Raw genomic sequence first — 49,599 nt, forward strand, 5'->3', positions numbered from 1 at the left:
GTTACGGCCGCCGTTCACCGGGGCTTCGGTCGCCAGCTTCACTTTCGCTGACCAGCTTCCTTAACCTTCCGGCACTGGGCAGGCGTCAGCCCCCATACGTCCTCTTGCGAGTTGGCGGAGACCTGTGTTTTTGGTAAACAGTCGCTTGGATCTCTTCACTGCGACCCACTTCTTAGGTGGGCACCCCTTCTTCCGAAGTTACGGGGCCATTTTGCCGAGTTCCTTAGAGAGAGTTATCTCGCGCCCCTTGGTATTCTCAACCTCCCTACCTGTGTCGGTTTCGGGTACGGGTGTTCTATCTTCATCACATAGACAGCTTTTCTTGGCACTATCCTTCACCACGCAGAGTTCGTAAACTCCTCCCAAACCAATCAGGGTATGGCTATCTTTCATGCGTCCCTATCTATGCTCCCACAGAACAGTAAGTGACTATTGACACTTTGTCCATCGACTACGCCGTTCGGCCTCGCCTTAGGTCCCGACTAACCCAGAGTGGACGAACCTGGCTCTGGAACCCTTAGGGTTTCGGGGTGTATGATTCTCACATACATTTGCGCTACTCAAGCCGACATTCTCACTTCCGTTTCGTCCACAGCTGCTCGCCGCTACTGCTTCTACCTACGACGGAACGCTCCCCTACCGATTATGATTAGTAATCCCACAGCTTCGGTACATCACTTAGCCCCGTTCATTTTCGGCGCAAGATCGCTTGACTAGTGAGCTATTACGCACTCTTTCAAGGGTGGCTGCTTCTAGGCAAACCTCCTAGTTGTCTAGGCAATCTCACCTCCTTTATCACTTAGTGATGATTTGGGGACCTTAGCTGGTGGTCTGGGCTGTTTCCCTCTTGACAATGAAGCTTATCCCCCACTGTCTCACTGGCTGTGTGTTCTCTGGGTATTCTGAGTTTGTCTCGATTTGGTACCGGTCTCCCAGCCCGCACCGAAACAGTGCTTTACCCCCCAGATTTAATCACAACCGCTGCGCCTCAACACATTTCGGGGAGAACCAGCTAGCTCCTGGTTCGATTGGTATTTCACCCCTAACCACACCTCATCCGCCGATTTTTCAACATCGGTCGGTTCGGACCTCCACTTGGTGTTACCCAAGCTTCATCCTGGACATGGTTAGATCACCAGGGTTCGGGTCTATAAACACTGATCTTCGCCCTCTTCAGACTCGGTTTCCCTTTGGCTCCAGCATTCTCGCTTTAACCTACCAGTGCCTATAAGTCGCCGGCTCATTCTTCAACAGGCACGCGGTCATCCGTTAAATCGGACTCCCACTGCTTGTAAGCTTATGGTTTCATGTTCTATTTCACTCCCCTTCCGGGGTTCTTTTCACCTTTCCCTCGCGGTACTTGTTCACTATCGGTCACACAGTAGTATTTAGCCTTACGAGGTGGTCCTCGCTGATTCACATGGAATTCCTCGTGCTCCATGCTACTCGGGATTCAGCTACTATCCTTTGACTTTCAACTACGGGACTTTCACCCCCTCTGGTACAGTATTTAGCTGTTTCGTCTAGTCTCTAGATTCGATATCGCTGTCCCACGACCCCAAAGGATAAATCCCTTGGTTTAGGCTCTTCCCCTTTCGCTCACCACTACTTAGGGAATCTCTAGTTTGATTTCTCTTCCTCCAGCTACTAAGATGTTTCAGTTCGCTGGGTTGGCTCTTTCCTGTCTATATATTCAACAGGTAGTACATAGGGTTGCCCCATTCGGACATTTCCGGCTCTTAGTTTGCTTCCAACTCCCCGGAACATTTCGTCGGTAACCACGTCCTTCTTCGCCTCTGTGTGCCTAGGTATCCACCATTAGCCCTTATTAGCTTGACCACATTTTCTGCTTGTTTGCTTTCACATCCATCTCAATGTCTGTGTCTGCCTGCTTTTTCTCTTTCTCTTATGCAGTTTTCAAGGTTCTGGCTGGAATTTAACCCAGCAGTCTAACCATAGTTGTTAGGTGCTGACTCTGATTCAATTTTTGAACTAAGCCGAATAATACTTTGAAAGATATCTACCAATCTCGACCGACCTAGGTTAGACCAATTTAGTTTCTATTCACAATTTGCATTGCTTTCGAGTTCTAAATGGATTAGGTCTCCCTAAAAGGAGGTGATCCAGCCACACCTTCCGGTACGGCTACCTTGTTACGACTTCACCCCAGTCATCAGTCCTACCTTAGGCATCCCCCTCCTTGCGGTTGGGGTAACGACTTCGGGCGTGACCAACTTCCATGGTGTGACGGGCGGTGTGTACAAGGCCCGGGAACGAATTCACTGCAGTATGCTGACCTGCAATTACTAGCGATTCCTCCTTCACGAAGGCGAGTTGCAGCCTTCGATCTGAACTGAGCTACGGTTTATGAGATTCGCATCACATCGCTGTGTAGCTGCCCTTTGTCCGTAGCATTGTAGTACGTGTGTAGCCCAAGACGTAAGGGGCATGCTGACTTGACGTCATCCCCACCTTCCTCCGGTTTGTCACCGGCAGTCTCTCTAGAGTGCCCAACTTAATGCTGGCAACTAAAAACGAGGGTTGCGCTCGTTGCGGGACTTAACCCAACATCTCACGACACGAGCTGACGACAGCCATGCACCACCTGTGTTCACGCTCCCGAAGGCACTTCCATCTTTCAACGGAATTCGTGACATGTCAAGCCTTGGTAAGGTTCTTCGCGTTGCATCGAATTAAACCACATACTCCACCGCTTGTGCGGGCCCCCGTCAATTCCTTTGAGTTTCACAGTTGCCTGCGTACTCCCCAGGCGGGATACTTAACGCGTTAGCTACGGCACAGCTCGGGTCGATACGAGCTACGCCTAGTATCCATCGTTTACGGCTAGGACTACTGGGGTATCTAATCCCATTCGCTCCCCTAGCTTTCGTCCCTCAGTGTCAGTCTTGGCCTAGCAGAGCGCCTTCGCCACCGGTGTTCTTCCTGATATCTACGCATTTCACCGCTACACCAGGAATTCCCTCTGCCCCGACCACACTCTAGCTTTGTAGTTTCCACTGCTTTTATTTGGTTGAGCCAAACTCTTTAACAGCAGACTTACAATGCCACCTGCGGACCCTTTACGCCCAATCATTCCGGATAACGCTTGCATCCTCCGTATTACCGCGGCTGCTGGCACGGAGTTAGCCGATGCTTATTCCTCAGGTACCGTCATTCTGTTCTTCCCTGAGAAAAGAGGTTTACAACCCAAGAGCCTTCCTCCCTCACGCGGTATTGCTCCGTCAGGCTTTCGCCCATTGCGGAAAATTCCCCACTGCTGCCTCCCGTAGGAGTCTGGGCCGTGTCTCAGTCCCAGTGTGGCTGATCATCCTCTCAGACCAGCTACTGATCGTCGCCTTGGTAGGCTCTTACCCCACCAACTAGCTAATCAGACGCAAGCTCTTCTTCAGGCAGCAAGCCTTTCACCTCTCGGCACATTGGGTATTAGCCACCGTTTCCAGTGGTTGTCCCCAACCTGAAGGTAGATTCTTACGCGTTACTCACCCGTCCGCCACTATCTCCGAAAAGACCGTTCGACTTGCATGTGTTAAGCATACCGCCAGCGTTCATCCTGAGCCAGGATCAAACTCTCCATTTTGTGTTTTCGAGTTTGTTGGCTCCGAAATTAGTTAAAATCTCGAATCCTCTTTCAATTATCTTGACGACGAGGATTGGTTTAATCTATTCTTTCAAAGTATTATTTTTTCTCGGTTCAGTTGTCCGGGATTTGTTTCTTTCTCTCGGCACTTATCTAATATAGCAATCCTTCCTTTTTCTGTCAAGGGGTTTGAGAAATATTTTTTAGGCAAGGGTGATTTCAGGGACTGAAAAGCTGGAAACGTTGAGGGGGAGAGGATTTTTCCCTAGTGGCGTTTGTTTTCACTGGTTCAGATTGTTTTTTTTGTAGTGGATTAGGGACTTCCAATTAAAAAAATACCCAAAAATTTCTCGTGGTGCGGGACGAATTGCCTGCTAATCATCAAGGACGGGCAGGATGCCCATCCCACAAAATTGGTAATTTATTTTTTGGTGTTCCCTTAGATCAATGCCAATAGCTGTCTTTATAATACTGTTTATCAAAACTATCTTCACTGTTGCTGTTTGGTGGGGTGTTGTCGTAGAAATTTAGTGTGAATTGGGTAACGGGTTGTGCCAGACTTTGACCGTAGTAGTTAAACTGCTGTACTGTTACTGTTGCTATATTGCCGAAATGCAACTCCAACTGATTTTCGCTCTTGGAGACAACTATAGGAGGAAAGGGAGTAGAGGTTGGTGTTGGAGATTGCAGCTTAAAAGGCAATTGTGAAATTATATTAATTAGTTGCAAAGGGAAAAAAGAGTCTAGAGGGGGGAAAAGAGATGGCATTTTCGGTCCTGGCTGTGAAGGTGTTGTCGGCTCTGGAGGATTAGTGCTATTCGCAGATGTGCTTCTAATAATTTGGAGGACTTGGCTTTCGGTTAGGTTATGGTTAGCACTAAGCATAAGAGCGACGACCCCAGCAATGTGAGGGGCTGCCATAGAAGTGCCATTGTAACTGGCATATTGATTATTAGGTATTGTGGAGTAAACATTAACTCCGGGGGCGGTGACATAGGTGATTTCTTGAGGACCAGACCGGTTGGAAAAATCCGCAAGGTTATTATTTTTATCCACTGCGCCTACGGCAATTCCTGAATTATAGGCGTAGCGGGCGGGATAGGATGGCACTGGATCACCATTATTACCTGCTGCCATGACAACGATTACGTTTTTGCTGCTGGCATATTCAATGGCTGATTTGAGCGTATCGTTAGAGGAATTACCTCCTAGACTAAGGTTAATTACATTTGCGCCATTATCAACTGCGTAATAAATACCTTTAGCGATATTCGAGTAAGAACCTGAGCCATTGGCATCTAGGACTTTGACTGGCATAATTTTGGAATTATAGGCAATGCCAGTAACACCAATGCCGTTATTTTCTGCGGCTATGGTTCCAGCAACATGAGTGCCATGATCATTATTGTCTAAAATATTATTGTTGTTATCTACAAAGTTCCAACCTTGAACATCGTCAACATAGCCGTTACCATCATCGTCTATTCCATTACCAGTTATTTCTTTGGCGTTACTCCAAATATTATTTTTTAAGTCTTGATGGTTGTAGTCTACGCCTGTATCTAGTACGGCAACAATAGTTCCTTGTCCTGTATATCCATTATTCCAGGCTGTGGGAGCTTTGATCAGATCCGCTCCCCAATTATTGCCACCCAAGTTAGGAGCATCTGTATAGGGACTAACGCCTGCGGCTTTACTGACTGCTAATCCGGCGTTAACTAGGCCATAGCCATTGTTAGAGTTATAGCTGCTATTACTAGCTATAGGGGAGTTTGTTTCTAGATTATGTTGAGAAGAGTTACTATGATTACCCCAACTTATACTATTGTCGGTGGGATTTTGAAGGGGATTTGTTTGGGAAATAGCAGTGTAATTGATTTCTTTTCGAGACGGGATGTTTTGATAAATATCAACAAATGACATAAGTATTTAAGCCTCAAGAATAGCAATATTTTTTTGACAAGGTGATTTTGTCAAAATCTGCAAATACAATAATTTGAAATTGTTGGTTATTTCTTCTTTTTAATTATTACTATTAATCGGTAACACGAAAAGATATTTTAATCACGAATAAACTAATATTTAATAAATGATTCCAGAAAAAAATAAATTAATATTTGATGACATAACGATTAATTGTACATAGCAAAAATATAATTTCATGACAAAATCATGATTCTTTGATATTACAAAAGAAGGGAACAGGGAACTCTTAACTGGGAGCAAATAAGAAACTTTAGTTCTGAGTTTAAAGCTCAGTCAAAAAAAGGATGTTTTTAAAAGATGCGTAGCACGAAAAAAACAGTGTCATTATTTCAATCTCATGTTTTTAAACATGAGTTTTTCCTGTTCCCTGCTGCCCGTTCCCTGTTCCCTCTGAAAAATAATGATTTATTAAGTAGGTTGGCGTTGAAAATTGTCGTTATAGCAAGGCAAGAGTAAAGAAGTTTTCAGCGATTTTACGTTTCTTTACACAGTTTGGTTTTATTGTGTTCACCTACTGATCGGTTATACAACAATTCCCGATCCCATGAAATACAATAGAGGGCGCAGACCCTGTGCCCCTACTTGTTTGGCGATAAAAAACTGGACTTGATAACATCAGGAAGTGCTGTAAATACAAAAATCCCCAACTTTGTGAATAAGCTGGGGAGATAAAAGACAATCAATAAGTAGGTTAGCATCGAAAATTGTCGTTATGGGAAGGCAAAAAGCAAAAGACAATCATGCAAGAGTGAAGAAGCTTTGGGCGATTTTACTTTTCTTTACACACTTTAGTTTTATTGTGTTCACCTACTTAGTGGGTTTTTCAATGCATACAGGCTTGGGGATAAAAACTGTGCCTTATGATAGCAGGAGTGATGTGTTAATGTACAAAATCATCTGAGAAGGTGTTTTAAAAGTCATGATTGCTGTATCAAATATTTTACCCCTCCCTAACTCTCCCCTTATAAAGGGGAGGGAACTGGATTTTTATTGTTTCCCCCCTTTGCAAGGGGGGGTAAAAATGTGATGGAAATTACGGGATACCACTTTTAAAACATTCTCTAAACGGTGGTTAGGAAATGTTTATTAATTTGAGAATATCTTGCTAAGAAGGTGGATAACCAGCAGCAATTAAAGCTTCTCTAATAACAGATTCTGAAGCTTGAGTTTCTACATTGACAAACTTGGTTTTAGTATCAGCTTCCACAATAGCATTAGCGTCAATGGCTATAACTGCCTTGGTTATATTACTAGCACAAGCAGAACAAGCCATTCCAGGAATAGTGAGTTTAATTGTCATAAGTAAAAAGGAGTGAAAACTCAATTAGAAGTCACAAAAATATGCGTCTTAACTGACTGCATTATGCTTGAAAAAATAGTATAACCTAAATTTTCTAAATTAATTAGTCAAGATAGAACAGTTACGTTGATTGTTTGTGCTAACAAAGCTAGTAGTCTGTCAACCCGAAAATGACGGGTGAAGGCAAGCAGGGGGAGAAGAGAGGCAGGGGGGTAGGGGAGGGAAGAACAGAAGTTTTTTCCGATCATCATTACCCGTCAAAATAAATTTGACGAACTACTAGTGTGTTAATTCTGAATCCCTTATGTTATTCCTTTTCCCTCTCCTCTTAGGAGAGGGTTAGGGAGAGGTGCAAAGGAGAGGCTTTGAACTTGTTCTTTGTATGATAAAAAAGTCCAGCTTCTAGCCGTTTTGAGTATAAAGTCAAGGTTGGAGAAATAGAGATTTTCGGTTCTTCGGTTATTTTTATGGAAACCCTGGTTCAAAATCATTGAAAGCCTTATTGTGTAGGCATTTCATTGAAAATATGGAAATAATTGTTTATAACCCTTGTCCCGTAAGGGTTTTGTTATCATCAATCCTCAATCACCATAAAAGAGACGCAAGAGCCAGATTTTCAAGATAGGACAACTAATTTGTGAAGTTTTTAAACTCGGACAGTTATTTTGTCAAAACCCTTATATAGCAAGGGTTTAGGGCTTAATATATTTGTGGACATTAATTTGTCAAGTGGTCATTTAATCTGGGAAGCGACAACAACACTTATCTACAAAATCATTCGCTAAATCCAATAATTCCAGATCATCAATATTCAGATCAATATTACTTACTAATATATCTTTTACAGCCGATGTTTTGTCATTATCTCGGGAAATTCTCAAACATTCTTCTAAATCTACTGCTAAATCAAACAAGGATGCGTCTCCTACATACTTTCTTATTTTGATGGCGACATCATCATCACTAACTAAAAAGTCTTTAATCCCATCAAATAAAGGATTAGATATTTCATCATCACCCCAAGTTTCTAGCCAATCACCTTCCACATCTTCTACATAAATATGAACAAAATTTAGTCCATAATTTAACCAATCTTGCTGCATACTCCGGGCTGCTGCTAACGCTTCCGTCAGGTTTTCGAGTTGAGCGCTATTATTAGTCTGTTGTTGGTTAACCATAAATGGTGTTTTCAGCGGATTAATGATGTTAGCTAGGACACAGATTTCGATTTCAATATTCGGGAATCAGGAAAAATTCACATACTTCCCTTCCGCAAGATGATCACTGTTATACAGTGCAACATTGACTAACTGATGGATAAAATCATTATCTTGGGGATTGTAACTCAAGAATAATCCTCTTTCTATTTCCCACAATTGCAGTGAATTTTGCCACTTTTGATACTTTGTGTTATGAAATTCTTCACTGACACTGGTAACTTGAATACAGAGTGGTTTATTTTGATGATTGCTAACAATCAGGTCTGTCGCCATGGAAAGGTCAGCTATATAACGCCGCCAAAAATCACCTTCCCGGTGAACAACATCCTGAGCTATATATTTAATGATATCACTATCAGCCTGATTAAACTCCCCCGCCATCATTTTTTTCTTCCAAATATAAAATTTGGTGTCTGTGGCATTAATCCATTTAGGGAACAGATAACCGTACCAATACCTTTCATTGGCGGTCATTTGCTCAAACTGTAATCTTTTGTCTTCCTCCGAAGGTAAAGATTTAATTGCTAACCAAACCCTAGAGTCCGTAATTACTTCTAATAAAAAAGCGACAACGATGGGTTTGGATATCAGCGAACCAAGCTTGATATGTTTAATCCAACGGTTGATATCTCTTAGTTTTGCCGTGAGATTCGGATCTATTTCAGCGGCTTGCTCGATTAATAAATTGAGTCTATCTTTAATTTCCTTGGCTTCCAAACTATACCCTGTTGTAAAATACTAACATGACATCTAAGGATTTATATCCTACTAAATCGGTAAATAAGGTTGTTAAAAACATTATAATTATTTTATCTTACGGCGTACTGAACAATTCAGCATTAGTTAATTGTCGTATTAGAGTAGGACTAGATTAGCATATCAGTAAATAATCTTTACACTTGAGGCAATTTTATGAAAATCTCAAGTTTTTTGGCACAACTTCGTTAAAAATAGTTTTCAGTGACAATATCGTTTACATCCATCACTATGTCTCAACCAACTATAGAATCCATTTTACAGGAAAAGCGGCTATTTCCGCCTACCAGTGATTTTTCAGAAAACGCCCAAATCAAAAGTTTAGCAGATTATCAGCGTCTTTATGATCAAGCTAAGGCTGATCCTCAGCAATTTTGGGCAGAATTAGCAGAAACTGAGTTAGATTGGTTTCAAAAATGGGATACCGTCCTAGATTGGCAACCACCTTTTGCTAAGTGGTTTGTCAACGGTAAGATTAATATTTCTTACAACTGTCTTGACAGACATCTCACTACTTGGCGGAAAAATAAGGCGGCGTTGATTTGGGAAGGTGAACCGGGAGATTCACGGACGCTGACTTATGCTCAATTGCATCGGGAAGTATGCCAGTTTGCGAATGTGTTGAAGCAGTTGGGGGCAAAAAAAGGCGATCGCATTGGTATTTATATGCCAATGATTCCCGAAGCTGCCATTGCCATGTTAGCCTGTGCGAGAATTGGCGCACCTCATAGCGTTATTTTTGGTGGTTTTAGTGCTGAAGCTTTGCGCGATCGCTTAAATGATGCCGAAGCTAAGTTAGTGATCACAGCCGATGGTGGTTGGCGCAAGGATGCGATTGTCCCCCTCAAAGAACAGGTAGACAAAGCTTTAGAAAATAATGCAGTTCCCAGCATTACAGATGTGCTAGTTGTCAAGCGCACAAATCAAACAACTCACATGACAGCAGGGCGTGACCATTGGTGGCACGATTTACAAAAAGGCGTTTCCGCTGATTGTCCCGCAGAACCAATGGACAGTGAAGATATGCTGTTTGTTCTCTACACTTCCGGTAGTACAGGCAAACCGAAGGGGGTAGTTCATACCACAGGTGGTTATAACTTATACAGCCATATCACCACCAAATGGATTTTTGATCTCCAAGATACAGATGTATATTGGTGTACTGCCGATGTCGGTTGGATTACTGGACACAGCTATATTGTTTATGGACCTCTTTCCAACGGTGCAACTACTCTCATGTATGAAGGTGCGCCCCGTGCTTCTAATCCTGGATGTTTCTGGGATGTAATTGAGAAATACGGCGTTAATATTTTTTATACCGCACCAACCGCAATTCGCGCCTTTATCAAAATGGGTGAACACCATCCTAACAAACGTAATCTTTCTTCCCTACGATTACTGGGAAGTGTGGGTGAACCCATTAACCCCGAAGCTTGGATGTGGTATCACAAAATCATTGGTGGTGAACGCTGTCCAATTGTGGATACTTGGTGGCAAACGGAGACAGGTGGGATTATGATTACACCTCTACCTGGGGCAATTGCCACTAAACCCGGTTCAGCTACCCTGCCTTTCCCCGGTATTATTGCGGATGTGGTAGATTTAGAAGGAAATACTGTCCCTGATAACGAAGGTGGTTATTTAGCAATTCGTCATCCTTGGCCGGGAATGATGCGGACTGTGTACGGTGATCCTGATCGCTTCCGCCGGACTTACTGGGAACATATTCCGCCCATTGATGGTAATTATACGTATTTTGCCGGCGATGGTGCCAGAAAGGATGAGGACGGCTATTTCTGGGTAATGGGGCGCGTGGATGATGTCCTGAATGTCTCTGGACACCGCTTAGGGACGATGGAAGTAGAATCTGCGCTGGTGTCTCATCCGGCGGTAGCTGAGGCTGCTGTGGTGGGTAAACCGGATGAATTGAAGGGTGAGGAAGTTGTGGCTTTTGTAACTTTGGAGGGAACTTATCAAGCCAGTGAGGAGTTGAGTAAGGAACTGAAGAAGCACGTTGTTAATGAGATTGGGGCGATCGCTCGTCCTGGTGAAATCAGGTTTACTGATGCTTTACCAAAGACCCGGTCTGGGAAGATTATGCGGCGGTTGTTGCGGAATCTGGTAGCGGGTCAGGAGGTGTCGGGCGATACTTCAACTTTGGAGGATCGCGGTGTTTTGGATAAGTTACGGGAAGAAAATTAAGTAACTGTGTAAAATCTGTATGGGGTGGGCAATTTTGCCCACCCTACAGTTATTGATGATAACTGGATAATTGAGGAATCAAACTGGTGGTTTTATTCACACCATCCCAAACTATCCAGTTGATATCATTAGCTAAATCATCAGCTTGATTGGTAACTTTAAAATAGAATTTGTCACCGTTTTTAAACTGCACTGCAAAGTCAGCATTTTGGGCAAAAACAACTATAAAACCTCTATCCCGTAAGCAATACATCGCCCAATTTTTTAAGGATTGTTTATGGGGTTCATGGGGAATTGGGGGGTTAGTAATTACGTCTGCAATGACTTTTAAAACTTTTTCCATATTTGGAGTTAATTAGGATTACAACGAATTCTAATCATAAACCCATTGGGGTCATAAAGGTACAGTTCTTCAGTAGCATGAGGTTTAAGTGGCACAGGCTTCTAGCCTGTGAACCTGCTAAAATCAACCTGTGAAAGTTTGAAAAATTAATTATATCAAATGATTAGTGTGAATTACTTTCAGAAGATAACAGGCAGGATGCCTGTTCCACAATTCAGAGTTAAATTATTTTAACTAAAATTCTTCCCATAAAAAAGGATAATCTTCAGGATTTTCCACTAAATTAACAAACACACCCACCACCACCATTGTTTTTGTTGATGCTCAGGTTGTTGCTAACTATCAAGACCTGCTCAAACAAGTTCGGCCCGATACAGAAATCTTGATCATCAACTCAGACCAAGACGGAATAGAGCAAATCACCAATACTCTTAAGGAGCGACAAAATATTACTAGTGTGCAAATTATCTCTCACGGTAGTGAGGGACAAATTCAGATGGGAACAACTCGGCTAAACCGCGACAGTATCCAAGCCTATCGTGAGCAATTACAACAATGGCGTAAGGCATTAACAGCAGAAGCAGATATTTTACTGTTTGGCTGTAGTGTCGGTTTTGGTCAGGGTCAGGAGTTTTTAAGGGATTTAAGTATATTCACAGGAACAGATGTTGCCGCCTCCGTAGATATTACAGGTAATGCACTGTTAGGCGGAGATTGGGATTTAGAATTTGCCACTGGAAATATTGAATCTGGGATTGCTATTTCCTCGGAAGGACAACAAGCTTATGCAGGCATTTTGCCTCAGAAGACAGAGGCAAGAATGCCGAATTTAAACTTATTTTTGACCGACAAAGACGAAAGGAGTTTACCTTAAAACTGAATTTAGATCCTGTTACTGACAAAAATGCTTCAGATCCTAATAAATACGTCAAAACAACTGGAACAAACACTATACGTAGTAATCATATTAATACCACTAAAGGTGCAGATTATCTCTTTTATTGGCGTTATGCAGACCATAGCAAGAAAGAATACTTTACTGGAAACGAAATTACTGTTCAGGCTAATACTGGGCAAAGTGATAAAGCCATTATTATTGGTGTAGAACCTATTGATGATGATGTTGCAGAAAATACCGAATCTGTCACTGTTCGGCTGGTACAACCGACAAACGGGAGTGGTACTGAGAACAATCAGTTTTATCAGGTAGATACTCAAAAACAGTCTGCGACAGTCTCTATAGAAGATAATGAACCCACTTTAGAACTGGTAACAGTTAGAAACGCTAAAGAATATGGGGCATTGTTATCCGACCAAGAAGATGCTTACTCCATTGGTTATATTGAATTAAAATCAGATAAATCCATTCTCAACTCTTTGGGACTGTGGGTAAAATACACTATTACAGCTGGAGAAAATGTAATTCAAGGAGTTGATTATCTCAATTCCCAATATCGCAAAGTTTCCTTTAAACCCGATACCCAACAAAATGGGATTATCATCCCCCAAATTGAAGAGTTAAAGATTCCCGGTAATACAGTAGTTGACCAAAATAAAATTAGAATTTACTTTATGGCATTACCAGATGCCATTAAAGAAAACGCGGAAAATTTAAGAATAGACATTCAACCCTATTATTTTGATCTGGATGTCACTAATAATAAAGATATTTCCAATTTCCGGTTAAAACAAAATGGTCAGATTGTTAACAACATTACTGCCGATATCACTATAGAAGATAGTGGTCTTTATCAATCGCAAGTATTCATTGTTGACCAAAATGACCAATTAGTTAACATTGAACAAATAGTTGAAATGAGCATGGATCTCTGGTCTCCTTATAAAAGTTTAGTAGAAGAATTAATGCCAAATGCAAATATAACTGCTGATAGATTTCACGTAATGAAACAAGTAAATGATGAATTAGATGCTATGCGTAAATCTGAAAAAAGAGCCGCCACGTCTTTAGATAATAAATCAGAGCGAGACCGAATATTAGCAGGATTAAATAAAAGCGGCTCTACCGGACTTAGTATGCTAAACTGGAGGGAACAGGGAACTCTTAACTGGGAACAGGAAGAATGTCAGATGTTAGTTTCTTCAAAGGGTTGAACTTACCTGTCACCAATCCCAGCATTACCATTATTAATCCCAAACCAGGTACAGGACTCAAGACACAGTATCTATTAAAGAGCGATCGCTTACCCAAAGAAGAATTAGCAAAGTGGGCAAAAGAAAAAGCTACAGAATTACTGCCCGCAGATGTAGCAAAAATTATCGGTAGCTTGAGTGCGATGCAGATAAACTACCTATAATCATCTGCTAAAGTTTCCAACTCATCAGAAATCAAATTTTGCCAATCTTCATCACAATGGGAATGCAAATGAATAGAAGCTACCAGCAATTCTGAGAGAATTTTATCTTTTTGGCGATAGCTGCGCTCGCCGGAGGCATCGCTCAATTCAGAAAGTTGTAATTGGTTAACCAAAGAAATCACATTTTGGCATTCTTCTTGTAATTCTATTAGTAACTGATTAAGCGTTGAGTTTTCACTGCTAATTTTTTGTTTTGCGAGTGTCATTAGTTTTTACCCAATCTTTTCACAACAAGTTTGATAAATTTGCATCAAAACTTGATCAATTTTCTCTGTTATTTCTTCGTTTTCAAATCTCAATAAACGCAAACCTCTAGCTGATAAAATTTTATCTCTTTCTAGATCATATTCTATTTGTTGTTCATGAATTTTTCCATCTACTTCTATGACTAAACTAGCAGCATGACAATAAAAATCTACTATAAAACCATCTATAATTTGTTGCCGGCGAAAATGTAAACCATGCAAGCGGTTGGCGCGAAGATGTTCCCACAGAATTTTTTCTGCTGGTGTCATTTGGCGACGCATTTCTTTAGCGAGTTCGACTTTTACTGGTTCTATTTTTTGTCCAATGACTATGTTATGAAGTCCGTCTTTTTTCGGTGGTTGGTTGTTCATTTGTGGGGTGTGTTTTTATATCGTGTTTGACCTCTCCCCCAGCCCCTCTCCTACAAGGAGAGGGGAGCAAGATTTCTCCCCCTTCCCTTGCAGGGAAGGGGGTTGGGGGGTTAGGTCGGTTTGGGATGTTGGACGAATGCGATCGCACTCCCAAAGCATAAACAAAGAGCGATCGCTAAGGCACACCCAACCACCTAATCATCTGTTAAGGTTTCCATTTCATCTGCAATCAAATTTTGCCAATTTTTATCACAATGGGAATGTAAATGAATTGAAGACACCAGCAATTCCGAGAGAATTTTCCCTTTTTGACGATCGCTTAATTCAGAAAGTTGTAATTGATTAACCAGAGAAATCACATTTTGGCATTCTTCCTGTAATTCCATTAGTAACTGATTAAGCGTTGAGTTTTCACTGCTAATTTTTTGTTTTGCGAGTTTCATTAATAGTTTCACGATAATTAACTAATTTATCCATTGTACAATTTCCTCTTTTTCTGTATTAATAATAACCAAAGCAAGTTGATTTAATTGAACTACAGCTTTAATTGATTTTCTTTGAAAAAAAGTCTCATGAATTTCATCTTTTACAGCTAAATAAATTTCTTGGTATTCATTTTGAGATAGTTGAATCAAATTACGATATAAAATATATTGTCCTAAAGCATTCTGAAAATCTTTGATGAGTGAAGAACTGATAAAACTTGTGATCTCAACAATAATTTTACGTTGTTTTTGGTTTTGTGAAATTAGCTTTTTTACAGCTAAATCTGGATAAAGTTTAACGTCTTCATATTCAACAGGATAAGTATCTGTTGTAATTGTCCAACCATCTTTAATTAAAGCATTTTCAACCGGATTTTTTTTTAAATATTCTTCATTAGATAGATAAATCTCTATATTTTCTAATATTCCCCTTAAATAACAAATAACTCTTTTTTGAATTTTCAATAACTCATCAGCAGTTGCATTTTTACCAACTTCCTCGAATGACTTAAAACCATGTGCTAAATCATTTCTATTAGTCTTAACTGTTAGTAAATCACTCCCATTTTGAGTTTTTATAGCATTTGTTTTATATGAAAAACCATACGTATTTGCTGTATCTTTTATTTCTCTTGCATCAACATTACCTGAAAATAACCTCTTTTTGTTAAAACTAGCTGATATGATATCAAGTGAAATGTTTTGGATACTAGCTAAAAGATTAGCTGTGGATTTATTATCCTTATCTTTAATATTATCAATAATAATCTTCTTAATTTCATCTCTAACATCATCGAAAGAAATATTTTTATTTTTTAGTTCATCGAAAATTGTTTGGATTGCATTAGTCATAGTGGATTCAACTAGATTATAGAGCAACAAAAATCCTGTTGCTTTAAGAGTTTTTTCTAAATCATTATTTATTGGTTTGGTTTTGGTATTCTTCGGATTACCCATGCTTAATTGAATTGAACCTTGCTCTAGATTTTTTAAAAATAAAAAGTATCTACTAACTTCTTGAGCGCGTTCATCAAAATTTTGAAATAATGTACTTTTCATGAATTACCTAAAAGCTGATCACGAACATACTCAATACGACGAATTACTTTATTTTGAGAACTACTAGCATCAGATTTCGTTAATTTTTTAAAATCATCCGAATCTAAAAAAGTAATAGATTTTGGAACTAAATTGGGATTTTCTCTTAACGCCAAAGCAATACCTACCGTAATAGATTCAAACTTAATTCTAGTTGTAGGTTCATAGCAATTCTTAGTTTTTCGATAAATATGTAAAGAATTGGGACAATATCTTTCCAAAAATACTAGCACTGAATAGAATTCATTTCTCATATCATTTATTTTTGCTACATCAGATTTATTCTCTTGTTTTAAGTATTCATCCAAGAACTCATGAACTTTGTTGCCAAAATTACCATAATTTTGATAATTATTTAAAAATGCAAAAAACCGTAAGACAAATTCTTGTGGGTCTCTTTTATCAATTTCAGTTTTACTAAAAGAGCATAAATTTATAAAGGGTTGATATTTTGATAATTCCTCAACTAAATCAAGAAACTTTCCTGGGTAACTTCCCCTACGTTTCTCCATTTCGTTTAATTCAAGACTACCAGTATTAATTCTTTCAAAAAGATCCCGTCTAATTTCTTCATCTGCATCCTTTGTTAATTGAATCATTTTAATACTAATTCTGTTAAAACGCCGTTGGCGTGGTAGTGGTAAATCTTGAAAAGTAAACCCATTCAAATTTTCTAATTTCTTAAGATTTTGTAATCTTAGTTCATTTTTAATAAACTTGGCTAAAGTACGAATACGTTGTGTACCATCTATAATTTCTAAGCGGGCTAAATCTTCTTCTGAACCTGATATATCAGCAACAAAAATATAAGGAATTGGCAAACCTAACATTACAGATTCAATAAATTTTGATCGTCTATCTTCATCCCAAGACATTTCTCGTTGATAATCTGGAATAAAAATTTCATTTTCATCGTCTTCTTTTCCATCCAAATATTTTTGAACAATTACTTCAATGGGATACTCGAAAGTGTTGTAGTCAACACGCTTTGTTTTTTCACGGATTTCTTGTTCCGCATTTTCTTTGCGTTGATTTGTAATTTCTAGTTGAGTTACCATATTTGACAATTTATTTTTGTTAATGTTTACAATTAGAGTTTTTTGATTGAGTGAATTAATTACATACTACCACTGAAATAGGTGAATTTAGCTAGATTTAAAAATCTTAATGATTAAATATCAATTTCTTAAAATTAAGGTGAGTCCATCAAAACTCACCCCAATTACATTATACCAAAGCCGCCTGTTCCTCCTTACTAATCACCCTCCCTTCATTCTCAAAACCAACAATTTGATCAAAGTTCAAATAGCGATACAAATCATCAGCAAAAGGATGAATTCTTTCTGCCACAATATCCAAATATTCCTGCACATTAGGAAGCCTTCCCAACAACGCACAAACCGCTGCTAATTCCGCCGAACCTAAATACACTTGAGCGCCTTTACCCATGCGATTATTGAAGTTACGAGTCGAGGTAGAAAACACAGTTGTATTATCATCAACTCGCGCCTGATTTCCCATACATAAACTGCATCCTGGTATCTCAGTTCTCGCCTTTGCAGCCACGAAAACATCATACACACCTTCCGCCTTTAATTGGTGTTCATCCATTCTTGTAGGAGGTGCAATCCACAACCGCGCTTTTACATCTCCTGCACCTTCCAAAACCTTCGCAGTTGCTCGATAATGTCCGATATTTGTCATACAAGAACCCACAAAAACTTCTTGTACAGAATCATTAGCAACTGCCGATAATAACTTAACATTATCTGGGTCATTGGGAGCAGCAACAATTGGTTCTTTGATTTGGCTTAAATCAATCTCAATTATTTCTGCATATTCCGCATCAGGGTCAGCAGATAATAATACTGGATGATCTAACCATTCTTGCATTTTTGCCACCCGGCGCATAATAGTTCTGGCATCACTATAACCCCGTGCTACCATATTAGTTAAAAGGGCAATATTGGAACGTAAATATTCCGCAATTGTTTCTTCACTTAACTTAATTGTGCAACCAGCACAAGAACGTTCTGCGGAAGCGTCGGTTAATTCAAAAGCTTGTTCAACTTTCAAATTTGGTAAACCTTCAATTTCCAAAATCTTGCCAGAGAAGATGTTTTTTTTGTTCTGCTTCTCGACAGTTAACAAACCTTTTTGCATAGCCACATAAGGAATTGCATTCACAACATCCCTCAGCGTTATTCCTGGTTGCAATTCTCCTGTAAACCGGACTAATACTGATTCTGGCATATCTAAAGGCATTACACCCAAAGCACCAGCAAACGCAACTAACCCAGAACCAGCAGGGAAAGATATACCCAAGGGGAAGCGAGTATGGGAATCTCCACCTGTTCCCACTGTGTCGGGTAACAACATCCGGTTTAACCAGGAGTGAATGATACCATCACCAGGACGCAAAGCTACACCACCACGGGAGGAAATGAAGTCTGGTAATTCCTGATGGGTTTTAATATCCACAGGTTTGGGATATGCGGCTGTGTGACAGAAACTCTGCATTACCAAGTCTGCACTGAAGCCTAAACAAGCCAGTTCTTTCAATTCGTCTCTGGTCATTGGTCCTGTAGTGTCCTGAGAACCCACTGTAGTCATGATTGGTTCGCAAGATGTCCCCGGACGTACTCCTGGCAAACCAGCGGCTTTACCGACCATTTTCTGAGCCAATGTGAAGCCTTTGCCGGTGTCGGTGGGGGATTGGGGGCGGATAAATAAATCGCTGGGTTTTAAACCTAATGCTTGACGGGTTTTGTCGGTGAGAGTCCGTCCAATTAGTAGGGGAATGCGTCCACCGGCGCGAACTTCGTCTAGAATGGTGTCAGGTTTGAGGCTGAAGGTGGAAATTACTTCTCCTGCGGCATTGAGAACAGTTCCTTTGTAGGGATAAATGGTAATTACGTCACCGGTTTCCATTTTGCTGACATCGCATTGAATGGGTAATGCACCGGCATCTTCGGCTGTGTTAAAAAAGATAGGCGCGATCGCACTTCCTAAAATATAACCCCCAGCCCGCTTGTTTGGCACAAAGGGAATATCATTGCCTAAATGCCATAATACAGAATTGATTGCAGACTTGCGAGAAGAACCTGTACCAACGACATCGCCAACGTAAGCAACGGGAAATCCTTTTTTCTTTAACTCTGCAATAGTTTCTAAACTTCCTGGTTGACGAGTTTCTAACATCGCCAAAGCGTGGAGAGGAATATCTGGGCGTGTGGTGGCGTGAGTTGCGGGTGATAAGTCGTCGGTGTTAGTTTCTCCGGGAACTTTGAAAACGGTAACGGTGATAAATTCTGGTAATGTGGGACGGGAAGTAAACCATTCTGCTTCTGCCCAAGAGTTTATCACTTGTTTGGCGTAGGGGTTGGTTTTTGACAATTCCAAAACATCATAGAAAGCATCATACACCAACATGATTTTGCTGAGGGCGTTAGCTGCATAAGCGGCGATTTGTTCTCTTCCTTCTCCTCCCATGACCAAGGGTGTTTCTGAAGATTCTGATACAGAACTGCTAGAAACTTGGAGTAAATCAATTAAGGACTGAACATTGTAACCACCAATCATAGTTCCTAGTAATTCTACTGCGTCTACTGGAGAAACTAAAGGACTGATAATTTCTCCTTTCGCAATCGCAGTCAGAAATCCAGCTTTTACATAAGCAGCTTGATCTACTCCAGGGGGAATGCGATCGCGTAATAAATTTAATAATAACTCTTCTTCGCCTGTCGGGGGATTTTTCAGTAATTCACACAATGCTGATGTTTGTACTGCATCTAACGGTAAGGGAGGAATACCCAGTTGAGCGCGTTCTGCAACCTGTTGACGATATTCTTGTAGCATGGTTTAAATTTTTCTCCTGTAATGTCTTTCTTTATTTTATTGTAAAGGATATGTTACAGGAGTTACTGATAAACGAATTTGATCTATCATCAGTTTTTTGAGTAATATAAGAAATATTAAAATTTAATTAATTTCAAAATTGGATGTATTGTAATTATGTATAATGTTTCTAGTTAAGTTTTGAAGCTTTCTCTCTAATGAGTAACGGATTAAAGCAATTAACATCTGCCGAAATTGAACAAAGAATAAATCATCAGAAACTCTTTGGAATAGATGATTTATTTGAGTATCTTTTTAAATTTTGTAAAATATGTTTAACAGCAGATGAAAGTCAAATTGACGATTTTAGTCATTATGATTTAACTCCATCAGTATTGCTTTATGGTGTTCCTAATACTGGTAAAACAACACTATGTTATTCATTGTTTTATAAATTAAAACAAGAAGTTACCAATGAAATTAACTTCTATTCTCTTGATGTAGGGAGAATGCTTGATCCATCTTTAGGTCAATCTTCGCGTAATTTGGAGGATATTTTTGATGATCTAAAAAGTAAATGCAAAAATGGTTCTTCTGTATTTTTGTTATTAGATGAGTTAGACACTTTCTGTATGAGTAGAAGTAGAACTCAAGAACATGATGCTATTAGAAGGGCTATGACAACATTCATGCTTGAATTAGACCAACTTCATCCTAGTAAAGATAACAAACTTTTGATCTTTGGAATTACCAATGTTCCAGAGTTAATTGATACCGCAGTTTTCAGAAGATTCTCTTTAAAAAAAGAGATGCAACCTAAATTAGATTTATATTCTTTTGAAAAATATCTAAAGGATTTAGGTAGTACAATTAAATATTTTCCTTCTGTAGAAATTATAAATAAACTATATAATTTTTATCAAGAAAGAAATTTAACTGCGGGAGATGTAAAGACTTTTTACAAGGAAATTTACATTGATTATTTATGTCAGAGAATGGAAGAAAGTTTGATTCAAAAAAAAGTTTTAGAACTTTTTGAAAAAGGTTTTTCAACTTGGGAACATCTTTTAACAGCAAAAAAGGAATTGCTTAGATAATGTCTGATAAAACTGATGAAGATAAAAAGATAGAAAGATTAATAATTCATAAAAATTTAATTGGATGGTTAATCAATAAACTTCAGAAAGAAGGAATTGAATGTCAACGAACTACTGGTGATGATCCTGATGGCGATATACTATTACTTAATTCAGAAGATGTTCCCAGAGTCAAGGAAATAGTTCGTCAAATTCAAAAAGACTACAATTCATAATTTGATTATGCCTTACATAGAAGTAAAAAGTAGAAAAATAATTGATTCTACATTAGCTAAAAAAATCATAACTAAGGGTGATATAATTGCAGTTTTAACCACTGGACATATTACCAAACAAGCAAAGGTAGCATTTGATCAAGCTGATATAGCTTGGGCTGAATATATCGAAGAAAGACAATTTTTAGAATCTGAGGCACAGGAGGTAGAATAATGTTAGATATTACGTTTTACGGAAAAAATGGTGTATCACCGGCTACCATAGAATTTTCTAATAAATTTTATGAAACATTGATTAAATCAGACTTTGCAGAAATTGGTAAAGTTCGTGAATTAGAAATAGTAATTGATGAAGAAAAGAGTAAAATTGAAGCAATTGATCTAGAAAAAGGAACAATAACTAATAGACAAAGATTAATTGATTTCCTAAAAGAATCAATTGTTCAGGAAAGTTTAAATATGCTAGAAAAATTAGGAGATTCTCCTTCAAAACAGGAATATAAAGAGACAACTTCAACACTAAGAATTTTTCAAGAAATTCTCAAATGTTTAAAAAACAGAGAATATTGTTATCTTACATACTAATTGAGATGTTTGAGAGTTGCTTCTAGTTTTGAGAATTTAGGATGTGATAGCTTACTATTTCATAGTGATAATAGGAAATAAACACATCCTAAAAATTCTTAAATTCTGATATTTTACAATTCTTCCGCTGTTAACTGAATACCCGGACTTGGTAATAACGTATATCTCAGATATAATCCCAACCACACAAAACCGATAATCAACAAAGTCCCAATTCCCAGAAAATTCGGCAACCAAAATACTACCTCTACATGATTTATATCCCCTGCTTTAAGCTTCCATATTAGTTGATTACCATGCTTTTCTGGTTGGATAGCATTTTCATCATTTTCAATATTCTTGATTCCCCAAGGTGTTTGTAAGCTAAAGTCCAGATTGACAAGAGAACTATCACCTTTAGTCGTCAGCATAGCCAAAGAACGTAAATCTAAATCATAAACTAAATGATTTCTGGAGAATAGGAAAAAATTCCTATCTTCTGCAACTAAAGTAGAGGTAATATTTGCCAGTTCCGAACCATCACGATCTTCAGATGTGCGAGTATTGAAAAAGCCAGTAAATTTTTCTTGTAATTCCTTCGCACTGGTAAAGGGAATTTTGACAATAATTTCTGATGCGGAAACTCTTTCTGTTGAACCTGCTAATGTTCGCGCTCGATTTTCTAAAGTTTTTAACCATTCAGAGAGATAATCACCACTAAAAATAGTAATTTTTTCTGATAACTGAATATGCTGTACTAATTCACCATTATTTGTGCTATTAAAATTCACTCCTAAATCATACTTCACACAACCTGATAATAGTAATGAAGAAAGGATTACCACCAAGACAATTGGTTTGATTTTAGTAATTTTTCTAATTTTGTTAATAGAAAAAAATACAGATTTCATTGAATGTGATATAATCTTAATAAAAGTTAATACATTCATGACTAAATTTCTCCTTATTTGCTAAAAACTTAACCAAACTAAATAGAAAATTGTCAAACCTACAGAAATTAAACCTACCCAAACAAAATTATTGTCTTTAGTATTAACTGTACTCAAGTCAATGTATTCTCGTTCTACAGGTTTTGGTTTAGATGTAGATTTTTGAGATTGGGAAGTAACAAGTATTTTGGATTTGTTATCAGAAACTATACCAAAATCGGGAATTTCTGTCATCCACTCTTTTGGTCTGTTCAGTTTGGGTGCTTTTAAAATATAAACTAGGCGTTTTGCTTGTTGACGAATTTCATAATGGGGATGACGGCTGAGTTGTTGACAAAGATTTATTGCTTCTTCGGAACGTCCCGCAGCTTCATAAGCATTCACCAACCAAATTTCTACTTCACCAGCAAACCGGGTATTTTTTCCTAATAGAGTGCTGGCTTTTTCTAAACTTTCCACAGATTCTCGATATTGACCATTTTCAAAAGCAGTTGTCCCAATTTGGAAACACGATTTAGCGAGTTCTAAATTTTCTGTAGTCATTGGTCATTAGTCAGTTGTTAATTGTTGTCAAATTAAGCTAGAAATGGCTTATTTGTTGGCTTCCACACCCGCCCGGAACTTAATTTCCGGGCTAATAGCCAAAGTAAACGAAAGTTTACTAAACGATTTTAAAATTTTGGGGCTAAATTTAGTCATCTTTAGATGACTTAAGCTATTAGACAGGGAATTGATTCCCTGGCTGGCGGGGTATGGGTTTTACTTGTCCCCCATTCCGATTATTGTCTCGACTGATGAGAACCCAGAATCATTGTTCCAATCCCCACATCTGTAAATACTTCTAACAATAAGGCATGAGGAATGCGTCCATCAATTATATGTGAAGCTTTGACTCCTTGGGCAAGCGATCGCACACAACAATTCACTTTCGGAATCATCCCCCCACTGACTATACCATCAGCAATTAATTGTCGCGCCTCCCGAATATCCACCTTGGGAATTAAGGTAGAAGGGTCTTTATAATCTCTTAAAATTCCTCTCGTATCAGTCAGCAAAATTAGCTTTTCCGCCCCCAAAGCAGCGGCTATTTCCCCCGCTACCGTATCCGCATTAATATTATAAGCCTGTCCAGTTTCATCCGCCGCCACGCTGGAAACCACCGGAATATAGCCATTACTCGCAAGTGTTTCTAAAATTTTGATATTGACATTACTCACTTCCCCCACAAAGCCAATCCCTTCATCACCTTGAGGACGAGCCGTAATTAAGTTACCATCCTTACCGCAAAGTCCTACAGCCATTCCCCCAGCTTGGTTAATCAAAGCCACAATTTCCTTATTCACCCGCCCAACCAACACCATTTCTACCACATCCATCGTTGGTGCATCAGTTACGCGCAAACCATTTTTAAACTGTGCTTCAATTCCTAATTTACCTAACCAACTATTAATTTCTGGTCCACCACCATGCACTAAAATAGGTCGCAAGCCGACGCAAGATAAAAACACCACATCACGGATCACTTTATCCTTAAGGGAGCTATCCTTCATCGCTGCGCCACCGTATTTAACCACAACGGTACGACCAGCAAATTGTTGAATGTAAGGTAGTGCTTCGCTGAGAATTTCTACGCGATTAGCTTCAGCTTGCCTGATATATTCTGTATCATTAATCATGTTATTACCCAAGTTGCTAGTTATATAGTTTATTGGATAACTAGCAACAAGAGTTAATAACCTGTTGTGATCATAGCAGTGGCAGGGGAGCAGGGGGCAGGGGGGTAGGGGAGAATATTTTTCTCTTTCCTCTTACCTCTTCACTGTCACCTGTAACCTGTAACCTGTAACCTATAACCTGTCACCTGTTCCCTATTCCTAAGAAAGTTGAAACAAGAAAGTAACTAAATCTCCCTTACCCAAGCTGATGCGATCGCCTGGACGGAGGCGATGTCTGTTACCAGGTAACAGAGGTAAGTTATTAATGTAAGTACCATTAGAACTACCTGCATCCTCTATATAACAAGCATCTCCCTCAATCCGAATATCTGCATGAATCCGCGAAACAATCTCCGAATTTGGGAATCCCGAAACATCTATATCTGGAGGAACACGATCATTAGGCTTACCAATATGCACAACCGAGAGATTTTGTGGTAATTCTATTTCCTGATTAGCTTGAACATGGAATAATCGCGCTACTATCTGTTGTAATTGAGTATTTGCCACCTTTCCTGATGGTGCGACTGGAGCAACTTCAGGAATAGATATAGGATCTATCTGGGGTACATAAGCAGGGGGAATATAAGGCTCAGATCCTGGTACTGTATCCATAGCCACAGGTTCAGGAGTCAATACAGACGGAATATAAACTTCCGGTTCAGGTGCTACAGGTGCAGGTGGAGGAGTCAATACAGGCGGAATATAAACTTCTGGTTCAGGTGCTACAGGTGCAGGTACAGAAGGAACATAAACAGCTTGTTCCTGAACTACAGCCATAGGTGCAGGTGTAGGAGTCAGTACAGGCGGAATATAAACTTCTGGTTCAGGTGCTACAGGTGCAGATACGGTCGGATTAGATCGGGGCGCAACTTCCAACACATCAGGCTGTAGCAGTTGCATCATTAAGTCAGGAGCGACCACTGGTGCTGGCACAGGATTAACAGCACCAGTTGAGGCGACTGCAAGAGTAGCGCCAAAATGGAGATTGTAACCGCACTGACCACAGAAAGCGGCATCTGACTGTACAGTTGCTCCACAATTAGGACAACTAGCTGTAGCTGGTAACGGCGTATAGCAAGCTTCACATTGAACAGCGCCGTCTGGGTTAGGATGATTGCAATTAGGGCAGACGATCATGGATTTAAGCCTTAGTGAAGGTCGTTGTAAAAATATTACTGACAAGCACATAAGTAACTTTAGCTAGTGATGCTAAAAATTACTTACAGTGAGAACAGGTTGATCATTGGTGATGATTCTTCATCATCTCAATCAACCAAATCTCAAAAATCATAGTCAATGCTAGAGTTCCAAACCAGCCGCTGCGTCTAGCAACCAGTAGAGTTCTCCTTGGGGACGAATTAACCGTGATGGATAGGCGAAATCATCCGCTACCGGTGCAAAAACTTGGGCTAAAGCCGGTCTTTTATTAGCACCAGCAGCCATAAAAATCACACTGCGAGCCGCGTTAATAAATGGGTAAGTAAAAGTGATGCGGAGATTATCATCTTTATTACCAACAGTAACTAGGCGATCGCTCACCTTGAGAGCTTCCGTGTAGGGAAACAAAGATGCAGTATGGGCATCATCACCCATTCCCAGTAAAACTACATCCAATGCTGGGAACTCTCCCGATGCCGAATTAAAAAATGTTTGCAGATGCTGGTTATACTTAGCTGCATCTACCTCTGGGTTAGCAGATAAAGTAGGGATAGCATGAATATTCGCCTTGGGAAGTGCCACCTGATCTAACCATGCACGTCTCGCCATCAGTTCATTACTATCAGGATGATCTGCTGGTACATAACGCTCATCTCCCCAGAATACATGAATTTTATCCCAGGGCAACTTTTGATTAGCTATCGCCTCATACAAAGGTTTTGGTGTACTACCCCCTGACAAAGCAATTGTAAATTGCCCCCGTTCGCCAATAGCAGTTTCCGCTTTCGACAGTATCAATTCTAGCGCCCGTTGAACGAGTGCCGATACACTGGAATGGACTTCAACAGTTTTGTTCATGGCATTATCAACACATAGCCTGTTTCTTTGCAATACCATAGCGAACTTCTGACAATTTTCCGGTTTAACCCTAGAAACTTTTAATATCATCAGGTTAAGCCCAAGCTAATGCCTAGTAATCTGTCAACCCGAAAATGACGGGTGAAGGCAAGCAGGGGGAGAAGAGAGGCAGGGGGGGTAGGGGAGGGAAGAACAGAAGTTTTTTCCGATCATTACCCGTCAAAATAAATTTGACGAACTACTAGCCTAGCCATGAAATATCGTCCTCTACCTTCTTTACCATCATTTTCAGTTAGTTGTCAGTAGTCAGTTGTACTAATCGCTAATAATCACCCCAGAGAATTGTTATAGCGGACTTCCAATTAAAAAAATACCCAAAAATTTCTTGTGGTGCAGGACGAATTGCCCGCTAATCATCAAGGACGGGCAGGATGCCCATCCCACAAAATTGGGTAATTTATTTTTTGGTGTTCCCTAGCAAGAATCAGGAAGTAGGGGCGCAGGGCCTGCGCCCATGTCTTGCGCCCATGTCCTGCGCCCAGTCCCTGCGCCCAGTCAAGAGTTAGGAGCAAAACCCTTTATTAGCAAGAGTTTAACCGTCAATTGATGTCCTAACTGCCTAATTTTTTCATGTTGCCCAAAATCTCTCAATCAAGTGTTGACTTCCGGCTGAGAATTTGATATCATTGACCTTGATAAGGAAGAACTATCATAAAATAAAAATCAACTAAACCCCGATCCCCTTTCCTTCTTCTCGCCATAACTGATTTAACCTATTAGCGGGCATAGTTAAATACAGCACATCTCCGGGAGCAAGAATTGTTTCTAGCAAATCCCAGCCTTGTACAGTTTCATGGTTGATTTCCACATACAAAGGCACAAAATCCGCAAACTTAGCCACATCCTTCACCCACTCATCACAAAAAGGGTGTATCGGTGTAATAGTGGTTGCAAAAGCTACCCATAAATTATCAGCAATAATCCCATTACCAATAATCCTACCACCGAGAGCAGCCGCAGCAAAAGCAGGAGCAGCGAGTTCAGCAGGACTAAATACAGCCTCAAAATCAAATACCTGTTGTGCTATACCAGCAAAATCAGGATCAGCATAGTTGACAATTACAGGAATCTTTGGCGCTAAAGACTTAGCCTTGAGGGCAATTTCCAAATTAGTCGCATCATTATTAGTAACAGCTAAAACTGCGGTAGCAGTGTTAATATTACTTGCTTGTAAAGTAGCCCGAAAACTGGCATCAGCAAGAATAACCGGAATACTCATTCCTCTAGCAGTAGTCACATATCTATTATTAGCATCCGTTTCAATAACTACTACCTCATGTCCACTCAGGTGCAATTGTTGAACAATTCTAATGCCAATACCACTTAAACCACAAACAATATAATGATGATGTTGAGGAATTCTTGCCGCATCCAAAAATTGTTTTAAGCGACTACCCAGGATAAAATCCGTCAGCATCGCGTACCAAATCCCAATTACCGCAGCCCCAATTAGCATAATCACAATAGTAAATAACTTAATGCTGTCTGGTGCATTTTCGACAACCTTATCATTACCACCAGCCCCCGTAATCATGCCAACAGCAAAATATAAAGCATCAATAAAAGAGATACTATGTTTACTAGCAAAATAGGTAAAAGTGGATATTAAAATAATTACGAATAAAGCAATTGCCATACCCACAACTGATTGGGCGTGTTTCTGAAACTCCCGAATATTGGCAAAAACTTTAACTAATTTTCTGACTAATGACTTACGTTGGGGACGAATGCGAGGTTGAGTACCAATAATTAAGCGATCGCCTACTCTTAATTGTTGTTCCAACAGCACCGCAGATACTAAATTTAGCTTTCCTTCCACAGCCACATAATAAATCAGCATCCTTGTGGGATCTTCCCATAAATCACTAATTTTTCTGCCTTTCCAGGGATGATTTTCGTGGATATATTCCTCTTGAATTGGCCAAATTTGCTCAAGTAACTTAATTTGACCAATAGCCTTATTGCCCAAAGCCGCAAAGGTAAATACAGGTGCTGCCAAACCCACAACACTCATACTTAAATGATTCGACAGAGTTTGATCAAGACGTTCACCTAAATTCGTATTATAAAACCGATTAATAATCCGAATTTGGGGATTAAGAACCCGTGCTTGCATCATAATTGATAAATTCAAAGCATCATCAGAAGTTGCAATTACCAAAGTATGTGCTTCTGTAATTCCTGCCGCTTGTAAAGTAGAAGCTGCGTGTAACTCACCAACAATTATATTAGCAGCAGGTTCACCAGAAACAGGTTTGCGATGAATACCTACCACCAAAGCCCCCTGTTGTCTGAGTAAGCGAAAGATTTTATATCCGGTACGTCCTAGGCCACAAACAATAATTCGAGGTTTCATAAAACCGCAACATAAAATTTATATAAAGGGCTACATATCAGTTATCAAGAAAAGCATCACCGACTCAGAATTGAATTCAAGAATCCTCATTGTTGCTTAATTTGTGGCAAAATAACTGTAACTGAAAACACGATATTTATCTCCAGGAAATTAAAAATTAAAAAATATTACGAGGTTAACCCGGATTTCTCACAAAGAAATAAAAAAAAGGTCAAAAACTGCAAAAATGTATATTTAGGACTTGCTGATAGCGTAGCGCGGCGTTAGCCTGGGGGATGTGGGGGATGTGGGGGATGTGGGGGAGGTAGGGGAGGTAGGGGAGGTGGGGGATGTGGGGGAGGTGGGGGAAGATTAATATTTTATTTATGGTTTTTATGGTTTTTATGATTCATTAACCAGCGTGATGGGTTATTGATCATAGTCACTAAGGAACGCAAATTTAATAACCTGCAATTCTGACTTAACCTGAAATGGTGCGTTACGCTGTCGCTAACACACCCTACTTTTGCACTTTATTTAATTCATATTCCTAAACGTTTTACTCTTTTACTCTTCACTCCCCTACTCCCCCCTACCTCCCCTACTCCCCCCTACCTCCCCTACTCCCCCCTACCTCCCCTACCTCCCCTACTCCCCCCTACCTCCCCTACTCCCCCCTACATCCCCTACCTCCCCCACCTCCCGATTAAGGGGGGTAATTTAACTTGTGTGTACACCGGAGTATAAAGCGGAGAGTTAGGGAGGGGTAAAAAATTTGATACAGCAATCATGACTTCTCAAACACCCTCTTAGCCCCCTCATCGCTTGCGGGGAGGGGGTTGGGGGTGGGGTTCTTGTTCCGGGTTTGATGACAATTTGCTGTAATTCTATTAATCCTGATTACGAACTCATTTCCAATAACACTTTTAAAACCCCCTTAGTTTTGGCTTTTTCAAAAGCTTCTAAACCTTGAGAAAGAGGGTAAGAACTATCAATTAAATATTGGACATCTACCTTTCCCGTCGCCAACAATTCTAACGCCGGAACAAAGGGACCACAACGAGAACCAATCAGGGTAATTTCATCTACTACTAACGAGGAAGCATCTAAACTAAGATTTCCCGCATAAGTGCTTTTTAAGATTAATGTCCCACGAGGACGTAAAGCCCGACGAGCAATATTAAAGCCTTCAGGATTTCCGGTACAATCAACGGAGATATCAAAATATCTATCGGTGACACTATCAGCTAAACCTGTTTTAATTCCTTTTCCTGCTAAATTTATTAATTTGTCTTCGTGTCTTCCGACTACCAATAATTCACAACCAGTTAAGGCTAAAGTTTGGGCTATTAGTTGTCCTAGCTTACCATCTCCAACCACTAATACTCGGTCATCCTTAGATATTTGTATTTGTTGTTGAATTTCCAATGCTGCGGCTATGGGTTCAGTAAAAGTTGCTGCTGCTGTAGATACATTTTCGGGGACAAGATGCAAATTCTCAATAGGTAGAGATAGATATTCTGCAAATGCACCATTACGGTTAACAATTCCTAAAACCGTGCGATTTTCACAATGTGTTGGTTGTCCGCGACGACAAAAACGACAATTACCACAAGCGGCGTTAATTTCACCAACGACTCTTTGATTAATTAACTGTTTGGGAGCTTGTTCGACAATACCAACAAATTCATGACCGATAATGCCAGTATAGGGGTAATAACCTTTAATTAATTCTAAGTCAGTATTACAAATTCCTGCTCGCAAAACCCGCACCAAAGCCTCTCCTGGTGGTGGTTCAGGGATAGGAATATTGGTGCGTAATTCTAGTTGATTATTTTCTAACCAAAGTCCTTTCATAATTTTGTCAGTTGTCAGTTGTTATACTTGAGAAGGTAATAACTTGCGTTTTTACATCCATATATCCCCTTTACGCAAAGGCTCAATTTATTCCCCTGCGGAGTATAATTATTCGGTTTTAATTATTAGTTATTAAAATTTTACATTTTCTAGAAATGGTGTAAATATCGGAACTATATCGGAATTACTCACAACCATCGTAGGAAAAGAGCGATCGCTATAATCTATTCCCGGCGATAATGGAAAAGACTCAGAATTGAGCGATACCCACGTCCCACCCGCAGCTTGCACAATTACCCAAGCACCTGCAATATCCCATACCTTTGGTGTGGCTTCAATTCCTCCCAAAACCGCACCAGTGGCGACTGAAAGAAAATTATAACTAGCAACTCCTAACATCCGAATTTTACAGGGAAAACCTGGTTGAATAATGTCGGTACTGCGAGAACAAAGGTTAAAAAAGTGGTTTTTGCTAGGAGCATCTTTACTGGTATGAATGGGATGATTATTTAAAAATGCTCCCGTTGGCGTTGTTAAGCCCGATGAACCCGCCCAAAATCCATGAAAGACTTGATTTAATGGTGGTACGTAAACATAACCAAAAATGGGAGTTCCACGATAAAGTAAGCCCAAGGAAATAGACCAAATCGGAATTCCTCTGGTAAAATTTGTTGTACCATCCAAAGGATCAATAACCCAACACCATTCTGTATTCGGAAAAGTTTGACCTGCTTGCAGCAGCTCTTCACTATCACTTTCTTCGCTCAAAATGCCGTAACCGGAAAAGGTAGAAACAATCGCATCTCGAATTTCTTGATCTGCCCATTTATCAGATTTTGTGACTAAGCTACCATCAGATTTTTGTGAAGCTTGAACTTTGCCAAAATCCTGCATTAATTGTTTTCCTACTCTAGTAGTAGTAGTTTCCGCAAAGTCTAAAATCGTATTCCAAAAATCATTCATTTGATTAATTATCAGTTGTTAGTTGTCAATTATTAAATAATTTTATCATAGATGGATTCATAGAAAATTCAGTACAAAGTAAAAATCTGTATTTATTCAACGCAGTAATTATCATGAGCTTTTTTTAAAGTATCTTGAATATCTACTGCGACCCAATCCAATACTTGTCGGTCAAGGAAATGTAGGCTGGTTTGAGCGATAGCAAAGCGCTCCGTAGGAATCGCAAAACCCAACAAAATCCTTGATAATCTTGGGTTTCATGCTATTGCTCCGCGTTCACGCAGTGTCCCGCAGGGATACGTTTACGTTCCACAACCCAACCTTTCAATTTGCTAATACTGAAACAGAAATAGCTAATCTAGTTAAGCAACTTCAATCTGACGATTTAAACCTAATCGTACTGGAAGCAACAGGAGGACTAGAAACAGAATTAATAATTCAATTGCAAGCGGCTCTTTTACCAGTAGCATTAATCAATCCTCGTCAGGGAAGAGACTTTGCTAAAGCTACAGGTAAGTTAGCCAAAACCGATGCCACTCTAGTTTCTGACTTACCAGAATTAGGTCAATTAACTGCCAAGCAAATCTCTCGTTTAGTTGGTGTTGCACCAATTAATCATGATAGTGGTCAGCATAAAGGTAAACGAATGATTAATGGTGGTCGCGCCCACGTTCGTGCCATTCTTTATATGGGTGCTGTTGTTGCCATGCGTCATAAGGAATGTTATCAAAACTTTTTATGAGCGCCTGAGTTTGACAAGGCTGGGGCATCATTAGCGATCGCCTGAAGAAGAATCGCCCCCAACTAGAAAATGAGGCGATAGCGAAGCGCTCCGTAGGAATCGCCAGTAGACTATAGAAATTTGGTTTTGGACAAATCCTAAACAAGCAGATACTCATTGGGAGCAAGATTTACTGAAGGTAGTGAAAGAGAATACCTTACTAATGCTGGATAGAGGCTTTTATCATTTTGCATTTTGGCAGTAATTAATTGACCATAAAATTGATTTTATCACTCGGATAAAGAAAGGAGCATCCTATCAAATAGAACAGGTATTAACAAATTTTTTAAACATGAGTTTTTTCTGTTCCCTGTTACCCCAGGGGAAACGCATCTAATTTTTTTTGACAAAATGTAACTTATGTAAATAGAGAAAAAGGGCAGTATTAATAGTTTAATATCAAGTTAATATTTAAATACAGAGAAAATTTCATGGTAAATTTGTTTCTATAAGAATCAATAAAATAGGTTGAAGTGGTATCCTCAAAGAAAATAAAGAGACAAAATCTGGAAATGAAGTTACCACCAAAAATCACAATTGCAGATCACTTTAAAGATTTAGAATATCAAAGAGTTGAGCGAACAAAAAGACATAAATTAATAGATATAGACTTGATTTATTATTAAAGGGACTGGCAGGAGAGTCATTTATTTTAGTAATAGATGAAACAGGGGGCAAAAAGAAAGGAAAGACAACAGATTATGTAGACAGACAATATATAGGTAATTGTCAGATGGAAATATTTTTTGTCTGAATCAGGATGTCCAGGATTTGAGGATGTACAGGATGGTTATTTATCAATTGTTTGTTAGATGGAAATATTTTTTGTCTGAATCAGGATGTCCAGGATTTGAGGATGTACAGGATGGTTATTTATCAATTGTTTGTTAGATGGAAATATTTTTTGTCTGAATCAGGATGTCCAGGATTTGAGGATGTACAGGATGGTTATTTATTAATTGTTTGTCAGATGGAAATATTTTTTGTCTGAATCAGGATGTCCAGGATTTGAGGATGTACAGGATGGTTATTTATTAATTGTTTGTTAGATGGAAATATTTTTTGTCTGAATCAGGATGTCCAGGATTTGAGGATGTACAGGATGGTTATTTATTAATTGTTTGTCAGATGGAAATATTTTTTTGTCATCCCTAGTTTTAGAACCTAATTGGGTCGCTACCACTTCCTCTAACATACCTCTAAGATACAAGGTTGGGTTGAGTGATAGCGAAACCCAACAAAATCCTTGATAATGTTGGGTTTCGTTCCATTGCTCCGCAACGCTGACGCGAACAACTCAACCTACCATATAATGAATTTTCAGGCTTGACCGAGCAGTATTAGCCCTGAAATATGGCTAACGCCACGCTACGCTATCATTTCAGGGTGGGTGTGGAAGCCAACAAATAAGCCACCTGTAGCTTAAGTTGACACCAATGAAGCTCTTGCTTTACCCCTACAAATCTAGGGTTTTCGTGATTTTACAAAAGTCCATGTCCTAACCGTTTTGAGTGTAATCAGGGTAATTATGCGCTTTTTAATGAGAATTGCCGGCTTTGGTTTGCTGATTTTAGGTATTTACTTAGTTGGGAAAAATATATTTTTTACAACCAATGTCTATCCTTACTGGTGGCGAGGAATTGCCGCTGATATTTCAGTGTTAGCACTAACATTAGGTGTATTGATGCTAGTTTTTTTCTCAGAAAGTATGAAAAATCTGGGATGGATTGCTATTTCTGTGGGTATTATGGCGGTATTTATTAGTAGTCGTGCAATTCTTAGTCCTACCAGTTTATGGCAATTTTTTCTCTCCTTAATTTGTATTACATCGGGTTATAAAATGTTCACAACTGGATACTCACCTTTTTGATTTTATTGTTTAGGAGTTAGATGATTATAGGCTTCTCAACTCCTATTTTATTTTCTATCTCTACAGGTGGACGGACACACAAATAAATCAAAGCTCCAAATAAAGGCATTACAAATAACCAAAATAATTGATTATCTTTCCCACCTCGTCGCGCCATATCATCTCCTAGTAATGTGGGAAACAATAGACTCAACATCACAAAATCTAAACTCATCACATGAATAAATCGGCTACTTTGCCACTGTTGGACAAAATCACCCCAATCGCCTTGTAAACCAGATGCGAATAAAACCGCCGCTCCTATAGTTAATAAAATTCCTAAAATGCGAGAATCTAGGATTTTCAGAAATAAATTTTTTTCACCAATAAACTTTTGATTGGGTTGTCTTAAAGCCAAATAGGGTAAAAGTGCAAAAGCACCTAATGCAAAAGCACCACTAGCGAAAGGCCAAGCTGGGATTTTTTGACCTCTACCATCAAAAAAGACGACTGCACTATATATAAAAGGCCAAATCCCCATGATATTAAATAAAGATATAATCAGAGGATTAATGCCTTGCCAATTGCCTGTAGAGAGATTTTTGATTAACTCAAAAGTATCAGGTTGTTCGGGAGGAGCAAAGAAAAAGGCATAGGAAACAAATCCTAGCCATAATAGACCAAAAGTGATTTTTCTCAACATGAATTTATGGAAATTAACTAAAAGCTTCCGAGAGATAATCTGCTGCTGCTGCAACTACAGCGATCGCACTCTCATAGTCTAACCTAGTTGGACCCAAAACTCCCACACTTCCTACTGGCACAGAACCCCGCCGATAAATAGCAGAAATCAAAGTACAAGTCCGAATAGGTTCAAGAGGATTTTCTGTGCCAATTCGCACTGTTACCTTAGACTTATTCATATCGTGCATTTCTGCTTCTTCACAAATTAAATGCCAAAGTTGGTCTTGTTCCTCTTCCAATAATTGCATAATTGTCTGTACCTGCTGTACCTGAGAAAACTCAGGTTGTCGTAAAACCTCTCCAATCCCCCGCACCATAATTTGTGTAGTTGTTGGTGCTAGAGCGCGATGAGTCAATTCTACCAAAGAACTTTTTAATAATTCACCATAAACTCTAAACTCCTGATCCAATTTACTCCAATCAAGATAGCCTATTTCTAATAAACTCTGTCCTCTTAAATGAGTATTCAAAAAGTTAGAGACAATCTGCAATTGATGATCAATTACCTCCGCTTCTGGTTTACTTTCTGGATTATGTAAAAATAAATCCATCACCTTAGAATGGGTTTCATAACTATCTGTCACCACAATTAACATAATTCGCTCTGATTCAATTTGCACCAGTTGCAAATGTCGTAACTTTGCGGTTGTGGGTTGCGGCATAGTAATTAAAGTAATACAGCCGCTTAATGTTGCTAAAATTTGGGCAGCGCCTTGTAATAAGGCCTCCAAACTGCAATCTTCCCAATGCAGATGTTTTTGTAATACGGTTTCTACCTCTTTTGCTAAAGTTTCTGATGGTTTAATTAATTGATCAACGTAAATACGATAACCAGAATCAGAAGGAATTCTACCCGCAGAAGTATGTGGTTGATAAAGTAACCCTGATTTTTCCAAAACACCCATCACACTGCGAATCGTAGCCGAGCTAACACCTAAATCAAATCCTTCAATTAAAGCTTTAGAGCCAACAGGCTCTGCTGTGGTAATATAATGACGTACAGTTGCATAAAGTATATTCTGTTGCCGATTAGTCAGATGAACTTGCATAAGTGATTTTTTTACTGAAGGCAAATCTTAATCAAAATTGGAAAAAAATGTGGTTTTTACCGCAAAAATGGAAAAAAGAATTAATTATTAATTAAAGTAAGATAGCAAATTATATACTTATATTGTATTAATTGAACACAAAATTTACTTTCAGCATTTATTTGCTGCATTTGTTATTACTACATAGCTGAAATCCAAAAAGAAGATGAATTTCTCTCTGTTTCAGTATTATCTCATAGTCTATCAACCTAAGTTGTGGTTTTAGTCACAAAATATTATTTTCTATTGATCAAAATTTTGACCGCGCCAGTAGAGGGTAGGGGTGGAAATATCTTGTTGATTCCTTCTGAATTCTGGGCGCAGGCCCTGCGCCCCTACGGAGAAGGGATACGATGATGAAATATCTTGTTGATTCCTTCTGAATTCTGGGCGCAGGGCCTGCGCCCCTACTGTTCCCTAATATTGCGGCACAGAAGGATCAACTAAAATCGAATAAGCGGAAATGCCACCCGTAATATTTTTAACATTTGTGAATCCTTGAGTAACTAACCACTGGCACATCTGAGCGGAACGCATACCATGATGACAGAGAACCAGAGTTTCTGCGTGGACATCAAAGCGAACAGGGACTTGTTGATTCCATTGCTCATATTCACTTAAAGGAAGATTGACAAAACCATCTAGCCGTGATATGGCAATTTCCTGGGGTTCACGCACATCTATTAACTGAAGGGGTTCTTCATGATTTTCAAGCCGTTTGGCTAGTTCCTCAACAGTAATTTCGGAAAAGGGTTGATCAAATGATGTATTTGTCATGCAGTTTTTCTAAAAAATCCTATACTATTCATGTTTGCAGAAAAGCTAGAAAATATAAAGAATGTGAACAGTCAACACTTAACAAAAAATATTAAACTTGGTTTCCTTATAGCTGGCATAATTACGCTTATACTAGTTTGTTTAGCTAAATTCTCCTGGTTTTCGGAAAAAAGTCCAGTTAGTCTTGTAGTTCGCAACTCTCAACCCGCTGCGGCTATATTTGTCTCCAAGTCCTCACCAGCAATGGTTTCATTATTGATCAATCCCGACGGGTTACAGAAAATAGCACCAAAAGGAGAATTTTCTCAACTCAAAAATCGTCTACTGGCAAAAAGTAATATAGATTATCAAGATGATATTAAACCCTGGTTGGGTGATGAAATTACCCTAGCTGTAACTACCATAGATATAGACCGTGATCCAGAGAACGGACTACAGACTGGGTATTTAATGGCACTTGCCACTGCAAAACCAGGGAAAAGCCGTGATTTTTTGGAGTTGTTATTTTCTAAACGGGCTTTTAGTGGGACTAATTTAGGAATTGAACGTTACAAAGGTGTCAAGGTTATTTATGATAATACCGAATATTCATCAGGCGTAAATATCCAAAATCCAATATCCAATATCCAAAATAATTTAGCTGGTGCAGTTGTTAATAATTTTGTTTTACTGGCTAATCATCCTCAAGTGATCAAGGAAGCAATTAATAATTTACAAGCTCCAGATTTAAACTTAATTAGTTCTCTAGAATATCAAAAAGCTACTCAAAAAATCTCTAAAAATGCTGTAGCTATAACTTTCTTAAATTTACCGGAAGTTGGTAAATGGCAAGGGTTAGAATTAGCAGAATCAACTTATAATAGCCAAATTCTATCTTTCGTTCTCAACTCCCAAGGGTTGCTCACAGAAAGTACATTTTTCACAAATTCCCAGATTTTACCTTCATATTTACCACTATCTCAACCTGTGGGAGCATTACAGTATATTCCAGAATCAACAGCTTTAGCGATCGCCGGCACAAATTTGAGTAAATTAGATAATAGCGATGTAGCAAAACTGTGGAAGCAAGTGACAGCAAGCATTTACGGTTCTAGTAAAGATGGTACGGCTCGATTACTACAGCCCCTAGCAACAATCCAAGACAATTGGAATTTAAACTTTAGCGCAGATATTTTCAATTGGGTAACGGGAGAATACGCTTTAGCTTTATTACCCAATTCGGAAAATACAACCCTTAATTGGTTATTTGTCAGCGAAAAAACCCCAGAGTTAGCAGCAGGAATCACACATTTAAATAATATTGCCAGTAGAAGTGGCTTTAATGTTAGTTCCCTAACTTTAGATCAACAAAAAATATCAGCTTGGACAAAAATTACAGCCACAAGTAAAAATAACACACCTATTAATGTTGACACGAAAGTTAAAGGAGTGCATACAACCTTAGATAATTATGAAATTTTCAGTTCCGACTTAAAAACCCTGAAAACTGTTTTGAGTCAAAAGCAAAAATCTCTCCTAGAAAATCCCCAATTTCAAAACAGTATTGCGACAATTCCCCAACCCAACCAAGGGTATATTTATTTAGACTGGGAAAATAGTCAAGATATTCTCAAACGTCAACTACCTTTGCTTAAACTTGCAGAAGTGTTAGGTAAGCCACTTTTTGATAATTTAAAATCCCTGACAGTTAGCAGTTATAGCAGCGAACCAGGAACACTTAAAGGCGGAGTATTCTGGCAACTGCATTAAATGTCAGAATCAGGATATCCACCGATTAAGGATAAACAGGATGAATAGCAATACAGTTCAGTTAAGAAAATATAGGTTGGGTTGAGCGATATTTTGCGTAATTCTTATGAAAATAAGGATTTTATGACCAATCAGCAAGCCCTAATTAGGGCTTGCTGATAGCGTAGCGTGGCGTTAGCCATATAAACCTAAAACCATCTAATAACAAAGGGTTTCGCGGATTTTTACCACAAAAAAGTGCCAGGTTTTGGCTAATGGTGTCTCAAAATAGGTGCAAGGTTTTTGAGAGGATGTTTGAAAAGTATCAGAGTTAATCGAGATCCCCCCAACCCCCCTTACAAAAGGGGGCTAAATTCCTCAAAGTCCCCCTTTCCAAGGGGGATTTAGGGGGATCTGCTGTCGCCTCCCTTCAATAGACATCTCCGAAAATTAAATGTGCGTCGTTTGAAACCCTTGTAGAGACGTTCCATGGAACGTCTCTACAATCTTTACCGGGGAAGTCTAATAGAAAACTTATTCAGCAAACCCTAAGTAGGTGAACACAATAAAACCAAACTGTATAAAGAAACGTAAAATCGCCCAAACCCTCTTCACTCTTGCCTCTTGCCTCTTGCCTTTTGCCTTGCCATAACGACAATTTTCAACGCCAACCTACTTAATTACCAAGTCACGATAATATGGGAGAGTAGCTTGTTGTGCTATCAAGGGTACTATCTCAATGTTCTCTAGACTCCGTGCCGATTTTCGCATCATCTTTGAACGTGACCCCGCAGCCCGGAATTGGTTGGAGGTTTTGTTTTGTTATCCAGGTTTGCAAGCCCTAGTGTTTCACCGCTTTGCACACTGGTTGCGTCGTCTTGGTCTTCCCTTTTTCCCCCGCTTGATTTCTCACATTGCCCGGTTTTTAACAGGTGTAGAAATTCATCCAGGGGCTACAATTGGTAAAGGCGTATTTATTGATCACGGAATGGGAGTAGTAATTGGGGAAACAGCAATTATCGGCAACTACGCGCTGATTTATCAAGGTGTTACATTGGGGGGAACAGGTAAAGAAAGCGGTAAACGTCACCCCACATTAGGGGAAAATGTCGTGGTTGGTGCAGGTGCAAAGGTTTTAGGAAATATTGAAATTGGTGATAATGTCCGCATTGGTGCCGGTTCAGTGGTATTGAGAGACGTACCATCTAGTTGTACCGTTGTCGGTGTCCCTGGACGGATTATTTATCGTTCTGGAGTCCGGGTTGCACCATTAGAACACAGCAATTTACCAGATTCAGAAGCCCAAGTAATTCGCACCTTAGTTGACCGCATTGAAGCGTTAGAAGAACAAATTCAAGCTTTGCAAACTCCCGCAAAAACTCCGGTTTTAGTTGGTAAATTCCTTCCAGAAGATGAATTACCAAAAGAACACAATTTTTGTAATATCAGAGATAAACAGATTCAAGAATTCTTTGATGGTGCAGGAATCTAGTACCGCAAGGCGGAAGTCAAAAGTCAAAAGTCAAAATGAAGACAGCATAGGCTTTTGGAGGATTTAGAATGGTTGGTTTATTTACGCCGTTTTGTACTAGTAGTCTGTCAACCCGAAAATGACGGGTGAAGGCAAGCAGGGGGAGAAGAGAGGCAGGGGGGCAGAGGAGTTAGGGATACACAAATAACGTAGTTAAACAAGGTCAAACAACGTCAATTGCTGATAATTCGCTCTCTGATTGACCTTACTCGTAAGTTTGCTTTTAGGTTCTAGAGTCTGGGGCTTATCCATGCCCGTTTCCGCTTCAGTTTCCACTATTAGGGAATCGGTGAAACTTCTGAGTTCGTTCTAGCAAGATTACTTTTACATCGGAATGTTTCATATAACGAGTGATTTCAACGTCACTCATTCTTGCTAGAACGTTGTCAGCAGCGTTAGTATCTGAGTGCATCACGACCCCATCATGTCCGGTAAACTTGTCACCATTTCTACTACCCGTTAAGGTACTAAATCTGGAGTCAAGTTGTGACGTATACGCACAATTCACACTAACAACCGTGCAACCTACACGGGTTGAAACTTGTTTGAGGGCATCCGCAACTATCCCCTTGCACCATGAAGAAACATTTCTCTTCATACGCTTTCTCATGGGCTTTTTGCCTTTTAGTGCTTCCGTCAAATCTTCAAAAGCTACCTTGATCGCATCTGTCATCAAGTCATGCGTAGCTGTAAAAACGATTGTTTGAATCCTACCTTTAAAGGATCTTTCCCGATTGTCCCACTTGATTTTACCAAGATTATTTCGTTTAATTCTATCAGCCTTGGCACTGTTTCCTTTAGCTGTAGACTTGTTAAAAACTGACCTGATTTTATTACGTTTTACTTGTTTCGCTGTTCTGTAATCGGTTTCTTGAGTTTGGATTTTACCAAAATCATTACCTAAAAATCTAGCACCATCATTAGAAGATGTGGCATAAACTTCGGTGTAACCTCTATCACATCCAATTATTTTACCATCGGTCTTTTTTTCAGCTTTTTGGATATCAGTTGTGTAATGAATTTCCCATCTGCCATTACGCTTAATTAGCCTTATTTGACACTTTATTTCTGTTGGTAAAGTCGTTGGTAGTTTGAGAGTTTTACATGGAGTTAAACCTCCAAAACGCAACCACACCACCCCTTTATCATCTGTTTTAGTATCATAAGCCTTTACAATAATTTGGTTACAAACTTTCGTGTGTCCTCGATACCAAAACTTTCTAACTAAGGTGCAAAGTTTGGGATGTTCCAACCATTCCCGACTTTCTAAGGTAAGTTGCAAAACTCCTTTTTTAGCCGGGAACGACTGGAACGATTGACCCAAAGATTTCATCACCTTTTCGACACAAGCAGCCTGAACCAAGTGAATATCATCAATTACGTCATAGAGAGTTGCTTCCCATAACTTAGCAGGTAATTTGTATTTGTCTTTTAAGGTGCGTAGCTGTTTGTCAATCTCAAATTTAGAAACGCCCCAAGCCTTTAACGACCCGAACTCATTCCACAAGTCAGAGCGTAGTTTACCTAAACTCAAAGCGATTAAATCAAGTTCGTTAGATTTCCAATTATTTAGTTTTTCAGTCCCTAAAATAGCGATTCTCGTAACGGTTAACTGATTCTTTGCTTTGAGTTTCATGGACTTGGTTGGCTACGTCTTTTACTACTATACACCCATTGACTCGTATTGACTACTATTTGTTTCATGAATATTTTGCTCTTCGGCTATCTTTTTCTTGTAAGCCCGAAGAAAGTAAAGTTTGGAGGAAAAGCAGTGCATGATAGCCATAAAATCCTGCATCAACTCTTCGTGCGGCGATAGCTTGGCATTGTTCACCACGACAATTTTGCAGCCGTGAAGATTGCAAAACCACTCAACAAACTCAAAACCAAATCTGCATAACCTATCCTTATCCATTGAGACTGTTTTGATGAATGCTGACTCTGGATATCTCCGATGTCCCCCAGGGAAATACATTCTATTTTCCCTAAGTCAGCCCATTCTGCCGTTGTCTTAGGGTGATAGCCAAATTGTTTGTAAACTTGTTCTGGGGTTAGGTATTTCATCTTTCGGTTAAATACGATTAACCCCAGTATACTACGTTATTTTGAGATTAGAGAGTTTGGCGATCGCATTAACAATCTATCCCCTAAAGGCGATCGCTTAACCGGTTACTCCTCTATTTTTGTGTTGCTACAATCACCTGTGCTTCTCTTAAGACTCTATCGCCCCATAAATAACCCCGGATTACTTCCTGAATCACCGTATTTTCTACGACATCTGCCCTTGATTTACGTCCTACAGCATACATTGTCTGGGAGTCAAAAGGTTTACCCTGGGCGACAATAGGAACAATACGGCGTTGTTTGAGTATTTCTAAAAGCGATCGCCTAATTAACTCCACTCCCTGTTGATTGCTGGTGAAAATTTCCGTTAATGATTCTGACATTGGTAATTTTTCCGGCTCACTGAATTCAGTATAATTACCATTAATCCAATCTAATAACTTTTCCCAGAAGCCTTTTTTTATTAGTGGTTTTGAGTTTGAGGTAGTAGATAATGCTTCTAGTTCTTCTTGCCAGTAAGTACAAGCCTGATCTAAAGCATCCACAATACCCAGCAAATCTTTGAGGAGTTTCTCCTGCTGCTGTTCAAATTTTCCCGATGCCTGTTTTTGAATTTCTTCCAAACGTATTGGCATCTGTTCTTGCTCTGTCCGAATTACCGCCAATGCTTGTACCAGAGCATCTTGGGTAGAATGCAATAATTTACCCTGTTGCTTAACTTCATGGCGGAGAGCAGTCCACTCGGACACCATTTGATAAGGATCAAAGGCATGAGCAGATGATGGTGGTTCACCTAAATATTCAGGGGGTAGTTGTTCTGATTGTAAATAATCTAGAAAATTGGCAAATAAAGCTTCTTTGTCAGTTGTCATTGGTAATCGGTAATTGGTAATTGGTCATTGGTCATTGGTCATTGGTCATTGGTCATTGGTCATTGGTCATTGGTCATTGGTCATTGGTCATTGGTCATTGGTCATTGGTCATTGGTCATTGGTCATTGGTCATTGGTCATTGGTCATTGGTAATTGGTCATTGGTCATTGGTCATTGGTAAAAATCTCTCTTCCTACCTGTTCCCTGTTCCCTGTTCCCTGTTCCCTGTTCCCTGTTCCCTGTTCCCTGTTCCCTGTCCCCTGTTCCCTGTTCCCTGTTCCCTGTTCCCTGTTCCCTGTTATATGAATTATTTAAAATGTGGCACGAATTAGATCATCTAAGCTAACTTCTAGTTGCGCCAGGGCTTTTTCTCGCAACTGTTTTAATATCTCTGGATTCAATTCTGCTTCTAGGGGACGCAATTTCAAGAACTCCTCCGATTGACTTGTCTCTCCTTTGCGAAGTGCCTCGTAAGCTCCTCGAATTGCCTTAAACTCTTCTGGATAAGTATGCGCGGGGAATTCACGTAATTTGGCATGATAAGCCGCTTTAATTTGGGCGCTGGTTGCTCCTGGTGAAATTCCTAAACGTTCGTAGTAGTCAGCCATAAATAATTTCCCATTAAGATGACATCAATTAAACTATCAGTCTTCATCTGTGTTTAAGTAGGTTGGCGTTGAAAATTGTCGTTATGGCAAGGCAAAAGGCAAGAGGCAAAAGGCAAGAGTGAAGAGGGTTTAGGCGATTTTACATTTCTTTACACAGTTTGGTTTTATTGTGTTCACCTACTTATCTGTGTTTATATGCGGTTCATTACTCTTGATATTTTACTTTTACAACAATTCCTGAAAACCCGCTTTTTTTCTACCCTTGCGTTTTTTAGATGGAGATGAATTTCTAAAGATAAAGTCTAAATCTATTCCATCTTCTTCGTCTTCTTCATCTTCATCATCATCATCTGAGAAATCAGGCATATTGTTTAACATCATTTTTTTGAGTTCTGGAAGCATCCGTTCAAACTCCGCTGGAGACATTTTATTGCCAAATAATTTTTTAATCATCCCTTCTAATAAGTCATTCATATCTGACATATCGAGATTGTCAAATTCATCTGCATCTGGCATAGCGCTCTGAGTTTCTCTATCATTAACAAATGCCTGTTCTTCTCGAAATGCTTGTAAGGCTTTGGCATCTTGTAGGCGACGGGCTAATTCAAATCCCTGTTGTTTTAATTGTTCATAGTTTGGGTGATCAACGTGGTAGGTAGTGGCTCTAGCTAATAGCAATAAAGGGTTTTGTGGTTCTCGACGGAGTGCTTCATCTAAGAACGGCACAAGGGTTGTAATTTCACCAAAACGGCGGGCTTGAAGTTGAATATTTGCCACAGCATTGCCCGGTTGGGGCATGGTGTCGAGGTAAGAACGCACGGGAATTTCTAGTTTTTTGGAACCATTTTCTTTGACGGCTAAGATAACTAAATTGGCAACTCTAGCTTCTGGGTATTCTATGGATAGGTTGATTAACTTTTGCTGATACTGACTTATTAAAGCGGCGATGCCTTTTTCCCGTTTAGCGAAGAGTTGAATAGAAAGAGCGATCGCTTGCAATACGGAAATTTGTTCTTCACCTGCTAATCTTTGGAGGAGATTGTCCCATACTTGGGCTGCGGCTTTTTGGTCTAATGACACCCGACCTCCGGAATTGGGCGGACTTTGGACTGCATTCACGAATATTTGACAGGCACGGATAGGCGGATCTGTGGGATCTTCTGTCTTCACAAAACGGCTAAATAAGGGATAACTTAACGTAGAGAGCGCATCTATCCAAGGCAATGTTTCTACTTCAGGTTCAAGATTCAAGTCGCCAAAATGCTTACCAAATTTGCGCCTAGCTTCATTGAATGCCTGTTTGTGATCTAGTTTCTTCCAACAGTGCAGCAGCGTCTGATAAACTTCTCCATACCGACATCCATTTTCTAATGCTTGGGTAAGTAGTGCGATCGCTTCATCATAATTTTCGCCTCCTGCCTCAATTAATCCCTTGCGTCCCCGCACTTCTGGCGATGTCGGACAGATTCGTTCTGCTTGTTGCACAGATCCCAAAGCGGCCCGATCACGATCTATTGCTATGTAAGCATCTGCCATCCAGCAGTGGAGATGTGCTTGGGTCAGTTTCAATCTTTGTGCAGGCCATTCTTGAGGGTTTCGTTTTGCTTCCTGTTCTAACCACTTCAAAAACCGTGTCAACAGGCGTGAACGTTCTTGATCGTGATTATTAGCATCTAAAACCTCTAAGAGATTGATTGCCAATTGGGGGTTAAAGGGTTGCTCTGTCAACAAAGGCTGCCAGAATAGTTCAGCACAACTTGGTTCTCCTTGATTCAGTGCTTGTTGTCCGGCTAGGGTAAGCAGCAGTGGACGGAGACTTTCTAGTTCTGGAAAGCGTGGGGAACGTCGCTCCATCTTCAATAGCAGATGGGCGGCATCATGGTGATTACCTTGGTCAATCAGTTGCAACATTCGCAATATCGGTAATGCCTGTTGGCTATTTTTATCTCCTGTTGTTCGTGGATTTAGAGATTTGAGGGGTTCTTGTACTGTTTTTCCCTGTTGAAAAATTGCCAATCGCTCTAAAATTGGATACTCTAAATACTTTGGTTGACCATATGAAAGTGATTTCAACCCCAAAAGATTAGCCGCAGCATCCCAATTACCTATGACTTGTTGAGTATAAACGATCCAAGCTATGGGCAAATCTCCATTGGTGACGGCTCGCTTAATTTTCTGAAAAGATGTCAAAGCTGTTTCTGATTCTCCCTTTTTTAGTGCCAGAACACCTCGTACCCAGTGGAGTTGATTAGCACTAAAGCGTTTAGATTGTTCCTGAATTAATTGCTCAACTGTAGCGGTATCTCCTTTGAGGAACAAGAGTTTTAGGTAAGAGATGCTGTAGTCTTTCGGTAGAGTACCTGCCTCAAAAGCATTTCTGAGTAATTTTAATGCCGCATCTAATTGCTTCAATTCCAATAAACATTTAGCTTGCCAGTAATGAACTTCTCCCACCAAACCGAATTCTAGAGCGCGAGCAAAGGATTTTTCTGCCTGTTTAAAATCTTGTTTCTGAAATTCTTGCTGACCCCGTAGCAACCAAATTTCTGATTCTGGGGGTGTAAATTCAATATTAGGGTGTAATCGCTGATTTTTCTTGATTTCTTCTAATGCTTGCCGATATTTTTTTTGGTTCAGCAATTCTTGCAGTTGCTTCTGGAAGGAGTTTTCCGCAACTTTTGTCTCTGTACTAGAGACCTGTGGTTGTGAGTGCTGTTTAGACTGATGTTTAGCCACTGGGCTTTCTTCCTAATTGTTGTTTGATTTTTACCCTTATAGTTAAGGGTGGCTCCAACTACTTTCTTAATTTCTATATTAGTAGGCAGTTCGCATTAATGTTACAGGGATTTGTAACATTTGGCTCTTGAGTACATAATATGCAAAATCTGAACAAAGAAATCTCATAAGCGATATTTTTGAATATTATGGCAAAATTTTGGCTCTTTGCCCTGTTAAGAGTTCCCCGTTAGGAGTTCCCTATTACCGACTGGTAACTTAGGATAATAAGTACGTAAGAGCCTAAGTAGGTGAACACAATAAAACCAAACTGTGTAAAGAAATGTCAAATCGCCCAAACCCTCTTCACTCTTGCCTCTTGCATGAGTGCCTTTTGCCTTGCCATAACGACAATTTTCAACACCAACCTACTTAACATTTTCCATTCAGAGAGTATCTGCAAAGTTTGTTTACAGCATATACTGAGAGAAATTTTTTACCACTTATCAGACTTTTCTCATGCGATAATTGCATGAATTAATTGTCATTAATAATATTAATACCAATAATATGGCTTTGCAGAAAACATATATTCACACTGAATTAAGTTAATATTTTATGGGGCATTATATGGGATATTATATTAACACCAATATATTGCACTCAAACCAAACAGGAGAAACTGCTATTGCCATTGAGTAATCATCAACAAAATCACAAGTCCACAAATGAAAAATTACTACCGAAAATGCAGGTGAATGCAAAGCAGTTAATAACTCAGGTGACAACGGTATCATCTGGAATCTTGACCAGAATAGCCAGCAGCGATAAACCTTTTTATCGTCGTTTTTGGTTTTGGGCAGGATTAGGTGTTAGTAGTGGGATCATTGCTTTCCATTACACAATCTTAGAAATAGATAAAAATTTACCAGATCAGTCCGCACTCAGAGCATTGGTACGAGAGCAAACACTGACGATTAAAGCTGCTGATGGTAGTGTGCTACAACAGCAGGGAGAAGCTACAAGAGAGCAACTGAAAATAGAGCAAATACCAGATACTTTAAAGAAAGCTTTTATTGCTTCAGAAGATAGAAGATTTAATCAACACAATGGATTTGATCTCCAGGGAATTGCCAGAGCAGTTATCAATAACTTGCGATCGCAAAATGTGGTAGAAGGTGGTAGTACCATCACTCAACAGGTAGCGCGAATTCTCTTCCTCAAACCAGAAAAAACCTTCTGGCGTAAACTTAAAGAAGTCCGACTATCCCAAAAAATAGAGCGAGAATTGACTAAAGACCAAATTCTCGAACGTTATCTCAATCTCGTATACTTAGGTTCTGGGGCTTATGGCGTGGGAGATGCCGCTTGGGTATACTTCAGTAAATCCGTAGATCAACTGACTTTATCAGAAATGGCTACCTTGGCGGGTTTAGCTCCTGCACCTAACGTCTACGCCCCCGACAAAAACCCGAAAACAGCTACAGAACGGCGTAATCTGGTATTACAGCGGATGCTGGAAGATGGCATCATTACACCCGCCCAAAAACAAGCCGCGACTGAGGAAGCATTAATAGTTAACAGCAGTTTACCTAAACGGTTACAAGTTGATTTTCCCTACTTTACAACCTACGTTCACAAGGAATTGCCAAAGTACGTTGCCGCTGATGTTTTGGCTAGTGGTGGTTTAATAGTAGAAACAACCTTAAACCCAACTTCGCAAAAAGCCGCAGAAGCCGCAGTAGGCAAGATATTAAAAAATGAGGGACGGTGGCAAAACTTTAAACAAGCGGCTATGGTGGCCATAGAGCCTGGGAGTGGCGAAATTCAGGCAATGGTCGGCGGTAAAGACTTTGGTAAAAACCAGTTTAATCGTGTAACCCAAGCCCAACGACAACCAGGATCAACCTTTAAGGGTTTCGTCTATGCTACAGCGATCGCTACTGGTAAAAGTCCCTATGATAGTTATTTAGATGAACCCTTATCAATAGATGGTTATGAGCCAAAGAACTCCCATAACAAGTTCTCCGGTTGGTTGAACATCAGAGACGCGCTCACCAAATCCATCAATACAATTGCGGTAAAAGTCTTAATAGAAATAGGTTTTGAACCCACCATTAAACTGGCCCATGACATGGGAATTAAGTCAGAACTCAAACCTAACTATTCCTTGGCGCTTGGTTCTAATGAAGTCAACTTATTAGAATTGACCAACGCCTATGGTACATTCGCCAATCAAGGCAATTATGTAGAATCTCATGGCATTCGTCGCATCCTCAACCGCGAAGGAGATGTCATTTGGTCAGCTAAATATAAACCCAAACAAGTTCTAGATGCTGATAGCAGTGCCATCATGACCTGGATGTTAAGAAATGTTGTCACCGATGGTACTGGTGCTGCGGCTCAATTAGATGATAGACAAGTTGCCGGCAAAACAGGTACTACTGATGAATCCCGTGATTTATGGTTTATTGGTTATATTCCTCAGTTAGTGGCTGGGGTGTGGTTAGGGAATGATGATAACACCCCTACCTATGGTAATAGTGGTAGTGCAGCTTATGCTTGGCATGAATTTATGGCAGAAGCTCTCAAGGGAATGCCTGTAGAAAAGTTTCCCCCACGACCTAATTTAGAAAATCGTAAAGGTACTATCAAAGCCCAACCTCTCAAACCGAGAAAACTTATCTATAAGTCGGTTGATGAGGATAATCAAAAATCAGAAGAAGACAATACCGATAATTCTGATTCCTCAACTAGACGCAGAAGCAGAAGCAGAAGAACATATAATCAATCAGACGATTCATCAAATTCAGAAGAAAATCGGCCAAGACGAAGACGACGCTATAGTCAAGAGAATAATGATACATCTTATTCTACCCGTCGCCGCCGCAGACGCAGTCAAGAATCCAATGGCGATTCCCCTTCCCAATCACCTCGTTCACGACGCAGCCGCAGTCAAGAATCAGCACCGTCTAGATCATCTTCAGAAAACAAGAGTCCTGGAGGATCTTCATCATCACAACCTTCCTGGAGAGAAAGACTTAAACCCGATTCTTCAGGAAATAATTAAAATCAGGAGTCAGGAGGTAGGGGCGCAAGGCCTGCGCCCAGTCAGGAGTTCAGGAGTTCAGGAGTTCAGGAGTTCAGGAGTTCAGGAGAAAGAAGAAAGAAGAAAGAAGAAAGAAGAAAGAAGAAAGAAATTTCTCCCCTACTCCCCCTACTCCCCCTACTCCCCCTACTCCCCCTACTC

Annotated in this window: 40 protein-coding genes, 2 rRNA genes and 3 pseudogenes (1 of these 45 cut by a window edge); 15 read left to right on the forward strand and 30 right to left on the reverse strand. The window is 39.6% G+C overall.

What is annotated here, in order from left to right; translation table 11 throughout:
• From HEQ36_RS04280 to HEQ36_RS04305, 6 genes are all read right to left on the reverse strand, one after another.
• A 23S ribosomal RNA gene (locus HEQ36_RS04280) occupies positions 1–1,839 on the reverse strand (it extends 986 nt beyond the left edge of the window).
• Between the two features lie 272 nt (positions 1,840–2,111).
• Positions 2,112–3,598, reverse strand: a 16S ribosomal RNA gene (locus HEQ36_RS04285).
• Together the 16S and 23S rRNA genes form the textbook arrangement of a ribosomal RNA operon.
• 444 nt (positions 3,599–4,042) lie before the next feature.
• Positions 4,043–5,521 carry a S8 family peptidase gene (locus tag HEQ36_RS04290; protein ID WP_168635082.1) on the reverse strand — a complete coding sequence of 493 codons (1,479 nt, stop codon included), beginning with the start codon at positions 5,519–5,521 and terminating at the stop codon, positions 4,043–4,045.
• Positions 5,522–6,689: 1,168 nt separating this feature from the next.
• Entirely contained in the window at positions 6,690–6,884 is a 195-nt protein-coding gene (locus tag HEQ36_RS04295; protein ID WP_039202527.1) for a heavy-metal-associated domain-containing protein, read from the reverse strand.
• A 737-nt stretch (positions 6,885–7,621) separates the two neighbouring features.
• A complete protein-coding gene (locus HEQ36_RS04300) occupies positions 7,622–8,062 on the reverse strand; it encodes a hypothetical protein (RefSeq protein ID WP_168635081.1) in 441 nt (146 codons plus the stop codon).
• Between the two features lie 66 nt (positions 8,063–8,128).
• The gene (locus tag HEQ36_RS04305; RefSeq protein ID WP_027402615.1) at positions 8,129–8,821 is read right to left on the reverse strand and encodes a hypothetical protein; all 693 of its coding nucleotides are present in this window, start codon (positions 8,819–8,821) and stop codon (positions 8,129–8,131) included.
• A 270-nt stretch (positions 8,822–9,091) separates the two neighbouring features.
• Between HEQ36_RS04305 and acs the strand changes: the two genes are divergently transcribed.
• Positions 9,092–11,062 carry an acetate--CoA ligase gene (gene acs / locus HEQ36_RS04310; RefSeq protein ID WP_053538054.1) on the forward strand — a complete coding sequence of 657 codons (1,971 nt, stop codon included), beginning with the start codon at positions 9,092–9,094 and terminating at the stop codon, positions 11,060–11,062.
• Positions 11,063–11,111: 49 nt separating this feature from the next.
• Here the strand turns inward: acs and HEQ36_RS04315 are convergent, their stop codons facing one another.
• On the reverse strand, positions 11,112–11,405 hold the full coding sequence (locus tag HEQ36_RS04315) for a hypothetical protein (RefSeq protein WP_039202529.1): 294 nt from the start codon (positions 11,403–11,405) through the stop codon (positions 11,112–11,114).
• Positions 11,406–11,712: 307 nt separating this feature from the next.
• Between HEQ36_RS04315 and HEQ36_RS04320 the strand changes: the two genes are divergently transcribed.
• From HEQ36_RS04320 to HEQ36_RS04330, 3 genes and pseudogenes are all read left to right on the forward strand, one after another.
• Positions 11,713–12,279 (forward strand): DUF4347 domain-containing protein, encoded by a 567-nt coding sequence (locus HEQ36_RS04320; protein WP_081424136.1) that lies wholly within the window; start codon positions 11,713–11,715, stop codon positions 12,277–12,279.
• A 911-nt stretch (positions 12,280–13,190) separates the two neighbouring features.
• Positions 13,191–13,487: pseudogene (locus HEQ36_RS04325) on the forward strand (transposase); the annotation flags it as partial.
• Complete coding sequence (locus HEQ36_RS04330) at positions 13,487–13,720, forward strand: hypothetical protein (RefSeq protein ID WP_168635080.1); 234 nt, start codon at positions 13,487–13,489, stop codon at positions 13,718–13,720. The pseudogene HEQ36_RS04325 and the gene HEQ36_RS04330, both read left to right, overlap by 1 nt.
• On the opposite strand, the gene HEQ36_RS04335 is transcribed toward HEQ36_RS04330, so the two are convergent.
• The 6 genes from HEQ36_RS04335 to acnB all read right to left on the reverse strand — a co-directional run bounded on the left by HEQ36_RS04335 (position 13,711) and on the right by acnB (position 19,838).
• On the reverse strand, positions 13,711–13,986 hold the full coding sequence (locus HEQ36_RS04335; protein WP_168635079.1) for a hypothetical protein: 276 nt from the start codon (positions 13,984–13,986) through the stop codon (positions 13,711–13,713). The two genes, HEQ36_RS04330 and HEQ36_RS04335, sit on opposite strands and share 10 nt — an antisense overlap.
• A 6-nt stretch (positions 13,987–13,992) precedes the next feature.
• Positions 13,993–14,397, reverse strand: coding sequence for an endonuclease domain-containing protein (locus HEQ36_RS04340; protein ID WP_168635078.1), 405 nt, complete (start codon positions 14,395–14,397; stop codon positions 13,993–13,995).
• 194 nt (positions 14,398–14,591) lie between these two features.
• Positions 14,592–14,852, reverse strand: coding sequence for a hypothetical protein (locus HEQ36_RS04345; protein ID WP_290706804.1), 261 nt, complete (start codon positions 14,850–14,852; stop codon positions 14,592–14,594).
• A 9-nt stretch (positions 14,853–14,861) separates the two neighbouring features.
• Positions 14,862–15,941: an MAE_28990/MAE_18760 family HEPN-like nuclease gene (locus HEQ36_RS04350; RefSeq protein ID WP_168635076.1), complete on the reverse strand. Its 1,080-nt coding sequence runs from the start codon at positions 15,939–15,941 to the stop codon at positions 14,862–14,864.
• Positions 15,938–17,038, reverse strand: a complete 1,101-nt coding sequence (locus HEQ36_RS04355; protein ID WP_168635075.1) for a DUF262 domain-containing protein — start codon at positions 17,036–17,038, stop codon at positions 15,938–15,940. The genes HEQ36_RS04350 and HEQ36_RS04355 overlap by 4 nt, the downstream gene beginning before the upstream one ends.
• Before the next feature lie 169 nt (positions 17,039–17,207).
• Complete coding sequence (gene acnB / locus HEQ36_RS04360) at positions 17,208–19,838, reverse strand: bifunctional aconitate hydratase 2/2-methylisocitrate dehydratase (RefSeq protein ID WP_168635074.1); 2,631 nt, start codon at positions 19,836–19,838, stop codon at positions 17,208–17,210.
• Positions 19,839–20,035: 197 nt separating this feature from the next.
• Here acnB and HEQ36_RS04365 point away from each other — a divergent pair, with 197 nt between their 5' ends.
• Genes HEQ36_RS04365 through HEQ36_RS04380 form a run of 4 tightly spaced genes read left to right on the forward strand, consistent with a single transcriptional unit; the run spans position 20,036 to position 21,714 of the window.
• Positions 20,036–20,914 carry an ATP-binding protein gene (locus HEQ36_RS04365; RefSeq protein WP_053538039.1) on the forward strand — a complete coding sequence of 293 codons (879 nt, stop codon included), beginning with the start codon at positions 20,036–20,038 and terminating at the stop codon, positions 20,912–20,914.
• The gene (locus HEQ36_RS04370) at positions 20,914–21,129 is read left to right on the forward strand and encodes a hypothetical protein (protein WP_053538038.1); all 216 of its coding nucleotides are present in this window, start codon (positions 20,914–20,916) and stop codon (positions 21,127–21,129) included. The genes HEQ36_RS04365 and HEQ36_RS04370 overlap by 1 nt, the downstream gene beginning before the upstream one ends.
• A 7-nt stretch (positions 21,130–21,136) precedes the next feature.
• Positions 21,137–21,343: a hypothetical protein gene (locus HEQ36_RS04375; protein ID WP_053538037.1), complete on the forward strand. Its 207-nt coding sequence runs from the start codon at positions 21,137–21,139 to the stop codon at positions 21,341–21,343.
• A complete protein-coding gene (locus HEQ36_RS04380; protein WP_039204460.1) occupies positions 21,343–21,714 on the forward strand; it encodes a hypothetical protein in 372 nt (123 codons plus the stop codon). Before HEQ36_RS04375 ends, HEQ36_RS04380 begins: the two co-directional genes overlap by 1 nt.
• Before the next feature lie 113 nt (positions 21,715–21,827).
• Here the strand turns inward: HEQ36_RS04380 and HEQ36_RS04385 are convergent, their stop codons facing one another.
• From HEQ36_RS04385 to HEQ36_RS04420, 8 genes are all read right to left on the reverse strand, one after another.
• Positions 21,828–22,604, reverse strand: coding sequence for a DUF3153 domain-containing protein (locus tag HEQ36_RS04385; RefSeq protein ID WP_233455378.1), 777 nt, complete (start codon positions 22,602–22,604; stop codon positions 21,828–21,830).
• Positions 22,605–22,664: 60 nt separating this feature from the next.
• Positions 22,665–23,186, reverse strand: a complete 522-nt coding sequence (locus HEQ36_RS04390; protein ID WP_053538035.1) for a tetratricopeptide repeat protein — start codon at positions 23,184–23,186, stop codon at positions 22,665–22,667.
• A 236-nt stretch (positions 23,187–23,422) separates the two neighbouring features.
• Positions 23,423–24,319 carry an acetylglutamate kinase gene (gene argB, locus HEQ36_RS04395; protein WP_053538034.1) on the reverse strand — a complete coding sequence of 299 codons (897 nt, stop codon included), beginning with the start codon at positions 24,317–24,319 and terminating at the stop codon, positions 23,423–23,425.
• 198 nt (positions 24,320–24,517) lie between these two features.
• Positions 24,518–25,498: an FHA domain-containing protein gene (locus tag HEQ36_RS04400; RefSeq protein WP_053538033.1), complete on the reverse strand. Its 981-nt coding sequence runs from the start codon at positions 25,496–25,498 to the stop codon at positions 24,518–24,520.
• 162 nt (positions 25,499–25,660) lie between these two features.
• Entirely contained in the window at positions 25,661–26,377 is a 717-nt protein-coding gene (gene pgl, locus HEQ36_RS04405; protein ID WP_053538032.1) for a 6-phosphogluconolactonase, read from the reverse strand.
• Positions 26,378–27,104: 727 nt separating this feature from the next.
• Positions 27,105–28,793: a TrkA family potassium uptake protein gene (locus HEQ36_RS04410; RefSeq protein WP_027404849.1), complete on the reverse strand. Its 1,689-nt coding sequence runs from the start codon at positions 28,791–28,793 to the stop codon at positions 27,105–27,107.
• Positions 28,794–29,672: 879 nt separating this feature from the next.
• The gene (locus tag HEQ36_RS04415) at positions 29,673–30,629 is read right to left on the reverse strand and encodes an alcohol dehydrogenase catalytic domain-containing protein (RefSeq protein WP_168635072.1); all 957 of its coding nucleotides are present in this window, start codon (positions 30,627–30,629) and stop codon (positions 29,673–29,675) included.
• Between the two features lie 132 nt (positions 30,630–30,761).
• Positions 30,762–31,592, reverse strand: coding sequence for an inositol monophosphatase family protein (locus HEQ36_RS04420; protein WP_053538030.1), 831 nt, complete (start codon positions 31,590–31,592; stop codon positions 30,762–30,764).
• A 331-nt stretch (positions 31,593–31,923) separates the two neighbouring features.
• Here HEQ36_RS04420 and HEQ36_RS04425 point away from each other — a divergent pair.
• The 3 genes and pseudogenes from HEQ36_RS04425 to HEQ36_RS04435 form a co-directional block, all read left to right on the forward strand.
• Positions 31,924–32,283, forward strand: a pseudogene (locus HEQ36_RS04425) (transposase); the annotation flags it as partial.
• A 602-nt stretch (positions 32,284–32,885) separates the two neighbouring features.
• Positions 32,886–33,064 (forward strand): annotated as a pseudogene (locus HEQ36_RS04430) (ISAs1 family transposase); the annotation flags it as partial.
• Positions 33,065–33,901: 837 nt separating this feature from the next.
• Positions 33,902–34,243, forward strand: a complete 342-nt coding sequence (locus HEQ36_RS04435; RefSeq protein WP_039202515.1) for a hypothetical protein — start codon at positions 33,902–33,904, stop codon at positions 34,241–34,243.
• A 16-nt stretch (positions 34,244–34,259) separates the two neighbouring features.
• Here HEQ36_RS04435 and HEQ36_RS04440 read toward each other — a convergent pair whose 3' ends face one another.
• The 3 genes from HEQ36_RS04440 to HEQ36_RS04450 form a co-directional block, all read right to left on the reverse strand.
• On the reverse strand, positions 34,260–34,925 hold the full coding sequence (locus HEQ36_RS04440) for a hypothetical protein (RefSeq protein ID WP_053538028.1): 666 nt from the start codon (positions 34,923–34,925) through the stop codon (positions 34,260–34,262).
• Positions 34,926–34,938: 13 nt separating this feature from the next.
• Positions 34,939–36,015: a heat-inducible transcriptional repressor HrcA gene (gene hrcA / locus HEQ36_RS04445; protein WP_027402642.1), complete on the reverse strand. Its 1,077-nt coding sequence runs from the start codon at positions 36,013–36,015 to the stop codon at positions 34,939–34,941.
• Positions 36,016–36,471: 456 nt separating this feature from the next.
• On the reverse strand, positions 36,472–36,831 hold the full coding sequence (locus HEQ36_RS04450; RefSeq protein ID WP_053538027.1) for a rhodanese-like domain-containing protein: 360 nt from the start codon (positions 36,829–36,831) through the stop codon (positions 36,472–36,474).
• A 30-nt stretch (positions 36,832–36,861) separates the two neighbouring features.
• Here HEQ36_RS04450 and HEQ36_RS04455 point away from each other — a divergent pair, with 30 nt between their 5' ends.
• Positions 36,862–38,580 (forward strand): DUF3352 domain-containing protein, encoded by a 1,719-nt coding sequence (locus HEQ36_RS04455; protein WP_168635071.1) that lies wholly within the window; start codon positions 36,862–36,864, stop codon positions 38,578–38,580.
• Positions 38,581–39,298: 718 nt separating this feature from the next.
• The gene (gene cysE / locus HEQ36_RS04460; RefSeq protein WP_027402645.1) at positions 39,299–40,051 is read left to right on the forward strand and encodes a serine O-acetyltransferase; all 753 of its coding nucleotides are present in this window, start codon (positions 39,299–39,301) and stop codon (positions 40,049–40,051) included.
• A gap of 304 nt (positions 40,052–40,355) precedes the next feature.
• On the opposite strand, the gene HEQ36_RS04465 is transcribed toward cysE, so the two are convergent.
• The 4 genes from HEQ36_RS04465 to HEQ36_RS04480 form a co-directional block, all read right to left on the reverse strand.
• Positions 40,356–41,726, reverse strand: coding sequence for an addiction module component (locus HEQ36_RS04465; RefSeq protein ID WP_233455377.1), 1,371 nt, complete (start codon positions 41,724–41,726; stop codon positions 40,356–40,358).
• Positions 41,727–41,753: 27 nt separating this feature from the next.
• Positions 41,754–41,927, reverse strand: a complete 174-nt coding sequence (locus tag HEQ36_RS04470; protein WP_205748397.1) for a hypothetical protein — start codon at positions 41,925–41,927, stop codon at positions 41,754–41,756.
• Complete coding sequence (locus HEQ36_RS04475; RefSeq protein WP_205748396.1) at positions 41,921–42,154, reverse strand: hypothetical protein; 234 nt, start codon at positions 42,152–42,154, stop codon at positions 41,921–41,923. The genes HEQ36_RS04470 and HEQ36_RS04475 overlap by 7 nt, the downstream gene beginning before the upstream one ends.
• Before the next feature lie 113 nt (positions 42,155–42,267).
• Positions 42,268–43,026: a nucleotide exchange factor GrpE gene (locus HEQ36_RS04480; RefSeq protein ID WP_168635069.1), complete on the reverse strand. Its 759-nt coding sequence runs from the start codon at positions 43,024–43,026 to the stop codon at positions 42,268–42,270.
• Positions 43,027–43,039: 13 nt separating this feature from the next.
• On the opposite strand from HEQ36_RS04480, the gene HEQ36_RS04485 reads away from it, so the two are divergent.
• Positions 43,040–43,207 (forward strand): hypothetical protein, encoded by a 168-nt coding sequence (locus HEQ36_RS04485; protein WP_168635068.1) that lies wholly within the window; start codon positions 43,040–43,042, stop codon positions 43,205–43,207.
• A 130-nt stretch (positions 43,208–43,337) separates the two neighbouring features.
• On the opposite strand, the gene HEQ36_RS04490 is transcribed toward HEQ36_RS04485, so the two are convergent.
• Both HEQ36_RS04490 and HEQ36_RS04495 read right to left on the reverse strand, forming a co-directional pair.
• Positions 43,338–43,634 carry a DnaJ domain-containing protein gene (locus HEQ36_RS04490; RefSeq protein ID WP_053538025.1) on the reverse strand — a complete coding sequence of 99 codons (297 nt, stop codon included), beginning with the start codon at positions 43,632–43,634 and terminating at the stop codon, positions 43,338–43,340.
• Positions 43,635–43,859: 225 nt separating this feature from the next.
• Positions 43,860–46,370 carry a tetratricopeptide repeat protein gene (locus tag HEQ36_RS04495; RefSeq protein WP_168635067.1) on the reverse strand — a complete coding sequence of 837 codons (2,511 nt, stop codon included), beginning with the start codon at positions 46,368–46,370 and terminating at the stop codon, positions 43,860–43,862.
• Between the two features lie 727 nt (positions 46,371–47,097).
• Here HEQ36_RS04495 and HEQ36_RS04500 point away from each other — a divergent pair.
• The gene (locus HEQ36_RS04500) at positions 47,098–49,419 is read left to right on the forward strand and encodes a transglycosylase domain-containing protein (protein WP_205748441.1); all 2,322 of its coding nucleotides are present in this window, start codon (positions 47,098–47,100) and stop codon (positions 49,417–49,419) included.
• The last annotated feature ends 180 nt before the right edge of the window (positions 49,420–49,599 follow it).

It is taken from the genome of Anabaena sp. 54 (genome assembly GCF_017355725.1).
Taxonomy (GTDB): Bacteria; Cyanobacteriota; Cyanobacteriia; order Cyanobacteriales; family Nostocaceae; genus Dolichospermum; species Dolichospermum heterosporum.

Bases quoted from the DNA above. Each gene is read 5' to 3' on its own strand.
- HEQ36_RS04290 (WP_168635082.1), bottom strand. From the start codon at position 5,521: ATGTCATTTGTTGATATTTATCAAAACATCCCGTCTCGAAAAGAAATC.
- HEQ36_RS04295 (WP_039202527.1), bottom strand. From the start codon at position 6,884: ATGACAATTAAACTCACTATTCCTGGAATGGCTTGTTCTGCTTGTGCT.
- HEQ36_RS04300 (WP_168635081.1), bottom strand. From the start codon at position 8,062: ATGGTTAACCAACAACAGACTAATAATAGCGCTCAACTCGAAAACCTG.
- acs (WP_053538054.1), top strand. From the start codon at position 9,092: ATGTCTCAACCAACTATAGAATCCATTTTACAGGAAAAGCGGCTATTT.
- HEQ36_RS04315 (WP_039202529.1), bottom strand. From the start codon at position 11,405: ATGGAAAAAGTTTTAAAAGTCATTGCAGACGTAATTACTAACCCCCCA.
- HEQ36_RS04330 (WP_168635080.1), top strand. From the start codon at position 13,487: ATGTCAGATGTTAGTTTCTTCAAAGGGTTGAACTTACCTGTCACCAAT.
- HEQ36_RS04335 (WP_168635079.1), bottom strand. From the start codon at position 13,986: ATGACACTCGCAAAACAAAAAATTAGCAGTGAAAACTCAACGCTTAAT.
- HEQ36_RS04340 (WP_168635078.1), bottom strand. From the start codon at position 14,397: ATGAACAACCAACCACCGAAAAAAGACGGACTTCATAACATAGTCATT.
- HEQ36_RS04350 (WP_168635076.1), bottom strand. From the start codon at position 15,941: ATGAAAAGTACATTATTTCAAAATTTTGATGAACGCGCTCAAGAAGTT.
- HEQ36_RS04355 (WP_168635075.1), bottom strand. From the start codon at position 17,038: ATGGTAACTCAACTAGAAATTACAAATCAACGCAAAGAAAATGCGGAA.
- acnB (WP_168635074.1), bottom strand. From the start codon at position 19,838: ATGCTACAAGAATATCGTCAACAGGTTGCAGAACGCGCTCAACTGGGT.
- HEQ36_RS04365 (WP_053538039.1), top strand. From the start codon at position 20,036: ATGAGTAACGGATTAAAGCAATTAACATCTGCCGAAATTGAACAAAGA.
- HEQ36_RS04370 (WP_053538038.1), top strand. From the start codon at position 20,914: ATGTCTGATAAAACTGATGAAGATAAAAAGATAGAAAGATTAATAATT.
- HEQ36_RS04375 (WP_053538037.1), top strand. From the start codon at position 21,137: ATGCCTTACATAGAAGTAAAAAGTAGAAAAATAATTGATTCTACATTA.
- HEQ36_RS04380 (WP_039204460.1), top strand. From the start codon at position 21,343: ATGTTAGATATTACGTTTTACGGAAAAAATGGTGTATCACCGGCTACC.
- HEQ36_RS04385 (WP_233455378.1), bottom strand. From the start codon at position 22,604: ATGAAATCTGTATTTTTTTCTATTAACAAAATTAGAAAAATTACTAAA.
- HEQ36_RS04390 (WP_053538035.1), bottom strand. From the start codon at position 23,186: ATGACTACAGAAAATTTAGAACTCGCTAAATCGTGTTTCCAAATTGGG.
- argB (WP_053538034.1), bottom strand. From the start codon at position 24,319: ATGATTAATGATACAGAATATATCAGGCAAGCTGAAGCTAATCGCGTA.
- HEQ36_RS04400 (WP_053538033.1), bottom strand. From the start codon at position 25,498: ATGATCGTCTGCCCTAATTGCAATCATCCTAACCCAGACGGCGCTGTT.
- pgl (WP_053538032.1), bottom strand. From the start codon at position 26,377: ATGAACAAAACTGTTGAAGTCCATTCCAGTGTATCGGCACTCGTTCAA.
- HEQ36_RS04410 (WP_027404849.1), bottom strand. From the start codon at position 28,793: ATGAAACCTCGAATTATTGTTTGTGGCCTAGGACGTACCGGATATAAA.
- HEQ36_RS04415 (WP_168635072.1), bottom strand. From the start codon at position 30,629: ATGAAAGGACTTTGGTTAGAAAATAATCAACTAGAATTACGCACCAAT.
- HEQ36_RS04420 (WP_053538030.1), bottom strand. From the start codon at position 31,592: ATGAATGATTTTTGGAATACGATTTTAGACTTTGCGGAAACTACTACT.
- HEQ36_RS04435 (WP_039202515.1), top strand. From the start codon at position 33,902: ATGCGCTTTTTAATGAGAATTGCCGGCTTTGGTTTGCTGATTTTAGGT.
- HEQ36_RS04440 (WP_053538028.1), bottom strand. From the start codon at position 34,925: ATGTTGAGAAAAATCACTTTTGGTCTATTATGGCTAGGATTTGTTTCC.
- hrcA (WP_027402642.1), bottom strand. From the start codon at position 36,015: ATGCAAGTTCATCTGACTAATCGGCAACAGAATATACTTTATGCAACT.
- HEQ36_RS04450 (WP_053538027.1), bottom strand. From the start codon at position 36,831: ATGACAAATACATCATTTGATCAACCCTTTTCCGAAATTACTGTTGAG.
- HEQ36_RS04455 (WP_168635071.1), top strand. From the start codon at position 36,862: ATGTTTGCAGAAAAGCTAGAAAATATAAAGAATGTGAACAGTCAACAC.
- cysE (WP_027402645.1), top strand. From the start codon at position 39,299: ATGTTCTCTAGACTCCGTGCCGATTTTCGCATCATCTTTGAACGTGAC.
- HEQ36_RS04465 (WP_233455377.1), bottom strand. From the start codon at position 41,726: ATGAAACTCAAAGCAAAGAATCAGTTAACCGTTACGAGAATCGCTATT.
- HEQ36_RS04475 (WP_205748396.1), bottom strand. From the start codon at position 42,154: ATGAAATACCTAACCCCAGAACAAGTTTACAAACAATTTGGCTATCAC.
- HEQ36_RS04480 (WP_168635069.1), bottom strand. From the start codon at position 43,026: ATGACAACTGACAAAGAAGCTTTATTTGCCAATTTTCTAGATTATTTA.
- HEQ36_RS04490 (WP_053538025.1), bottom strand. From the start codon at position 43,634: ATGGCTGACTACTACGAACGTTTAGGAATTTCACCAGGAGCAACCAGC.
- HEQ36_RS04500 (WP_205748441.1), top strand. From the start codon at position 47,098: ATGCAGGTGAATGCAAAGCAGTTAATAACTCAGGTGACAACGGTATCA.